Source organism: Streptomyces sp. NPDC045967 (genome assembly GCF_056430495.1).
On the sequence record NZ_JBWKLE010000009.1, the window covers coordinates 1 to 55,218 of the forward strand.

55 protein-coding genes and 2 pseudogenes are annotated in these 55,218 nt (G+C 69.6%); 30 read left to right on the plus strand and 27 right to left on the minus strand.

From position 1 onward, the window contains the following. Positions 1-114: 114 nt before the first annotated feature. Positions 115-978, minus strand: a complete 864-nt coding sequence (locus AC07FY_RS19010) for an LLM class flavin-dependent oxidoreductase (RefSeq protein ID WP_479007624.1) — start codon at positions 976-978, stop codon at positions 115-117. Between the two features lie 362 nt (positions 979-1,340). Between AC07FY_RS19010 and arr the strand changes: the two genes are divergently transcribed. Beyond that, complete coding sequence (gene arr, locus AC07FY_RS19015) at positions 1,341-1,751, plus strand: NAD(+)--rifampin ADP-ribosyltransferase (protein ID WP_479007626.1); 411 nt, start codon at positions 1,341-1,343, stop codon at positions 1,749-1,751. Between the two features lie 252 nt (positions 1,752-2,003). Beyond that, positions 2,004-2,480 (plus strand): hypothetical protein, encoded by a 477-nt coding sequence (locus tag AC07FY_RS19020; protein ID WP_479007628.1) that lies wholly within the window; start codon positions 2,004-2,006, stop codon positions 2,478-2,480. 286 nt (positions 2,481-2,766) lie between these two features. Here AC07FY_RS19020 and AC07FY_RS19025 read toward each other — a convergent pair whose 3' ends face one another. After that, complete coding sequence (locus AC07FY_RS19025) at positions 2,767-4,029, minus strand: beta-ketoacyl-[acyl-carrier-protein] synthase family protein (RefSeq protein ID WP_479007997.1); 1,263 nt, start codon at positions 4,027-4,029, stop codon at positions 2,767-2,769. 64 nt (positions 4,030-4,093) lie between these two features. Here AC07FY_RS19025 and AC07FY_RS19030 point away from each other — a divergent pair, with 64 nt between their 5' ends. Next, the gene (locus AC07FY_RS19030; protein ID WP_479007629.1) at positions 4,094-4,711 is read left to right on the plus strand and encodes a TetR/AcrR family transcriptional regulator C-terminal domain-containing protein; all 618 of its coding nucleotides are present in this window, start codon (positions 4,094-4,096) and stop codon (positions 4,709-4,711) included. Between the two features lie 670 nt (positions 4,712-5,381). Further along, entirely contained in the window at positions 5,382-6,860 is a 1,479-nt protein-coding gene (locus AC07FY_RS19035; RefSeq protein ID WP_479007631.1) for an alpha/beta hydrolase family protein, read from the plus strand. A 1,043-nt stretch (positions 6,861-7,903) separates the two neighbouring features. Here the strand turns inward: AC07FY_RS19035 and AC07FY_RS19040 are convergent. Continuing rightward, positions 7,904-8,197: pseudogene (locus AC07FY_RS19040) on the minus strand (hypothetical protein); the annotation flags it as partial. A 923-nt stretch (positions 8,198-9,120) separates the two neighbouring features. On the opposite strand from AC07FY_RS19040, the gene AC07FY_RS19045 reads away from it, so the two are divergent. The 5 genes from AC07FY_RS19045 to AC07FY_RS19065 all read left to right on the plus strand — a co-directional run bounded on the left by AC07FY_RS19045 (position 9,121) and on the right by AC07FY_RS19065 (position 12,927). Then, positions 9,121-9,426, plus strand: coding sequence for a hypothetical protein (locus AC07FY_RS19045; RefSeq protein ID WP_479007633.1), 306 nt, complete (start codon positions 9,121-9,123; stop codon positions 9,424-9,426). A gap of 447 nt (positions 9,427-9,873) precedes the next feature. After that, a complete protein-coding gene (locus AC07FY_RS19050; RefSeq protein WP_479007635.1) occupies positions 9,874-10,347 on the plus strand; it encodes a hypothetical protein in 474 nt (157 codons plus the stop codon). 198 nt (positions 10,348-10,545) lie between these two features. Further along, positions 10,546-11,040: a MarR family winged helix-turn-helix transcriptional regulator gene (locus AC07FY_RS19055; protein WP_479007636.1), complete on the plus strand. Its 495-nt coding sequence runs from the start codon at positions 10,546-10,548 to the stop codon at positions 11,038-11,040. Next, complete coding sequence (locus tag AC07FY_RS19060) at positions 11,037-11,486, plus strand: MarR family transcriptional regulator (protein ID WP_479007637.1); 450 nt, start codon at positions 11,037-11,039, stop codon at positions 11,484-11,486. The genes AC07FY_RS19055 and AC07FY_RS19060 overlap by 4 nt, the downstream gene beginning before the upstream one ends. Before the next feature lie 835 nt (positions 11,487-12,321). Beyond that, positions 12,322-12,927: a dihydrofolate reductase family protein gene (locus AC07FY_RS19065; protein WP_479007638.1), complete on the plus strand. Its 606-nt coding sequence runs from the start codon at positions 12,322-12,324 to the stop codon at positions 12,925-12,927. 451 nt (positions 12,928-13,378) lie between these two features. On the opposite strand, the gene AC07FY_RS19070 is transcribed toward AC07FY_RS19065, so the two are convergent. The 4 genes from AC07FY_RS19070 to AC07FY_RS19085 all read right to left on the minus strand — a co-directional run bounded on the left by AC07FY_RS19070 (position 13,379) and on the right by AC07FY_RS19085 (position 19,290). Continuing rightward, on the minus strand, positions 13,379-15,043 hold the full coding sequence (locus AC07FY_RS19070) for a glycoside hydrolase family 64 protein (RefSeq protein ID WP_479007640.1): 1,665 nt from the start codon (positions 15,041-15,043) through the stop codon (positions 13,379-13,381). A 131-nt stretch (positions 15,044-15,174) separates the two neighbouring features. Then, positions 15,175-15,795: a glycoside hydrolase family 16 protein gene (locus tag AC07FY_RS19075; RefSeq protein ID WP_479007642.1), complete on the minus strand. Its 621-nt coding sequence runs from the start codon at positions 15,793-15,795 to the stop codon at positions 15,175-15,177. Positions 15,796-16,598: 803 nt separating this feature from the next. Beyond that, positions 16,599-17,750, minus strand: a complete 1,152-nt coding sequence (locus AC07FY_RS19080) for a S1 family peptidase (protein ID WP_479007644.1) — start codon at positions 17,748-17,750, stop codon at positions 16,599-16,601. Positions 17,751-18,486: 736 nt separating this feature from the next. Next, positions 18,487-19,290, minus strand: a complete 804-nt coding sequence (locus AC07FY_RS19085) for an NAD(P)H-binding protein (RefSeq protein WP_479007646.1) — start codon at positions 19,288-19,290, stop codon at positions 18,487-18,489. A 90-nt stretch (positions 19,291-19,380) separates the two neighbouring features. Here AC07FY_RS19085 and AC07FY_RS19090 point away from each other — a divergent pair, with 90 nt between their 5' ends. Beyond that, on the plus strand, positions 19,381-19,794 hold the full coding sequence (locus AC07FY_RS19090) for a winged helix-turn-helix transcriptional regulator (protein ID WP_479007648.1): 414 nt from the start codon (positions 19,381-19,383) through the stop codon (positions 19,792-19,794). Positions 19,795-19,935: 141 nt separating this feature from the next. Continuing rightward, positions 19,936-20,577 carry a flavin reductase family protein gene (locus tag AC07FY_RS19095; RefSeq protein ID WP_479007650.1) on the plus strand — a complete coding sequence of 214 codons (642 nt, stop codon included), beginning with the start codon at positions 19,936-19,938 and terminating at the stop codon, positions 20,575-20,577. Positions 20,578-21,153: 576 nt separating this feature from the next. On the opposite strand, the gene AC07FY_RS19100 is transcribed toward AC07FY_RS19095, so the two are convergent. After that, positions 21,154-21,984 (minus strand): alpha/beta fold hydrolase, encoded by an 831-nt coding sequence (locus AC07FY_RS19100; protein ID WP_479007652.1) that lies wholly within the window; start codon positions 21,982-21,984, stop codon positions 21,154-21,156. Between the two features lie 363 nt (positions 21,985-22,347). After that, complete coding sequence (locus tag AC07FY_RS19105; RefSeq protein ID WP_479007654.1) at positions 22,348-22,827, minus strand: MarR family winged helix-turn-helix transcriptional regulator; 480 nt, start codon at positions 22,825-22,827, stop codon at positions 22,348-22,350. 91 nt (positions 22,828-22,918) lie between these two features. Between AC07FY_RS19105 and AC07FY_RS19110 the strand changes: the two genes are divergently transcribed. The 3 genes from AC07FY_RS19110 (at position 22,919) to AC07FY_RS19120 (ending at position 25,245) form a co-directional block, all read left to right on the plus strand. After that, entirely contained in the window at positions 22,919-23,866 is a 948-nt protein-coding gene (locus tag AC07FY_RS19110) for a quinone oxidoreductase family protein (protein WP_479007656.1), read from the plus strand. A 232-nt stretch (positions 23,867-24,098) separates the two neighbouring features. Next, positions 24,099-24,383: a chaplin gene (locus tag AC07FY_RS19115; protein WP_479007658.1), complete on the plus strand. Its 285-nt coding sequence runs from the start codon at positions 24,099-24,101 to the stop codon at positions 24,381-24,383. Positions 24,384-24,849: 466 nt separating this feature from the next. Next, positions 24,850-25,245 carry a lipocalin/fatty acid-binding family protein gene (locus tag AC07FY_RS19120; protein ID WP_479007660.1) on the plus strand — a complete coding sequence of 132 codons (396 nt, stop codon included), beginning with the start codon at positions 24,850-24,852 and terminating at the stop codon, positions 25,243-25,245. Here the strand turns inward: AC07FY_RS19120 and AC07FY_RS19125 are convergent. From AC07FY_RS19125 to AC07FY_RS19135, 3 genes are all read right to left on the minus strand, one after another. After that, complete coding sequence (locus tag AC07FY_RS19125) at positions 25,193-25,459, minus strand: hypothetical protein (RefSeq protein ID WP_479007662.1); 267 nt, start codon at positions 25,457-25,459, stop codon at positions 25,193-25,195. The two genes, AC07FY_RS19120 and AC07FY_RS19125, sit on opposite strands and share 53 nt — an antisense overlap. A gap of 94 nt (positions 25,460-25,553) precedes the next feature. Next, entirely contained in the window at positions 25,554-25,742 is a 189-nt protein-coding gene (locus tag AC07FY_RS19130) for a hypothetical protein (protein WP_479007664.1), read from the minus strand. 5 nt (positions 25,743-25,747) lie between these two features. Then, positions 25,748-26,326 (minus strand): DUF5994 family protein, encoded by a 579-nt coding sequence (locus AC07FY_RS19135; RefSeq protein WP_479007666.1) that lies wholly within the window; start codon positions 26,324-26,326, stop codon positions 25,748-25,750. 295 nt (positions 26,327-26,621) lie between these two features. Between AC07FY_RS19135 and AC07FY_RS19140 the strand changes: the two genes are divergently transcribed. Next, on the plus strand, positions 26,622-27,098 hold the full coding sequence (locus tag AC07FY_RS19140; protein WP_479007668.1) for a DUF5994 family protein: 477 nt from the start codon (positions 26,622-26,624) through the stop codon (positions 27,096-27,098). 146 nt (positions 27,099-27,244) lie between these two features. On the opposite strand, the gene AC07FY_RS19145 is transcribed toward AC07FY_RS19140, so the two are convergent. Together AC07FY_RS19145 and AC07FY_RS19150 are read right to left on the minus strand one after the other, a co-directional pair. Continuing rightward, complete coding sequence (locus tag AC07FY_RS19145; RefSeq protein ID WP_479007670.1) at positions 27,245-28,336, minus strand: GNAT family N-acetyltransferase; 1,092 nt, start codon at positions 28,334-28,336, stop codon at positions 27,245-27,247. A 222-nt stretch (positions 28,337-28,558) separates the two neighbouring features. Continuing rightward, complete coding sequence (locus tag AC07FY_RS19150) at positions 28,559-29,077, minus strand: hypothetical protein (protein WP_479007672.1); 519 nt, start codon at positions 29,075-29,077, stop codon at positions 28,559-28,561. 713 nt (positions 29,078-29,790) lie between these two features. On the opposite strand from AC07FY_RS19150, the gene AC07FY_RS19155 reads away from it, so the two are divergent. After that, entirely contained in the window at positions 29,791-30,576 is a 786-nt protein-coding gene (locus AC07FY_RS19155) for an amidase domain-containing protein (protein ID WP_479007674.1), read from the plus strand. 40 nt (positions 30,577-30,616) lie between these two features. Further along, positions 30,617-30,838, plus strand: a complete 222-nt coding sequence (locus AC07FY_RS19160; protein ID WP_479007676.1) for a hypothetical protein — start codon at positions 30,617-30,619, stop codon at positions 30,836-30,838. Positions 30,839-31,193: 355 nt separating this feature from the next. Here AC07FY_RS19160 and AC07FY_RS19165 read toward each other — a convergent pair whose 3' ends face one another. After that, positions 31,194-32,210 (minus strand): FAD-dependent monooxygenase, encoded by a 1,017-nt coding sequence (locus AC07FY_RS19165; RefSeq protein ID WP_479007678.1) that lies wholly within the window; start codon positions 32,208-32,210, stop codon positions 31,194-31,196. Between the two features lie 166 nt (positions 32,211-32,376). On the opposite strand from AC07FY_RS19165, the gene AC07FY_RS19170 reads away from it, so the two are divergent. Then, positions 32,377-32,976: a TetR/AcrR family transcriptional regulator gene (locus AC07FY_RS19170; RefSeq protein WP_479007680.1), complete on the plus strand. Its 600-nt coding sequence runs from the start codon at positions 32,377-32,379 to the stop codon at positions 32,974-32,976. A 40-nt stretch (positions 32,977-33,016) separates the two neighbouring features. Here the strand turns inward: AC07FY_RS19170 and AC07FY_RS19175 are convergent, their stop codons facing one another. Further along, on the minus strand, positions 33,017-33,199 hold the full coding sequence (locus AC07FY_RS19175) for a hypothetical protein (protein WP_479007999.1): 183 nt from the start codon (positions 33,197-33,199) through the stop codon (positions 33,017-33,019). Between the two features lie 803 nt (positions 33,200-34,002). On the opposite strand from AC07FY_RS19175, the gene AC07FY_RS19180 reads away from it, so the two are divergent. Further along, a complete protein-coding gene (locus AC07FY_RS19180; RefSeq protein ID WP_479007681.1) occupies positions 34,003-34,584 on the plus strand; it encodes a carbonic anhydrase in 582 nt (193 codons plus the stop codon). A gap of 8 nt (positions 34,585-34,592) precedes the next feature. After that, a complete protein-coding gene (locus tag AC07FY_RS19185; RefSeq protein ID WP_479007683.1) occupies positions 34,593-36,056 on the plus strand; it encodes a SulP family inorganic anion transporter in 1,464 nt (487 codons plus the stop codon). Between the two features lie 591 nt (positions 36,057-36,647). On the opposite strand, the gene AC07FY_RS19190 is transcribed toward AC07FY_RS19185, so the two are convergent. Next, positions 36,648-37,685 (minus strand): magnesium and cobalt transport protein CorA, encoded by a 1,038-nt coding sequence (locus AC07FY_RS19190; RefSeq protein ID WP_479007685.1) that lies wholly within the window; start codon positions 37,683-37,685, stop codon positions 36,648-36,650. A 360-nt stretch (positions 37,686-38,045) separates the two neighbouring features. Between AC07FY_RS19190 and AC07FY_RS19195 the strand changes: the two genes are divergently transcribed. From AC07FY_RS19195 to AC07FY_RS19205, 3 genes are all read left to right on the plus strand, one after another. Continuing rightward, on the plus strand, positions 38,046-39,191 hold the full coding sequence (locus tag AC07FY_RS19195) for a magnesium and cobalt transport protein CorA (protein ID WP_479007687.1): 1,146 nt from the start codon (positions 38,046-38,048) through the stop codon (positions 39,189-39,191). 357 nt (positions 39,192-39,548) lie between these two features. Beyond that, positions 39,549-40,184 (plus strand): VOC family protein, encoded by a 636-nt coding sequence (locus AC07FY_RS19200; protein ID WP_479007689.1) that lies wholly within the window; start codon positions 39,549-39,551, stop codon positions 40,182-40,184. A gap of 284 nt (positions 40,185-40,468) precedes the next feature. Continuing rightward, positions 40,469-41,251: a DUF4328 domain-containing protein gene (locus AC07FY_RS19205; RefSeq protein ID WP_479007691.1), complete on the plus strand. Its 783-nt coding sequence runs from the start codon at positions 40,469-40,471 to the stop codon at positions 41,249-41,251. Positions 41,252-41,496: 245 nt separating this feature from the next. On the opposite strand, the gene AC07FY_RS19210 is transcribed toward AC07FY_RS19205, so the two are convergent. The 3 genes from AC07FY_RS19210 to AC07FY_RS19220 form a co-directional block, all read right to left on the minus strand. Then, positions 41,497-42,222, minus strand: coding sequence for a hypothetical protein (locus AC07FY_RS19210; RefSeq protein ID WP_479007693.1), 726 nt, complete (start codon positions 42,220-42,222; stop codon positions 41,497-41,499). 671 nt (positions 42,223-42,893) lie between these two features. Further along, a complete protein-coding gene (locus AC07FY_RS19215; protein WP_479007695.1) occupies positions 42,894-43,262 on the minus strand; it encodes a hypothetical protein in 369 nt (122 codons plus the stop codon). Positions 43,263-44,114: 852 nt separating this feature from the next. Next, positions 44,115-44,252 (minus strand): hypothetical protein, encoded by a 138-nt coding sequence (locus AC07FY_RS19220; RefSeq protein ID WP_479007697.1) that lies wholly within the window; start codon positions 44,250-44,252, stop codon positions 44,115-44,117. A 63-nt stretch (positions 44,253-44,315) separates the two neighbouring features. Between AC07FY_RS19220 and AC07FY_RS19225 the strand changes: the two genes are divergently transcribed. Then, positions 44,316-45,584 carry a hypothetical protein gene (locus AC07FY_RS19225; RefSeq protein ID WP_479007699.1) on the plus strand — a complete coding sequence of 423 codons (1,269 nt, stop codon included), beginning with the start codon at positions 44,316-44,318 and terminating at the stop codon, positions 45,582-45,584. Beyond that, positions 45,556-46,332, plus strand: coding sequence for a hypothetical protein (locus AC07FY_RS19230; protein ID WP_479007701.1), 777 nt, complete (start codon positions 45,556-45,558; stop codon positions 46,330-46,332). The genes AC07FY_RS19225 and AC07FY_RS19230 overlap by 29 nt, the downstream gene beginning before the upstream one ends. Here the strand turns inward: AC07FY_RS19230 and AC07FY_RS19235 are convergent. Continuing rightward, positions 46,316-46,456 carry a hypothetical protein gene (locus tag AC07FY_RS19235; protein WP_479007703.1) on the minus strand — a complete coding sequence of 47 codons (141 nt, stop codon included), beginning with the start codon at positions 46,454-46,456 and terminating at the stop codon, positions 46,316-46,318. The two genes, AC07FY_RS19230 and AC07FY_RS19235, sit on opposite strands and share 17 nt — an antisense overlap. Positions 46,457-46,507: 51 nt before the next feature. After that, entirely contained in the window at positions 46,508-47,170 is a 663-nt protein-coding gene (locus AC07FY_RS19240) for a TetR/AcrR family transcriptional regulator (protein ID WP_479007705.1), read from the minus strand. Between the two features lie 139 nt (positions 47,171-47,309). Here AC07FY_RS19240 and AC07FY_RS19245 point away from each other — a divergent pair, with 139 nt between their 5' ends. From AC07FY_RS19245 to AC07FY_RS19255, 3 genes are read left to right on the plus strand one after another with little or no spacing between them, the layout of a single operon-like run. Beyond that, positions 47,310-48,260 (plus strand): alpha/beta fold hydrolase, encoded by a 951-nt coding sequence (locus AC07FY_RS19245; protein ID WP_479007707.1) that lies wholly within the window; start codon positions 47,310-47,312, stop codon positions 48,258-48,260. Between the two features lie 59 nt (positions 48,261-48,319). Continuing rightward, positions 48,320-48,517: a hypothetical protein gene (locus AC07FY_RS19250; protein WP_479007708.1), complete on the plus strand. Its 198-nt coding sequence runs from the start codon at positions 48,320-48,322 to the stop codon at positions 48,515-48,517. A gap of 22 nt (positions 48,518-48,539) precedes the next feature. Beyond that, a complete protein-coding gene (locus tag AC07FY_RS19255) occupies positions 48,540-48,878 on the plus strand; it encodes a hypothetical protein (protein WP_479007710.1) in 339 nt (112 codons plus the stop codon). Here AC07FY_RS19255 and AC07FY_RS19260 read toward each other — a convergent pair. From AC07FY_RS19260 to AC07FY_RS19275, 4 genes are all read right to left on the minus strand, one after another. Next, positions 48,830-49,138 (minus strand): cold-shock protein, encoded by a 309-nt coding sequence (locus AC07FY_RS19260; protein WP_479007712.1) that lies wholly within the window; start codon positions 49,136-49,138, stop codon positions 48,830-48,832. The two genes, AC07FY_RS19255 and AC07FY_RS19260, sit on opposite strands and share 49 nt — an antisense overlap. Before the next feature lie 482 nt (positions 49,139-49,620). Further along, complete coding sequence (locus AC07FY_RS19265; RefSeq protein WP_479007714.1) at positions 49,621-49,917, minus strand: hypothetical protein; 297 nt, start codon at positions 49,915-49,917, stop codon at positions 49,621-49,623. Positions 49,918-50,722: 805 nt separating this feature from the next. Continuing rightward, positions 50,723-51,271, minus strand: a complete 549-nt coding sequence (locus AC07FY_RS19270; protein WP_479007716.1) for a hypothetical protein — start codon at positions 51,269-51,271, stop codon at positions 50,723-50,725. 2,472 nt (positions 51,272-53,743) lie between these two features. Beyond that, the gene (locus AC07FY_RS19275; protein WP_479007718.1) at positions 53,744-53,968 is read right to left on the minus strand and encodes a hypothetical protein; all 225 of its coding nucleotides are present in this window, start codon (positions 53,966-53,968) and stop codon (positions 53,744-53,746) included. Between the two features lie 359 nt (positions 53,969-54,327). On the opposite strand from AC07FY_RS19275, the gene AC07FY_RS19280 reads away from it, so the two are divergent. Both AC07FY_RS19280 and AC07FY_RS19285 read left to right on the plus strand, forming a co-directional pair. Further along, a complete protein-coding gene (locus AC07FY_RS19280) occupies positions 54,328-54,603 on the plus strand; it encodes an early set domain-containing protein (RefSeq protein WP_479007720.1) in 276 nt (91 codons plus the stop codon). Between the two features lie 79 nt (positions 54,604-54,682). Next, positions 54,683-54,769, plus strand: a pseudogene (locus AC07FY_RS19285) (four-helix bundle copper-binding protein); the annotation flags it as partial. 64 nt (positions 54,770-54,833) lie between these two features. Here AC07FY_RS19285 and AC07FY_RS19290 read toward each other — a convergent pair. Beyond that, positions 54,834-55,094 carry a hypothetical protein gene (locus AC07FY_RS19290; protein WP_479007721.1) on the minus strand — a complete coding sequence of 87 codons (261 nt, stop codon included), beginning with the start codon at positions 55,092-55,094 and terminating at the stop codon, positions 54,834-54,836. Positions 55,095-55,218 lie beyond the last annotated feature (124 nt).

Below are 55,218 nucleotides of genomic sequence, written 5' to 3' on the forward strand. Positions count from 1 at the left end.
AACACCACCCCCCCCCACCCCCCCCCCCCCCCCACCCCCCCCCCCCCCCCCCCCCCCCCCCCCCCCCCCCCCGCCCCCCCCCCCCCCACGCCCGGCACACCCTCGAACGGTTGATCAGACCACCGGCGGCCCCGCCTCGATGCGGCGCAGCACCGGCGTGATGCGGTCCAGGTCGGGGCCGGTCTGGATCTGTCGTTCGTCCCACCAGGTGGCACCGGCGTCGCGTAGGGGACCGATCACGTCCCTGGCCTTGGCTGCGTCCGGGGGCGTGGCACCGCCGAGCACGAACTCGAAGGCGCGCTCGGCCCCGCCCGCCCGGTGCTTGCGCACATAGCCGACCAGCTCGCGTACCTCCGCCACGGCGGGCACATGACCATGCCGGGCTGTCTCGAAGAGCGGCACCGCGCCGTCCCACCGCGCCGCCCGCCGCATGGGAGCACGGCGCGGCCAGAACCCGCCGATCCACACCGGCGGACCGGGCCGTTGCACGGTGGCGGGCAGCAGCGCCACGTCCCGGACCTCATAGTGCGGACCCTGGTGGTTCACCGGCTCGCCGGACCAGAAGCGGCCCAGCAGCTCCAGTCCCTCGTCCAGCCGCTCGGCGAGGAGGCGCGGCTCTGCGGAGTCGCCGAAACTGCGGTACTCGTCCTCCACCGGGCCGCCCAGGCCGGCGGCGAAGACCACCCGGCCGCCGCTGAGATGGTCCAGGGTGGCCACCTGGCGGGCCAACTGCTGCGGACGGTAGCGGGGGACCGGCGTCAGCAGCGTGCCCAGGCGGATCCGGGAGGTGGCCAGCGCGGCCGCGGTCAGCAGCATCCAAGGGTCTCCGAAGGGGCGTCCTTGGTGCTGTCGGTGCAGTACGTGGTCCCAAACGAAGAGCCCGTCCCAACCGGCCTGCTCGGCGGCAACCGCAACGGTCGCAACGCTACGGGGGTCGGCGAAGTCACCGAAGTTCGGGATGTTCACGGAGAAGCGCATCACAGCAGGATGTGCAGCCGACCACGAAGCAGCAACAGGATTCGGATAGAGGTTCCTTCACGGCAGGTTGCGGACCCGCACGACTCATCGAGAATCCCGAACCTCAGCCGGCCGACGGACGACAGGACTGACGCCGTCGAACCCCGCATCACGGGCAGGCCCTGGTGGGGACTGGTCCTCCGGGACGCGTGACAGCCGACACGGATGCGCCAAGAGTGTCGGTAGTCGGCCGGGGCCCGATGAGCAGCGGGTGAGCCCAGGGCGCGTCCACGTCGGCCAGCGACCGGGACGGCACCGCCCGCCCGGCGCGGGTGTCCTGGATGGCTCGCCGTCACGTCAGCTCGGCTTGATAATCTGTGGCGATGGACAAGGCTTTGGATGAGGGGCCGTTCTTTCACGGCACAAAGGCCGAGCTGCAGGTCGGCGATCACCTCACCGCCGGTTTCCGTTCCAACTACCGGCCCGACATCGTGATGAACCACATCTACTTCACCGCGTTGCGCGACGGCGCGGGACTTGCCGCCGAACTCGCCGCAGGCGACGGGGCCCCGCGCGTGTACGTCGTCGAACCGACCGGAGAGTTCGAGAACGATCCGAACGTCACCGACAAGAAGTTCCCCGGCAATCCCACCCGCTCCTATCGCAGCAGGGAACCGCTCCGGATCGTCGGCGAGGTCACCGACTGGACGCGACAGACACCCGAAGCTCTCCGGATGTGGCGAGACCGGCTGGCCGCGATCCGTCTGGACGACCGCGCCGAGATCATCAACTGAGGCCACAGTGAGATGATCTTGGTGTGGCTGGTGTGATCACTGGTGAGGGTGCGGGTTCCAGGCCGGTTCCCTGATCGCCTATCGACCTGGTGATCGAGGAGGAGCGACCTCGTCTTCGCCTACCAGAGTCGGAAACCGGACATTGCATAGGAGATTTCCTGAAACATCGGACTCGGCCCCCCTTGTGCCGGAGCATGCCGACTACGGCCTCGCCCCACCGTGGCGACGGCGTCCGACCGCAGGGAGAGACGGATGAAGCGTTCGACGAGGCGGTTACGCAAGCCACAGCTGCTGGGCGTGGGAGTCATGACGCTCCTCCTCGGCCTGGTCGCCGCCCCCACCGCGCAGGCAGCCCCGGCAGCGGCTCCCGCTGCCGAGCAGTGCACCGGCAGCTGGGACGGCAAGACGTACTGGGCCAAGGACCCGGCCCGCCGCAAGGGCGGCGGCTACGCGCGGACCTACTGGAACAGCACCACCAAGCGCAACTGTGCCAAGTTCTGGTCCAGCCCCTACGACGGGCTCGCCTCGCACATCACCCTGGCGATCTTCGATGAGGGCGGCGACTACTCCATCGATCCGCCGAAGGAGCACCCGGCCAACCATCGCTTCTACGCCGGCCCCATCTACACCTGGTTCGACGCGAAGGGGCAGTGCATCAGCCTGAGCGGCTCCCTGGTCCGAGGCGGCGTGACCTACCGGCTGCAGACCGGGCCGATCCGGTGCGGATGATCCGTCACCGTCCGACCCCACGGTACGGCCGCCCACCCGGAGGGCGGCTGTACTGCGCTGCTCGGGCGGAGGTGTGCCGGGCGGAAGGCGGAGGCATCGCCGGCCCGGCCCGTCCACGCGGAGGAGAACCTGCTGGCCGTGAGCGCCGTGAGCGCCGTGAGCGCCGTGAGCGCCGTGAGCACCGTGGGCGCCGTGGGCGACCACTTGCGGTCGCTGCCCGGAGGTGGGGACGACCGTGGAGTGTGCTCGGCCCGCAATGCAACGGGGTGCGCGCGGTCGCGTCGGGTCAAGGGGCCGTCGAGGCCGTGCGGGACACATGATGCCGTGCCCCGGTGACGATGAGTGAGACGTTCTGGCCACCGAAGCCGAAGGAATTGCTGAGCACGGCCTCCTGAGGGGCGTCTCGTCGCTCTGCGACGACATCGAGATCCATGTCGGGATCGACGCCTGCCGCGGTGAGGTTACGGGTAGGCGGGATGACTCCGTGCTCCACGCTGAGGACGGCGATGAGTGCTTCGATCGCGCCGGCCGCCCCGAAGAGGTGTCCCAGCGCGGCCTTGGGGGCTGTGACGGTGGCTCGGCCGAAGACCTCCCTGATCGCGTGCGCCTCGGCGGCATCCCCGACCGGAGTTCCGGTGGCGTGGGCATTGATGTGGCTGATCTGCTCGGGATCCAGACCGGCTTGCGCGAGGGCCTTGCGCATGGCGGAGATCTGGCCGGAGCCGTCGGCTGCGGGCGCCGTGATGTGGTGAGCGTCGGCGGCGATGCCGGCGCCGGCGAGCACCGCGCGGACGCGCGCGCCCCGGGCAGCGGCGTGGTCGGCGCTTTCCAGCACCATGACAGCCGCGCCCTCACTGAGGACGAATCCGCTGCGGTCCGCGGCGAACGGCCGGGATGCGGAAGCGGGTTCGGCGGTGTGCCGTGAGAGTGCTTTCGCCTGGGCGAAGCCGGCAACGGTGATCGGTGTGATCGCGGCCTCGGTCCCGCCCGCGATCACCACGTCCGCCTCGCCGGAACGGATGAGCCTGGCCCCCAGGGCGATCGCCTCGGCACCGGAGGAGCACGCGGAGACGGGCGTGTAGACGCCGGCCCGTGCACCGTATTCGATGCTTATCAGCGCCGCCGCCGCATTGGGCATGAGCATCGGGACCGTGCGTGGCGAGACGCGCCGCGTCCCGGACGCCTCCAGTACGTCGTCTTCCTTCAGCAGCGTCCGTACGCCCCCGATGCCCGTGCCGATCACTGATGCGAGCCGCTCCGGGTCAACTTCCGGGGCCCCGGCATCGGCCCACGCCTCGGCCGCTGCGGCCAAGGCCGCCTGCTGTGAGCGGTCGAGCCGCCTGGCCCGCACCGGCGGAAGGGACTCGGCGGGGTCGATCGCCATCGTCCCCGCGACGGTGTCGGGAAGCCCGGCGTCTTCGTGGCCTGGCAGGACGCCGCCACGGAGGCCCGATTCGCCGGCCAGCAGGGCGTCCCAGGTGGACGCCACGTCTGCCCCGAGCGGTGAGATCGCGCCGAGTCCGGTCACGACGACTTCAGTGCGGTGCATGCCCTCAATCCTTCTTGTATGCGATACAAGTGAACGCCCTTGTTGTATCACATACAATTTTGGTGTGGAGAAGAAGCGAACCGAAGCGCGAGCGACGGCGGCCCGGTCGCGTGACCGCGGTCGCGCGACCAGGCACCGGCTGATCGAGGCAACCGCCCGGCTCTGCAGGGAACGGCCCGGCGCGGAGGTGAGCGTCGCGGAGATCGCGAACGCGGCAGGTGTGTTCCCCAATCAGGTCACCTACCACTTCGGCTCCAAGGACTCGCTCCTCGTGCACGCCGCCTTCCTCGGCCTGCTGCACGATGCCCGACGCATCGAGCGCATCGGTCGCCAGGCCCCCGACGCGGCGACGTTCCGGCGTAACATCGCCCGCGCCGTATTGGCCATGCCCTCGCTCCCGTCGGTGACGCGAGCACTCGCCGCCGGAATCGCCAAGCCCGAGCTGGCACCCGTGGTCGACCACCACCTCCAACTGCTCTTCCGGCAATCCGAGCGCTTCGTGAGCCAGCTCATCGACAAGCGCGGCTGGAAGGCCCGTCGGCCGCTCAACGTGGAGGCCAGGACGTTCTGGAGCACCGCGCTCGGTGCAGTGCTGCTCGTCCGCGCCGGGGCACACGGCACCGTCGGCGACCTCGACCTCGCGGGAACACTGAGCATCCACGACGAACCCGATACCGCTTAAGGCGTGCCTTTCGGATCAGGCCGGGCCCAGTCGGACGGGTCGGTGACGGCGTGCGCGGTTCATGCCCGACGAATGGCCTTGTCGAGGTCGGCATGTGCATGAGCATTCCCTGCCACCCTGCCGAGGAACTGGGGTGTTGCGGCTGGCACGAGGCGCCCCCGGCGGACGTACGAGCCTGGCGTGCGTCCGCCTCCCGACGACCCCGGATCTGCGGGGCCGGCCACGTAACGAGCGTGGTCCACTTCGTCGTCGGTGGGGCGGATGAGGGTGAACGCGTAGCGCGCCGTTCCTCCGCGCCGCGCGCTGACATGCGGTGGCTGCCCCCGCCCGTCCTGGAGGCCCGGCCTGTGCCGCCTGCCGGCCGCGCCGCGCAGTCCCGCCCGAACCGCGCGGCTGCTGCCCGCTGTTCACCGGTCCGTCGGTTGCTGCGCCTTCCCGCCGTCAGCCGGTTCGGGGCACGCAAGCCCCGCGCCGCCGCCCAGCACGTGGTGATCCTGCCGCCCTGTCCTGGATGGGCCGCGAGCCTGCGGGGCCCAGGAGCCCGGCGTCTGACACCCGCACCGGGATGCGACCGCAGGATGAGTTGGCTTCCTCCGATGGTCGCACAGTGGCCGCCGACCTGGCATGCGCGCATGCGACTCCAGTTGCACACGACGGCACCCAGGGATCGATGTGGCAGCGCGTGTCCCTTGCCGAGGATGGCCAGGTGACCGAGATCATCAAGGGGCTGTACATGTCCCCCCTGGAATTCCTCGCCTCGCTGGGTGCCGCCGCGATCGTGGGGGCACGCTGGCTTCCCCCCGCCACCCGCCCACGCGTCACGATCGCGGCGGGAGCGGTCTTCGTGCTGTCTGCGATCGGGCTGAGCGTGGCGGGGCTGCGTTGGCAGATGCTGCCGGTACTGGCAGGCGCTGCCCTCGCGCTGCCGTTCGCCGTGTCCCCCTTGCTGCGACGCCGCAGCGGCCGGCTGCAGTGGCGGGCGCGATGGTGGCTGGCCTTGCCGGGGTCGGTGGCCTGCCTCAGCCTGATCGCCACGGGCACGGTGGCCGCCTGGGCCTTTCCCGTACCCGTGTTCCCCACGCCCTCAGGCGACTTCGCGGTCGGCACCCACGTGGTGGAGTGGACCGACCCCCACCGCCCCGAGACCGCCACCGCCGACCCGCAGGACCGGCGCACGGTCGTGGTCCAGCTCTGGTACCCCGCGCAGCGGAGCCCCGCAGGCACGCAGCGGGCCCAGTACCTCGGACGCACGGAGGACGAGGCACGCACCGTCTCCGATGCCCTCGCGCGCTACACCGGTCTGCCCGGCTTCCTGGTCGACGGCGTCCCACGTGCCCACACCCATGCGGTGTTCAACGCCCCGGTGGCCGACAAGGGCGGACGGTTCCCCGTCGTGTTCTTCTCTCCCGGGCTGGGCGGGGTACGTACCCAGAGCACCGCCTGGGCGGAGGAACTGGCCAGCCACGGCTATGTGGTCGCCGCTCTCGACCACCCGTACGACTCCGCCGCCGTCGTCCTCGCCGACGGCAGAACGATCAACACGGACATCAGGTCCACCGGCGACGACGGCGAAGACGACAAGCGGGCCATCGAAACAACGAGCATCCGGGCCGCGGACCTGAGCTTCGGCCTGACGCAGCTGGACCGTCTGGACCGAGGTGAGATCCCGGGCCCGCTGGCCGGGCGTCTGGACACCGGCCGGGTCGCGGCGACCGGCCACTCCCTGGGTGGTGCTGCCGCCCTGCAGGCAGCCCGCCAGGACCGCCGGTTCGACGCCGTCATCGATCTGGACGGCTATCCCCGCGATCCCGCCCCGACCTCCTTCCACCAGCCGGCGCTCGGGCTCACCCAGGCGATCACCCCGGAGACCGACTCGCGTTACATACCGCGCCTCACCGAGGTCCTCGAGCTCAGCACCACGACGAGCTACCGGCTCACCATCCCCGGCGCCGCACACCTCACTTTCATGGACGCGCCCCTTTACCTGCCCCCTGTCCCCTCGATGGTCGGGTCCCTGGGCCGCACCGAGAGCCCGCGCGTCGTCGCCTCGGCCACCCTCGCCTTCCTCGACTCCACGCTGCGGCACAAACCGGGCAGGCTGGCCGACGTCCTGTCGACCTACGGCGACCTCAGCGTCCACCAGCCGTAACGATCCGCTGAGCTCCGGCATCCGACGTGTCCGACACCGGTGCGGCGCCCCTGACGACGATGGCCGGTACGGCGTAGGTGGTCGCGCCTGGCTTCCCGGCCGGCATCCGCGCGGGCCCCCTTGCGCGTGTGCCACCGCCGCGAGCAGGGACAGTGCCACCCCGAGCAACGACGTCGAGTCGCTGCATCGGAGTTCGTTGCCGACCTTGTGGTGGGCGGGTCTGGTGTGGGTATCGCCGGTGGCGGGGACTCGACCGACGTCATAGCGGGTGGCCGTCCGCCGGTTCCTCGATCCGCCCGGGCGGCCGGGACCGGTGGGGCGGCCGTCCCAGCGGTAACCCGGGAGTCGCGCGGGGTCGCGCGTCGGATGAGGTACGCGCCCGATCTGTCGGGCTAGGTGCCGCGCGCGTCGCTGGTCGGAGGGCCGGACATGGACGTAAACGGTGTGGCCTGCGGCCGGCTCATGGCCGGCGTCGCTTCGGAAGCAGGCTTGTACCCCGGTCCGGGCATACTCCGCGGGAAATTCGAGTTCGGGCACCGCCGCCCAGCTGAGTGCCATCCCCGTGACCTGCCCCCATGCCGCCTGGCGCAGTACCTCTGGTGCTCTCTCCAGCAGATCGCCCTCCACTGGTTCCACGACGGAGAGCGCCATGGGCAGCAGACGAGTCAACATCTGCGCGTCAAAGGGAAGATCGATCCCACGGAAGAATTCACCACCTCCCGAGAACAAACCCTGTGAGAAGACCTCTCGTGCTCTCATGACGTCCTCGACCCGGAGCAACTCTGCATCCAGGTCGACCGTCGCCCCTTCACGCAGCTCCCCGCATCCGACCAGTGAAGCGGCCACGGCGATCACCGCTGTCACGTCCTCATCATCCGCACTTAATAGGCCGGATAAGCCCTAGAAGTACCCACAGGCGAACCCAATCTCCAGCTTTCGTCGGGCGGTGGATCTGGTGCGATACGCCTCTCCAGACCTTGTCCAAGCCTGCCAGCCGCTACCGGGACCAGGTGCCCTGACGGTCGGCGACCTGGGGCTTGACGTCAGGTCTTGGTCAACCGGGGGAGGGCGGCGAAGAGGGCGACATTGCCGTCGTCGTCCGCGGGGTCGGACCTCTTCGATGACCCGTTCGCAGACAAGGCCGAGACCCTGGAGGGCCGCAGCGGCGGCGTAGCGGCGGATCGGGCGAGGCTGGGTTCGAAACCGTGCGCTCGGGACGCGATGAGTCCGTCGGTGTCCAGGAGCAGGATCGAGCCGGGCGACAGGTGGACGCGGTCCCGTCCCGGGGTGACGCGGGGCCCGGCGCCGAGAAGCGCACCGTCCGGGGCGGGCAGGTATGCGACGGCCCTTGTAGGTGATCAGCAAGGGCGGTGGACGACCGACTTTGCTCCACCGCGGACGGGAGCCGACTGCGGGGGTAGCGCCTCCCCTGCACCTGCCTTCATGGGGCAGCCGCCGTGGCCCTCACCTTGTTCCCTTTCTTTGAGCATGCCGCAGAGCCACCAGCGTCTCGAAGTGTCTGCCCTGCCGAGACGACCGTGACGCTGTCGATGGGGAGTTCGCCGTTGTGCTCCAGCCAGGCCGAGCGGTGGGTCGGCCGGGGTGGACCTGGTCCCATGCCGGGGCTTCGGCCTTTCCTTGGGGGTGATGTGCATGGCCGTGGTGATCGCCGGTTCGGGCCAGGTCTCGGGTTTGTTGAAGCGGAACCCGCGCGATGGAACTCCTCGCACGGGGCGCCGGACAGCGCATCACCCGGTTGCCGCGGATCCGGCCGATCAACTCGACGGGCCGATCCTGCAAGACCGGGCCAGACGAGTGACGTCGTAGCCGGCGTCCATGACGATGGTGTGATGTCCGAGCCCCCCGGCGTCCACGGGCCGGCCGCGATGAGCCGCCCGACCACGGCCCTCAGCTGGACGGCGGTTGGCGGTCGCGTCGTCCTCAGGCCCGCCCGATCCGGACCACATGCAGGATCCCTGCCCACGAGGTGGCCCCGGGCTCCAAAACGGCCAGCCCGGGATGGACTGCGACGCGGTCGCCGCCTGCCCGTTGACATGAGAAAAGAGCCGCTGGTCCGAGCATGGCGCGTCCGGGCGTAGCCGCGGTGACACGTCGACGCGAGCACCAGGCGCCCGGCCTCGAGAGGAAACGGCAGGGGCATGCCGGCCAGCAGGGCCCGCAACCTTACGACGTCGATCCGGCCGCGGTTGGCAGTCAGGCACTCGGAGGAGTGCCGGCCGGGTGCTTTAGAGTCGCGCTCGTGAACATACCCGTGGTGGTTCGTTGGGCCCTGCTCGCGTGCGCCGGCCTGAACCTCCTCCTTGCGCTCAAGGCGCTGTACCGCGCGCACCGGGCCGGTCCGGGCCACCGAATCGGCCCCGGTCTTGATGCCCTCGACCATGGGCTCGTCACGGTGCTGATCGGAACTCTTGTCGGAGGCGACGACCACCCGGTCATCGCCTTCACCGTTCTGGCGCTGCTCGGCCCGGTGCTGCTGTGGAAGGCTGTCCGCGACGTCCGTGCGCGCCGCGATGCGAAGGGCCCCACCCGCCTCGGGGCCGGCTAGATTCGGCCATCCATGCATCAACGGCTTTGCGCCAGCCGGGGACAGAGGCGCTGGCTACGGGCCCAGGACGGCAAGCCCGCCTGACCACACGCGACGACATACGGGAACACTCGAGCTCTGGCACGGTGCAGACGACGGAACCTCACCCTGTCGACGGTGCCCCGGGCCAGGTTGGGGGAGTGGATATGGAAGCGTAGACGGCCCCGCCGCTGGGGACACTGCTGCCGAAGCCGCCCATCGTGGGCTGACAGCCAACGAACGCAGTACCGCCATGCAGGCCGGGCCCTGATGTGGCGCCCCGCTGATGCTCCTCTTGCCAGTCGAGGGAGCTGAGAACCCCTGATGTCCCATCCCGACCCACTGCAGCAAAGTGACCCGAGGTCAGTCCGGAGCGCCGTCCAGACGTGGCCCCGCCGCTGAAACCGATGACCCGATAGGACTCAACACGTGACGTCCATATGGCCTTCGATCGTTGCCGTACTCGGTACCCTCGCAGGCGCCCTGGCCGCCGGACTCCTCCAGCACCGTTCGGCGCGCACCGCACGCGCCGATCAGCGTGCCGACAGCCACCGCCAGGACCAGCTCGGCGCCGTCACCGACTTCGCGGCCGCTCTGGACGCGCACCGCTCGGCGATGTTCCATCGGGAGCGCCTGGCCCTGACCGATGCAGGCACTGAGCACCAGCTCGAGGCCCAGACGAGGTCCCACGACACCCGGGCGGCGATCACCGCGCCCCACATCCGCCTTCAGATCCTGCTCCCCGAGCTGGCCGGCCCCGCCCAGCAGGCCGCAGATGCCACCTACGCGCTGCGCAAGGCCACCGGCCGCGCCGACCTGGACGCCCGGCGGCATGCGGCCAAGGAAGCATCCGCGGCCTTCGTCGCCGCGGCCGCCACGCTGCTGAACCCCAGCAACCGCTGACCGGGGACGACCGGTACCGGCGTCCTGGCGGTCCCGTCCCGCACGCCCTACGGCACTTGGTTCGCCTACGGCCTGTTGGCGATCCCGGCCGCCAGCCTCATCTTCGGCACCGCGACTCGCTCGGTCTGTTCGGGGTGCGTCGTCACATCCGCCGGAAAATAGTAGCCATGGACATAGTCGCCATATACTTTATTTGGCATGGGCAAGGTTCCACCGGGCGCCACGCCCGGTTTCATGGTGTGGCGGCTCGCCAACAAGTGGCGTGTCGCGGTCGATCGCGCGGTGGCTCATCTGGGCCTCACTCACGCGCAGTACTCACTGGTCGCGTCGCTGCACGGCATGCAGCGCGCCGGCGAGCGGCCGAGTCAACGCAGACTCGCCGACCACACCGGCCTGGAGGCGCTGTACGTCTCGAAGCTGGCACGCAGCTTGGAGTCGGCCGGCCTGATCGAGCGCACTCGCGATCCCCGTGACCCGCGTGCCGTGCAGCTCGCCCTCACCGAGCAGGGCCAAGCCGTCACGCGGCAGGCCATCGCGGTGGTCCAGAACCTGCTGCAGCAGTTGCTGGAGCCGCTCGGTGGCCTCGACGCCGCGCGGACGCGGGCGTTCACCGACGAGCTGAAGACCCTGCTCGACGCACCTCTCACTCCATCCCTACCGAACGACGAGGGCACTCAGGGGGCGACACCATGACCACGACCGCACCCGCACCCGCCAACGCCCGCGACCTCGGCCTGGCGCACTACGCCGCCCGCGGCGTCTTGGAGCACGTACTGGCCCGGCACGGCATCACGTTCCAGCAGCAGGTCGCCCTGCGCGCTGCCATCACCGCTGACGCCCCGCAGACGCCGGCCGATCTCGTCGCCCAGGTCCAGGGCTCGCTCAAGGCCGACCCGGCCGATATTCGCGCCACTCTTGACGCACTGCTGGCCGCACAGCTGCTCGTCGTGGACGGCGGGCGCCTTCGGCCCACGGCAGCAGGGCGAGAGCTCATCGCCGCAGTCGGCGCTGCGACCGCCCCCATCACCGCCCGCATCTGGGGCGGGATACCCGCCGATGACCTGATCGCGGCCGGCCGCGTCCTCGCCCTGGTCACCGAGCGCGCCAACGCGGAGCTTTCGGCCTTGACCGCCTTGTGAACGGGCGCGCGGTGGCACCGGTTGGGCGTCAGCGAGGAAGGAAAGGCTTCCCTGCCGATTCTCTGTGGCAATGGTGATCACAGCCGTTACGAGGTAACCAGGCGGCTGCCGCCACGCCCATCGCGAGGATGTCCGGCTGCCGTGGGTGCTGCTGTTGACACCCATGGAAAACACTGTGGCACCTAGGCCATCCGAGACGTCCCCGGGCCGGCCGCACGCAGTGTCCACCCCGGGACGCTCCTCGGCCAGCCGCCCTGCTCCACCAGCCGCTTCCCCTTCGACCGCACTCCCTCGGCTTTCGCCGGCACCACCACCGGCGTCCTCGCCACGGCCGGCACCGCCTCCGATGGCTGCTCGGCCTCCGGCTCCTGCGCGACCAGGGCATCACTTGCCCCATGTGAGATGCCCGCCGCTCAAGCAACGCCTCCGCCTCCGCGAGCTCGGCCAGCGCCTGCTCCACCTCCTCGGGGAGCTTCCCAGCCGACCGCCTCGCCCCCCGCTGTCGGGTGCTCCTCCTCAGGGGGACTGGACCGGTTACGCGGAAAGGACGGACTGATCTACTGCGGAAGCGGGCGCATCCCTCATGGCCAGGAGATTCATCAGCCCCTTCAGTCTGTTTGTCTTCTGCCCCGTTTTGCCCACGAGTCGGCGCCCACACCCCTGATGCCCATGGCGGCGCGCCTCGCCATCGACGGGCCGGCATGCGTGTTGGCGCCGCTCCGGGGACCCCGATCGGCTGCAGCGTCAGGTGTTTCTCGTTACGCCACAGCGCGGCCGATGAGTTTGTGGCTTCCGGCCGGTCCAAGCTGGTGACACCTGAGGAAGGGACACCGCCATGTCGGAGCTTCTCGTCGACTTCATCACCTCCCTGGACGGTCATGCATCGGGAGAGGGATGGCCCGGTTTCTGGGGCCTCGAGGGCCCTGAGTACCTCGCGTGGCTCGGTGAGCAGCCCGAGGCCACCTACCTGATGGGAGCGAACACCTACCGCCTGATGTCGGGCTTCGCCGCAGGCGAGGTCCCGAAGGGCCAGGACGAGTTCCGGCCCGAAGAAGAGGCATCCGTCGACGAGCTCACGCGAGCGTCCAAAGTGGTGTTCTCCTCCTCGCTCGAAGAGCCACTGAAGTGGGCCAACTCCACGCTCGTCCGCGACGACGCCGTCGAGGCGGTCCGTGCCATGAAGTCCAGTGGTTCGGAGCTCCTCAGCACGATCGGCAGCCTCAGCCTGTGCCGGTCCCTGCTGCGAGCCGGACTCGTCGACCGCTTCCGGGTCGTGATGTTCCCGGTGATCACCGGTGCCACGGGCGAGGAACGCATCTATGACGGCTATCCGGACGTTGCCCTCGAGATGATCGAGCACCGCACCTTCGACGGCCGTATCCAGCTGGTGGAGTACAAGCCCCGCGTGCTCGAGCACCCGCCGCTCGGTGTTCCTGCGTGACGTCGCCGGTCCACGCCCTGCGATGACCTCGTGGAAGCACGTCCTCGGACGCAAGCGCGCGGGGGAGGCATCGCCGGTGGCGTTGCGACCGCCGGTGGAGCCGATGCCGGAGCAGGGGCGTGGAGTCGGTGCCGTGCCCCGGTGTGCTCCGCCGTAGGCCGTGGTGGTCGGGAAGACGGCGCTGTCGGCCGTGGCTGAGGCGATGGCCTCGGCGTCGTGGGCGAGCTGAGCCGGCACCAGGTGCCGCCTACGCGCACGTTCCCGCCGTGGGCATCGGCGGCTGGTACCGGCACATCGCCCTGGCCATGCTCGCCCATGGTTTCCTCGCCCTCTCCCCGTGGGACCACGCACTGCACTGGTCCCACGGGCTGCGACGCCACCAAGCCCCTGCCCAACGCAGCCACGACCTGGGAGAAGCCACCTCAGGACGGGCTCCGCTGGTGATGGAAGGTCAGGCGAAGGTGAACCAGTTGACGTTGACGAAGTCGGCGGGCTGGCCGCTGTCGAAGGTCAGGTAGACGTCGTGGGTGCCGGTGGTGCGGCCGATGTCGGTGGGGACGGTGCGCCAGGCCTGCCAGCCTCCGGTGTTGGCGATGGCGAAGCCGCCGACCGGGGTGGCCGTGGGGCTGTCGAGGCGGACCTGGACCAGGCCGCTGACTCCGCCGGCGGCGCCGGAAGCGACGCGGGCGTCGAAGCGGGTGGCGCCGGTGGAGCCGAAGGTGACGGACGAGAACTTGAGCCAGTCACCGTTGGACAGATGGCCGACATCGGATCCGCCGCCGTTGTCGGAGCAGGCTTCGACCTGTGCTCCCGACTGCGCGTTGAACGTCTCGGCCTGGATGGTCGTGAAGGCGCTGACCCCGCCCGGGGCGGTGGCGGTCGGCGTCGGGGTCGGTGTGCCACCGCCGCCGGCCAAACCGCCGACCGTGATGGTCCAGCGGCCGGGGCTGCCGGACTGCACCTTGCCCTCGAAGTCGACCCCGGCCGGGTGCACGTCGTCGTACGGGAAGGCGTACCCGAGGTGGTCAGGGGTGGTGTTGTGGAGGATGCGGGCGTAGTGGTTGGTGCGCGGGCGGGTGTAGAAGGCGGCGGGGTTCTCGGCGGTCGGCTGGTGGGGGTTGTCCAGCAGGGTGGTGCGGTTGAAGGCGGCGGCGAGCCGTGCGCTGAGATTGCCCATCAGGTCGTTGCCCGTGGTGAAGGGCGCGTCGCTGCAGGAGAAGATCGAGAGGGTCGACGGCTTGGCGAAGCTGCCGACTCCGGGGAAGGTGAGGATGTCGCCGTTCACCCGGCCGGTGACGGTTCCCCAGGTGAACTGGGTGTCGATGCGCAGGTCGGTGGAGCGGTACTTGTTCCACACCTCGTCGACGTAGCCCTCGAAGTAGCCGCGGAACAAGGCGCTGTTACCGCGGATCGCCAGGTTGGGACTGAGTACGCGCAGGTCGCGGCCGCCCGCGGTGACGATCAGCCTGCTCCAGTCGCTGCCGTCGGCGGCGGACTGGGCCCGTAGCGCGGCGGCGACCCGAGACAGTCCGTCGGCGGGCAACCCGCGCACCGTCTGGGTGCCCTGCCCGGTCTCCAGCTGGAAGGCGATCGGAAGCGAGACCATGTCGACGAACGTGATGTTGGCGTACAGCTGGTCGGTGTTGAAGGTGAATTCGCAGAAGTCGTGAGGGACGTTCGCGTTGGGGTCGGTGGGGTTGCTCACCGACGGTAGGGCCAGGCCGCCGCCACGGTTCATCAGGAAGGTGAGTTTCGTGCCGACGGAGAAGTAGATGCGGCCGCTGTCCAGGCGCGGCAGCGTCACCCTCCGTGCCCCGGATCCGGACGGGTTGAGCGGTATGGCGCAGTCGACCCCGAGCGGGGTCTGATCGTTGGCCGGGGCCGGCGGGTGGTACAGGCTGGAGCCGTTGGCCTGGATGAAGGTCCAGTTGCCGCCCGCGGCGGGGTCGCGGCCGAGCACGTAGGCGTACACCGTGCTGTTGCCGGTGGTGTTGACCAGGTCGAGAGGGAGCGTGGCGGGGGTGGACGCGTTGGCGCTCACCTCGAACCAGGTGGCCGCGGCGGGTACCGCCAGGGCCAGGCCCGCTGTCGCGGCGAGGAGTTTTCTGCGGGGCATCGTTCGCTGGTGGCGAGCCGTCATGGTGGGGATCCGTTCTTCCTGAGGTCGGGTGGGGGAGCGGTCGGACGCAAGGGCGGGGGAGGAGGGAGGGCGGCGGCGCCGGCGGTCAGCCGACCGTCCACGTCTGGTCAGCGGAGCCGGTGCAGGTCCAGGTCCAGGTCTGCAGCCGGGTGCCGTCGGCACAGGAGCTGCCCGTGGCGTCCGAGCACGTGCTGCCAACGGTGTTGGTGAGGTCGTGGGCGGCGGTGTCCGGCCACTGTCGGGCGTTGGTGCCGATGCAGGTGTAGAGCTTGGTCCCCGGCTGGGCCGCGCTGCCGGTGCAGTCGTGCAGCGGGATGGGGGTGCGGTCGGCTGCGGACGACGCCGGCGACGTCGACGCACATGCGGCCGATGCCATGGATCGGGCGTACGGTGGGGGCGCTGCCGGAGGAGACGCCGACGTGGTCGACGGTCATCGTCTGCGGGAAGGACGTGGAGGCGTCCGGGCTGCCGGGCCGGTCCCCGCCGACCGCCAGGTTGACGATGACGAAGAACGGGTGGTCGAAGCCCGATCTGTTGCCGCCGTTACCGGCCGCCGTGAGGGTCTCGAAGGTGGTGCTGCAGTCCACCGACCAGCTGAGGGAGTTCGGGCTCCAGCCGACGGCGCACACGTGGAAGTCGTCGGCGAAGACACGGCCTCCGGAGAGGTGGTAGGCGGCGCGGAGGCCGTCCGCTCCGGAGTGGCCGGGGCCGTGCACCGCGCCGTGCACGGTGTGGGGTTCGCGGCCGATGTTCTCCGAGATGTCGATCTCACCGCTGCCGGTCGTCCCCGGGCGGTGGTGGCGAGGAGCACCACTCCGCCGAAGGAGCGGTGCCGCGCGCGATGAGCAGCAGCCATAAGCCTGCTTCCTTGTCTGGATGGGTGGGGCCAAGGGGCGGCCGGGCAGGACGAGTCGTGAGGCCCGCATTTCGAGAGCGCTCTCAAGCATGACGTGATGTCACCGGCGGCAGTGAGTATTACGGAGGGGTAACTGCCGTGGCAACGTCAGGCGCCACTCCTCACGCGCCTCTGAGCTGCGCTTTTCTCTCCTGGCTTTCGGCTTAACCCTCGCTTAAGGCTGTCTTGATGCAGAGAGGACGGAGCGGAGCCTCCTGCGATCATCGGCCGGACGGCCGCTGCGGGTACTCCGCGGCCGTCCAGACTGCGCGCGCTTGGCCACGAACTCGGCTCCCACGGACGGGTTCTCGTCCATGAGCAAGTGTCCGGAGCCACGCAGCCCGTCGACCAGTGCACTGGCATTCCGCGACACCAGTGCACCGGCATGGTCCGCGACAGCAGGCACCTCACGGTCACCAAGGGTGAAGCCGGAAGCCACCTGCGTCTGCGCCGGGTGCGCCGACGCGAAGGACGACTGCAACGGCTCTCTCGGCTGCGGGCGCAGGGCGCGTCGGCAGCCGGCCGGTCGACACGTCCCGGGGGCCGTGACGAGAAGCGCCTCCGGTCCGGCGGGGAGCCGTGCGACGGGCCCTTCCAGGTGCTCAAGCCCGGAGGGACCCGTTCGCCGTGCCGACCTCAGGCGGTGTGCAGTGTCAGGCCGTAGCGGCCGAGGATCTCGTTGATGGGCTGAAACCACGTCTGGCCGCCGGACGAGCAGTTGCCCCAGCCGCCGGAGGTGACGCCTTGCGCCTGGTCGCCGCTGAGGAACGAGCCGCCGGAGTCGCCGCCTTCGGCGCAGACGCTGGTCTTCGTCATCTGGTGGACGGCGCCCTGGCTGTAGTTGACGGTCTCGTTCTTGGCGAGGACGGTGCCGCAGCGCCAGTGCGTCGTGGACCCCGACCGGCAGATCGAGGCGCCCACGGGTGCCTCGGCGGAGCCGCGTACCAGCTGGTCCGGGATGGCGCCCCAGCCGAGTACCACCGGTACGGTCCACCAGCCGCTGTGGATGCCGACGTACGCGTAGTCGTTGCCGGGGAACGAGGAGCCGTGGAAGGTGCCCATCGCGGACCCGTCCCAGCCGCGCACCGCGGCCCCCGCCTGCCCGCAGTGCCCCGCCGTCACGAAGCCGCCGTGCACGGAGAAGCCGATCGAACAGCGGACGTTGCCGGTGTAGTACGGGTCGCCGCCGACGGTGCCCGCGGCGTACGTGCGGGGCGCCTGCGCCGTCTCCGCGAGGGTGATGGGGCCGCCGGCCCGGGCCTGCTCGACGAAGGCCCGTACGGCGGGGGTTTCCCGCTCGGTGCGTACGACCGTGACGACGACGCTGTTGGTAGGCGGGTCGACGTGCCAGCCGGCCACGCCGGCGGGGGCGCTCAGCGTGTCCAGGCGTGCTTTGGCGCGGTCCAGCGAGGCGGCGCTGTGCCGGACGAGCCGGGTGTCGGCGCCCAGGGCCCGCACCTTTGACTCCTCCGCGCGGCCGGTCACCGCGACGACGAGCCGGCCGGTGGACGGCTCGAACCACGAGCCGCCGTACGCACCACCCGCGGCCTGCCGTGCGGTCTTGTCCACGGCTGCGGCGGCCTTCTCTGCACTCAGTCGTTCCTCTGCCTGGGAGGCGGTGAGCCCGAGGTCCCGGCGCATCGCGTCGAGCAGTCCGGCGGAGGCGGATGGCGCCGCGGCGGGCTCCGGAAGCGGGACGGCGCTCGCCGCGCCGACGTGGGAGGCGCCCACGCCGACGGTCAGGAGCAGAGCGGCGACGGCGGTGCGCAGGGGAGCGGTGCGTTTCACGAGACCTCCTGTTGTGGGGAGTTGAACGCTTGAGAGCGCTCTCACAGAGTGTCGAGCGTTACGTTAACCGAACTGCGTTTGTCAGGTCCATACCAAGGACTGTCGCCGCTAAGGGACTCTCGCGACCACTCCCGGTCTCGCCGAGGGGGAGGGCGGTCCCTTCGAGAGGTGATCGCGGCTGGGTCGCCGACGGGGGCCAGGGAGTGCGGGACGTGGGGGGAGCGGGTCGCACGCGTCGGCAGGCGCAGGCGGGCGACCCCCGCCGCCGGTTCGGCGTGCAGCGCTCCGTCCCAGCGCATCCACAGGGCGGGACGCCCGCGCAACGCCTCGTCACGGAGCTTGTCCACGGCGGTGCCGATGCCCTCGCGGTCGATCTCCCCCGCGATCGGGGCACCGCCCTCGCAGCCCGGGCCCAGGGCCCCGGCCACCTGGCTGGACGGGAGCATCACCAAGAGGGACGACCGGGTACGGATCACCGCTCTACCGGCCCGTCACGCCGGCCACCCCGTGTCGCCGCGGCTACTGCCGCCCGTGATGGGATCGCTCCTGCGCTTCGGACCATCGACGCCGAGCAGGTGTCGAGGTCGCCCGCGGGCCTACCCCTGGCCCGTCTGATGCCGGTGCACGTCGAGGAGTGCACCGTGGCGAAGCCGCCGCCGTCCGCCCTTCGGCCTCCTCGACGCCGTCGCTCGGGCACGTGCGGACGGAGGTCCCACTCGGGCCCCGTGTTCTGCGGCTATGCGAGGGTTGGTGCGAGCGGGGACCGGGGTGCGCGACCCAGGAGGTGACGGAGGTCCCCGCCGGTTCGGGACATGAAGCCGGCAGCGATGGCGGAGTAGGTGCCCACCAGCATCGGCACCTGGAACTGTTCAGCGCCGGAGGCGGTGATGCGCGCGCGGGCCCGGGCGAGCGTCTCCGGCTCATAGGTGACGTGCGGTCCGTGGGCGCGGGCCAGGTCGGCGCCGCCGATCGCCTGCTCGCCGACGAGCTCATAGACGCGTCCTGCGTGAGCGGACGCCTCCACCGCCACCCGTACCGCGGCGTCCGCCAGATCCGCCCGCGCGACGGCTGCCAGACGGCCCTCACCGAGCGGCGCAGTGATCCGGCCGCTGTCCAACGGCGCGAGCCCGGCCAGCAACTCCGCGTAGAGGCCGTTGCGGAGGATCGTCCAGCGCATGGTGCTCTCGCGCAGCCGCCTCTCCGTCCAGCGGTGCGGCAGCGCGTAAGGGAGGTGATCGCCGTCGGCGGTCAGGCTCGTGTAGACGACATGCCCCACTCCGGCCGTCTCGGCAGCGTCGATGGCGGCGCCGTGCCGGGCTATGACCGTGTCGTCCTCGCCCTGGCCCGCGGAGATCAGGACCAGCACGTCCACACCGGCGAAGCCCCTGGCGAGGGTGCTGCGATCGTCGAAGTCGATGCGGCGGACGGGCAGTGCGGCCGGGAGGTGCTGGGGATCGCGCGTCCCGAGGACGGTGTCGTCACGATCAGCCAGCCGCTCGGCAATCAGCGCGCCCAAGGCGCCGGCAGCTCCGGTAACCATGATCATCAAGATCTTCCCCTCCGGTAGGTTCTCTTCGGTAACCGGGCCCATCCTGCGGGTTCGCGCCACGGAGGATAAGGAGGCACTTCCATGTCAGTAGGGCACACCGAGGTAACCACCGAACCCGTCGTCACGTGCGGCGAGGAGCATGAGGATTGCGGTATCCGTGACGTGCTCGACCGGATCGGGGACAAGTGGTCGGTCCTGGTGGTGGTCGAACTGGCCCAGGGCGTACGTCGCTTTCGACAACTGCAACGCGCCGTACCCGGTATCTCGCAGCGGATGCTGACGCTCACCGTGCGCCGACTGGAACGCGACGGGCTGATCAGCCGGACGGTGCACCCGACAGTGCCCCCGCAGGTCGAGTACGAACTCACGACGATGGGTCACAGCCTCACGCATCTGGTGCAAGCCCTCGCGCATTGGTCAGCCGACCACCGCGATTCCATCGCGCGGGCACGCCGGGAATGGGATGCCGTGCATCCTGGCTCCGGAATCCGCTGACGCCCTGCGAGCGTTCCCATAGCTCGAAACGCCATGGCGCATTTCCGCCAGCGCCGGTGGTCCGCTCAGGCGAGAGTCGGCGAAGGCCCGCGTTCCCGCTCGCGGGCCCGCCCGTCCGGAACTTGGCGAAAGGCACAGCGCATGCACGTCGTACCAGGAATCAAGGTCCTCTACTTCGGGACTCCGGTGGTGCTGATCAGCTCGCTCAATGAGGACGGCACGGCGAATCTCGCGCCGATGTCCTCGGCGTGGTGGCTGGGCCAGTCGTGCATGCTCGGTCTGGGCGACAGCGCCCAGACCACCGCGAACCTGCTGCGAGAAGGCGAGTGCGTGCTCAACCTGCCCTCTTCGGCGATGGTCGATGCCGTCGACCGGATCGCGCTCACCACCGGGAAGCCGGCCCTGTCGGACCGCAAGGCGAAGCAGGGCTACCGGTACGAGCCGGACAAGTTCTCGGCAGCCCGACTGACCGAGCAGGCGTCTGACCTGGTGCGGGCGCCGAGGGTCGCGGAATGTCCGGTGCAGCTGGAGTGTCGGGTCGTCTCGACCCACCCCTTCGGCGGTCCCGGCTCGCACGCCACCGCCTTCGAGGTGGAGGTCCTTCGCGCCCATGTCGAGGAGGACCTGGTCATCCCCGGGACGGCCTACGTGGATCCGCTCGGCTGGGACCCACTGATCATGAAGTTCTGCGAGTTCTTCGGCGGTGGGCACACGGTTCACACCTCGAGACTCGCCGAGGGCTGGAACATGCCGCACCCACGGCCGTCGACGGCGACCGCCTGAGCAGCATGCACCGCCGACCCGCCGGTGTACGCGAAGCGTGCGCACGGCACTCCGGCACATCCGGCGAGCAGGGGCCGGTATCCCCGTCGTACGAGCGCGTACGGGACCGGCCGCCCGTGCGCTCAACGGGTCTCGGGCGCTGTCGATCCGGTTGCGGCCGGGGTGGTCTGCGGCCCGAACCGGGCAGTCGGTGGTCGTCGAGGTCGTCGGCGCGCAGTTCGATGCCGTGGAGGGCGGCTCCGACGAACATGAGGGTCCTGGCGTTCACTGCGGACACTGGAGATCACCGAGCCTCGGCTACGCGGCCGGGTAGCGCTGGCCTGGCGGACAGACGATCCCTCCAGCCCCGCAGCCACCGCCCTTGGAGCTCCTGCGTACAACCCTGACCTTGCCGTTCAGCCCTCAGTGACTGAGTCGGCCCGGCGTGGGTGATCGAGAGCGCCGCGGGTTCCCGGCGTCGCCGGTGGCGGTGGCGGTGGCGGTGGCGGTGGCGGTGGCGGTGGCGGTGGCGGCGTGCCCGGGCTCTGCGGCGGAGCCCCTCGCGCCCAGGTCGGGCGCCGGGGGGCGTGTGCGGGGTCATCTGCGGAGGAACGCCGCTGTGGTGGCCACGAACCAGTCGGCGTCGTCGAGCCACGGATAGTGGCCCGCTCCAGGCTGCACCGCGAGCGTGGCGTCAGGGAACGCTTGCGCGAACTCGGCCGCGGCCACGGGCGGGCTGTTCAAATCGAACTCTCCCGTGAGCAGCAGAACGGGAGCCTGGCAGGAGGCGAGCGCCGCACGCGTGCTCGTCGGGCTGAAGGCGCCCTCGGCCGCGAAGAGAGCGACCGCTTCCCTGTTGCTCGGCTGGCTGGCCGCGTGGTGCGTCTGCGCCGTGGCGTCCCACCGGCCCCAGAAGAAGGGTGCGACGGCTTCCCAGTCGCTGCCCGTACCCTCACCGATCGCCTGCAGCGCGGCGGACGCCGCGGGGAACCACGGCTCGTCCTTCCGAAGCTCCGCGAGCTCACGTCGGGTCTCTGCCGTGATCGCTATGTCGAGAGCTCGGGAGCTGGGGCCGATGAGGGCGAGCTTGCCGACCTTCTCCGGGTATCGGGCCGTGTACTGCGTCGCGATGTTCGTCCCGGCGGAGTGGCCGAGCAGGTCCATCCGCGGAAGGCCGAGGTGCTCGCGCAAGGCCTCGACGTCGTCGACCAGGCGATCGCAGCGGTAGGAGGAGGTGTCGTCCGGGATGGCGGAGCGGCCGGTGCCGCGAAGGTCCAGGATGATCAGTCGGTGGTGGGCGGACAGGCCGCCGAGGTCCCCGAGGTAGACGGAGTCCGCGGGGCCTCCCGGAATGCAGACGACTGGGTCGCCCTCACCGATGACGCGGTACGAGAGCGGGGTTCCGTCGCGTGCGGGGAAGGTAGGCATGGGACGGATCCTGCCAGTCATAACCTGGTTGTACAACGAGGTTATGACCTGGCCGCCGGCCGGCGCACCCAGACCTGGCTGGCCACCGCCCCGACGCGCTCCGAGATCCTGGTGCACAAAGCCGCGCAGGCCGCCGCCGTGCAACTGCACCGCCACCTCGGGGGAATGAACCATGCCCAAGTCCACCGTCTGCGCCGGCCCTCGCCCCGATCCTGCCGGCTGCGAAGCCCACCCGGGTTCCCGGCATGGCACCCACCGCGACCGGGCCGTTCGCCTACGGCCCGTACACCTTGGTGCTCGCCGGTGTCGGCGCAGCCGGCTTCGGCGTCGTCAAGCCGGCCACGGGGGGCAAGTCTCGCGGGCTCAGGTGGCGTGCGGGGCTGCCGCGTGGCGCGTCTGTTTGGCCAGGACACTGGTGGCACGTTCCAGAAGGTCGCAGAGTGCAGCGTGTTCGGAGGGCGTGAACGCGTCGGCGAGGGCGCGCTCAAGGATGATCACCTCCTGGTAGGCCCGGTCCAACAGCGCCTGGCCCGCATCGGTGAGGGTGGCGATCTGCACCTTGGCGTGCACGGGAGATGTCTCGCGGTGGATCAGTTCCTTGGTCTCCATGTTGGCGAGCACGCTGCTCATGCTCTGCTGCGTGACGCCGCAGGAACGGGCCAGTTGGGCGCCGGACATGCCGCCTTCGCGCGAGAGGGTCAACAGCACCGTGTACTGCGTCATCGTCAGCCCGTAGGTACGCAGTACTGCCTCGTGATGCGCCATCAACGCCTGCTCGGAGCGCCTGATCCGCGTACAGAGGTCGTGCTCGATCGGGGCTTCCGCCACGTTGCGTGCTCCCATTCATTGACAGGTTCATGGGTTGACTCAGGAACCTTATACACCTAGCGTTCGGGACTGTAAGGATACTGAGTCAACACAGGGGGCTGTAATCGTGAAGGCTGTCGTTCTCGACTCCGATGACCACTACCGGGTCGCCGAACTCGATGAGCCCACCCCGGGCCCCGGTCAAGTGGCGATCCGCGTGGCCTACGCCGGGATCCAGTGGGGCGACACCATGGTCAGGGACGGCCACTTCGCCGTACCGCGTCCCTTCGTCCCGGGGTTCGAGGCGTCCGGGCACATCGTCGCGGTCGGTGCGGGGATCGACGCACGCCGTGTGGGTGAGGCCGTCACCGCGCTGACCACCTCAGGGGCCTACGCGGAGGTGGTCCTGGCGCCCGCCACGCTCACGTTGGACATCGGCAGCATGCCGCTGAGGACAGCCGCAGGTCTCGGGTGGGGAGCACCGACCGCCTACGACCTGATCAACACCGTCGCGCACGTGCGGCCCGGCGAAAGCGTGCTGATCCACGCCGCCGCCGGCTCAGTCGGCACGCTCGCAGCCCAGTTCGCCCGGCTGGCCGGAGCGGGCCGGATCGTCGGTGTGGTCGGCACTGCGGACAGGGCCGACTACGCCGCACAGTTCGGGTACGACCAGCTTCTGCTCCGTGAGGAGTTCCCGGCCAACCTCGGCGACGAGAGGCCCGACGTCATCCTCGACCCGGTCGGCGGCTCGACCCGCACCGCCGGCCTCGAGCAGCTCGCAGTACACGGCCGGCTGGTGGCATACGGCAACCTCGCCACGTACGAACCCGTCCTCGCCAACGTCAACGACCTCCTCATGCACGACAAGTCACTCCTGACCTACAACAGCAACCTGCTCGGTCAGACCCACCCCGAGCGGCTCGCCGACAGTGCCCGCCGCGCACTCGGACTCGTCGCCGACGGCAAGGTCCGGATCGACATCACCACCGAGTACGCCCTCGGGGACCTGGCCATGGCCGTGCAGCGCCTCGCGGAGGGCGCAACCCATGGCAAGAGCATCCTCCGCGTCGCCTGACAAACGCGCAGAGGGGCGACCACTGGGCGAGCGTTCACAACGTGGGTGAGCACCGCGCCGAGCTGTGGGCGGGAGGGCCGAGTTGTGGGGAACGGCCTGGGTCAGGCTGAGCGGACGTCTCTCGATCTCACCGGTTCGGCCCATCGTCCGTGACGGGAGGCGGCTCAGGTCGTTGTGGGGGACGTCGTTCGTGCCGTACTTCCCGCGGCAGAGTCAGTTCAAGGAGATCTTGATGTTCCGTTTCACCAAGGCCGTAGCCGTTACCGCCGCCGCTGGTGCTGTCCTGGCAGGCGGGGCCGGCGTGGCCGCCGCCGACGCCACGGCCGAGGGCGCTGCCATCGGCTCCCCGGGTGTCCTGTCGGGCAACGTCGTCCAGGTGCCGATCCACATCCCGGTCAACCTTTGCGGCAACACCGTCAACGTCGTCGGCCTCCTCAACCCCGCCTTCGGCAACACCTGCATCAACAACGGCGGCCTCGACGGCCACCACAAGGCCGACCACCACGGCGAGCACTGACAGCTCCGAGTCCTGGACCCGGCGCGCTCGTCATGCCGGCACCTCCAGCGCCGCCATGTGAACCAGCCGCAGCGTAAGACCCTGCACGGGCCGGCCTCCCCTCATCCTCCAAGGGGAGGCCGTTCCCATGGCGGGGTCACTTCGTTCAGCCAGCCAGGCGGCCCGCTCCGCCCGGTGCGCGCGCCGGCCTTTTGCTGACCCGCGAAACCACCGCCACCGCCATCGCCAAACGCCTCGGCGCCACGCCCCACCTGTGCGGCCCGACGGCCCTGTCCGGGCCTGAAGAGGGCAGGTGAAGAAGCGGGATGCCGACTGCAAAATCGCCCCACGGGTGCTACGGAGTCCGGCCGCAAGAAGACACGGACTGAGTGTTCGACGAGGGTTCTGCAGACCCGGCGCGTGGATAGGGGCAGCGGGAACGGGGCCGATGCCATCCCGATGTGGCCTGAAGGCGGCGGGGGTCGGGATGATGCAGCGGCAGCCGGCCATGAAGGCCAAGCCGACGGTGGAGATCCGCCCCGACCATGCCGACCGGTGGCTGATGATGCACCTGACTTCGCTCAAGAACGTCTCAGCTGAGTTCACGCTGGGCCAGACGATCACCGAGGAGACGCTCGAGGGGCTCGCCTGCCCGAGCGTGATCACGCAGGACGGTAACCGGCTCATCCGGGAACGGCACGACGAGCCCTCCGGAGTCGGAGGGCTCGTCGTTGTCGCCCGGGTGGCCAGGATCCACGACCCGCCTCACGTGGCAGGCCGTTACCGACATCCAGAGATCGCCGGTGGGCTCCGCAGCCCGTTGCGGGTTCTCAGATTTCGTCGGAGTGGGCACCTGGGCCGGCCGGGTTGCGGCTGGCGGTAAGCCAGGAGCGGGCTGGGCTGGTGGGTGTTGCCGTGTCCACGGTGAGGTGGAGGCGGGTGTCGCCGTCGAGGCCGGGATAGCTGCGCTGTTCCGCGCCCGCGAAGCATCGGCGGAGGGCCTCTGCGACTGCGCGGGCGGCTTCGGGTGTGTGCGCGATGATCCGTACTTCGGCGTGCCCGAGCGACGGCAGTGTCTGGGTCTCGATGTACTTCACGTGGGCGTGTCTCCCTTCGGAGTGGGCGAGATTCCTGCGGGTGGGGCGCCATCGCGCCCCACCCGCTGCCCCGGTCGGAGGACAGGTCTGTTGTTCACTGGCCGGCACCTGTGTGGCGGGCCCAACGACCGGTGTCGTCGGCGAGGCCGGGAGGTCTCGGCAAGGGGTCACTGAAGCGGTAGGTCTCGATCCGGGCATCATGCTGGGCGTTGAGCAGATGGATCAGCCGTATGCCGATACCGGTCGCGAGGATGATCACCGCGATGAGGACGAGGGTCTCCATGTCACTCACCTCCAGGGGTTTCCGGTCAACGGGAGGAGGGCGCTTCGGTCCATCGGGCCCCCATAGGGGGACATGCAGGCCCCGCCTTCGGCCTCCCAGGTGGCTTCCCGGCGCACGGAGTCGTGGATGCCGCGCCCGATGACGGCTTCGTTGGCCATCAGGGCGCCGGCGGTGAGGACGCTGCCGGGGATCGCGGCGGCGGCCATCAGGCGGGCCGCGGCGGAGGGATCCGTCTCGGGTGGGACGACGAGGAGGTCCCAGCGCCCCACGATGCAGGAGAGCAGGATCAGCTTGTCGGGATCCTGTTCGGTGAACCAGCCCACGTGCAGCAGGCGCCCGCCCACGGCGACCGTATGAGGGACGACCGGCCAGTGGATGGGACTCACGGTGACGCGCGTGATGCGACCCCAACATCTCTCCAGGGCGGCAGCCAGCGGTGGTAGCTCGCCTTCGAGGTCACGGGCGTACGGCCACCAGGCCCCGTCCAACTGGCCGGCGAGGGTGGTCTTCGGGGTGAGGGACAAGCGTGCCGGGAGCTCTGCGGCGAGGTCGCGGGGCGTCATCCGGTCGAGGGTGGTGGTCATGATGCGGACCTGCCCCCGGACTGCCCGTCGGCAGCCCGTTATTTAGGCGATCGCCGGAAATGGCACCTGCGTGAAAGCCAGTGCGCGAAGGACTTCCGGTGCATCCACTCTACGCGCGATCGATGAGGAATGACCGGTGTGACCAGGTATTTTCCGGTGGAGGCGCTGTGACGAGCGGCGGTGCGGGCGGCGGGAGTACCGTGAAACGACGGCAAGCTCGCGTGCGTCGTGCAGGTCGGCGCCGGTGCTGACGTGGGGTGTGGCGCTGCCGCACTCCCTTGACGGGTGGATCCACATGGCTGACTCCGACATTCCCCACCGGCCTCCATTGCTCCTGCCTGATGCGATCCACCGGGCGGTCAAACCCGGCACGGCCCTGCTGCGGCTGGAGACCACCAGCTCCCGGGCGGGGCTTCTGGACGGCGCGTGGTGGCCGCGCACGCGTGACATCGAGAGCGAGCTGCCCGCGCTGATCAGCGTGCTGACCGGGCATCTCGGGCCGATCACCCGCGTGAGCGTCGACGCGTCCGCCTGGAACGGCCTTCCGACCCGCCTGGTCATCGACGGCCAGGTCGTGCACCTCGACTCCGATCCGGTCGGCGACGATACCGTTCTCATCACGCGTGGCCACAACGACCACTTCGCCCTGCTCGTGGTTCCTCCAGACACCACCGCCGACGCCGCCCACGAGGCGATGGCCCGCGCCGTCCGCGCCGACAACATCACCGAGGCCGCTCAGATCGTCGTCGCCACCACGCCCGACCCGGAATAGGAGGCTGAAAGGGTGTTCTGCCGCTGCGCAGCCGAGGGCCGGGGCGCCGCCCGGGCACACCGCTGCCGGTCGCCGGTGGCGGCACGGAAGACGAACCGGATCGCTTGACTGCCTCTTGCTGGTGCTGGTGCTGGCGCGGGTGCTGTTCAGAGGCGGTGGCCACGGATCTTGCCGATGGTCTCCAGGGTGCGTACGGCTGCGGTCTTGAGTTGAGGCCGCTCTCGCACGAAGCGGCGGACCGCACGTGACGGCTCTCGGCTGAGCCAGTGGACGGCAGCACCGGGCCTTGGCCGCAAGAGGGCGCCTTCGTGCACGATGAGCTCTCGTGTCTTGAGGGAGTCCTTGTAGGCGGCGTCACCCCTGCCGAGGTCGAGCATGTCGATGCCGACGCCGGCGGCCGCCTGGATCATGCGGAGGTAGAGAACGAGACCGGGGGAGAACGTGGCGAAGCTCCGGTCGTACGCGGGGAACCAGCACGACAGGACGGTGCGCGAGCGCAGTCCGAAGTGCGCGGCGAGGGGCCGGTCACCTGCGTAGAGCACCGAAAGCACGCCGGAGCATGCGGGTGCGCTTGTCTCCGCGAGGCTGCGCACCAGGTGGTTGATCCAGGTCTGGGCGAACCGGTCGCGTCGGCCTGTACGGCGGTACTGGGCGGATTTCCACGCCATCAGCGTCCGCAACGCCTCCGGGTTCCGTTCGTCGAATACGAACCGCAGCGGCCCGACCTGCCTGGCCAGGCGGCGCTCCTGGGCCAACGTCGATTTGAGGAACTTGCGGGAGCGGGTCCGGAGCAGGTTTTCGTAGGCCGTGTAGCCGCCGCGGACGTCAATGACCGGTGAGGCGAAGCACTCCGTCGCGAAGGGGAGGAACAGGTCCTGGCCGCTTTCGAGATGGTTGAACTCCCACACGCTCAGGGAACTGGCCCGCAGCAGCTCGTGCGGATCCAGGTTCAGGTCGGGGCGCAGGACAGCCCCCTGGGAGTCGGAGACTCCCAGGCCGATCGCGCGGCCACGGCCCCACCGACCGCGCTCGAAGGGGAAGAAGCCGGCCGGCTCGCCGTTCTGGCGCACTACCGCGACCCTGGCACCCGGCCGGACACGGCCGACCGCCTGGCAGAACTCGGGGCTCATGAACGGATTGGCCACAGACGCTGTCCTGGCTCGCAGTTCGCCCCACAGTTCTACGTCTGCCGGGCGCATGTCGGCGGGGTGGATCACGTGGATGCGTTGGGTGGTCACATGGGCTCCTGCTGCTCGGATCACTCAAGGGGCCGTGACCGTATGTCCACCACACGAGTGCTGGACATACGGCCGGGCCGAGGGCGGTGGGCGCACAGCCACGGCCCCGGCGTCGTCAGCGAGCCGGCTGGGGGTTTCCCCCTCGGCCGAGCCGGCTGGGTGCTGAAGCGGGTGGGCATGCGCGTGCGCTTATGGCCTCACGACTGCCGAAGCGTCAGGCAGTCACGGGCGGCGACGCCGAGGCGGGCCGCGGCGCACCACCGCGTCGGCCAGCAAGGCCCCGTGAGGGGACGCGCCCCTCTGGCTGGTTCGAGGATCGACGAACGGTCGAGGGTCGTGCGCGTCGGTGCGGGTGATGCAAGGGACGAACAGAGGCCCCAGGCTTACGGCCAAGGAGCCCAGCTCCTCCAGTACCGCGCTCACCATCCACGAGCAGGCGGTGTCGGCGGCGTGCAGGGCCCAGCTGACGGCGAGTGTCAGGGCGAGGTAGGACATGCCCCACGGACCGTCGTGGGAAGAGACCGGCGCAGACTCGCCGGCCTGATCGAGGTGGGTGAACCACCAGTAGGTGGCTGCCTGGGCGACGGCCATGGCGCTGAGGTCGATGCTCAGCGAGCCCGGCTTTGCGGCTCGCGGCAAGGCTGCGGCGAACAGTCCGAGTACGGCGATCAGACATGATTTCGCCGATGGCGTGCCGGCGAAAACCACATGGTGTCCTGCCGCCGCCAGTGCCGTCGCCAAAACGGCAAAGGACCCAGCCCGCGTCACTCCTCTTACGGACGCCGGAGCGAAGGGAGGAAGGAGACGTGAGGAGATGAAGAACGAGCAAGCCGTCATGACAGTGACATACTCGGCGAGCGGGCATGTGCGGCGCCGCGGAATGGGCCGACTGGAGTATCCGAACTTTCGCTCTAGGCAACCTCCTGAAGAGTTCCTCGCCTGGTGACGGGCGCCCCCACCCCACCCCACCCCACGCTTCGCTGGAGCTGCCGACCACCTCACGTTTTCGGGTGACCCCAAGCCGCGCCCCTCTGGTCAGTCACAAAGCGCTCACTGCCGCGGGCAGTGCCGCTTGAGGCTGGGATGCGGATCGAGAGGTCGCGCCGACAACGGCTGCAGGTGCTCTTCGCCCGCCGGTCGCCCTGGTCGGCGGCGGGTTCGATCTGGCTACGCCGTACGGAGATCAGCGGGGACTTCGTGGCGGCGAGGAGGGCGTTGGTGATCAGGGTGAAGGCGCCGATCAGCAGTCCACGAGGATGGTGTCGCCCCCCCCGCGGGGAGGTGTTCCAGGCGGGCGGCGACGAGGTGGGCGAGCGGTCTCGTACGGGCCCTCGGACGCGTCGAAGCTGATCCCTTCCAACTGGTCGAGGCGGACGCTTCCGTCCGCTTCCCGCACCCAGCTCGGCGACGACGGCTTGCCCGTGGCGGACGCTTCGGAGAACGTGTCCGTCCACATGCTGAACTACCGCCAGCCGGGCCACATCAACCAGTCCTATAACCTCCGTCCCGGAGACATCCTGTTCTTCAGGTTCAAGGGGGACTTGGTGTACAACCACACGGCCGTCGTGACCGGCCACAGTCGAGGTGTCGTCCTGATCGCCCAGCACGGGAACGGCGATCACAACAACCTGGCTGCGATCACCTCCAAAAACACGAGCACTTCGAAGCCCATCGTGGTGATGGGCGCTCTCCGGCCGGGGCGGCTGATGAAAGCGCGACGGTCCCTGTGGGCCGGCCTCGTTTCGGCACTGGCACTCGCTGTGCTGACCGGTTGTTCGGCAGGCTACGACGCCGAGGACCTGCAGTACGCCGGGGACTACAGCAGCCACCCGCCGCTCGGGGTGGTCGGGTACCCCTCCACGGGAATGCTGGGCATCACCCAGCAGGTGGTGTGGCGCATCGCCGACGGCAAGGCCGACGAACTGGTGTCCCTGGGCGACCCCGATCAGGACAAGGCCGTCACCCGGAAGACCGCCGAGAACTGGATTGCCGCCTTCGGCAAGGGCGCCCGCGGGAAAGTGACCGCGGAGTTCTACGACGAGGGCTCATATCGACAGATGGTCGTGCTCTACCTGCACGGCACCGGTCAGATCAAAGAGATCAACGTCCGGCCCGTGAGTGATGACTACAAAGACGTCTATCGGGTGATCATGGCCGAGCCGGACCCCGGTGAAGCCACCGCCGTTCAGCCCTGGCTGCCGAAGACGCCGGGCGAACTCGGTTCGAAGACCGTCCGGTGAGCTGGTCCTGCCTCGGCAGATGAAGGGGGCCGGCGGGAAAGTGACCGCGGAGTTCTACGACGTGGGGTCCCTGCGGCAGTTCGTCGTCGTGTACTGCCACGACACCGCGCAGGTGAAGGGATTCTCGCTCCGGGTCACCGGAGGAACCGGAGAGGGAGGCTGGCGTGTCGACATGCGGGAGCCTGACCCGAAGGACGCGGCGGGGGCTCCCGAGCGGGTTCCGAAGGCGCCCGGGGGCCTCGGCTCGACGACACCGCGCTGAGGTAGTCGGAGTTCTCCTCGCGAGGGGCGTGGTTTCATGGATCGCTTCACGGAGCGACGCCCCTTCTCGTAGGTGAAAACAGACTGGTCAAAACAGGTGCCGGTGCAGCGGACATGAGTGAGTCCGCATCGGCCACTTTCGGCGACCGGCCACCAAGTTCCCCGTGACGGTCGACCCGTCGACGTCCTCGCTGGAGCTCGGCAACCCGGGCACCAAGAACGTAGACGGCACCTTCCGTTGAGGGCTTTGAGGGCTTTGAGGGCTTCGAGGGCTTCATGGGCGGTTGCCTCTGTGTAGCCCTGTCCCGTTCGTCTCTGACAAGTCGTCTGCCCCGCCCACCTCCCTCTTCATCTGGTCAGCGAGGTGATCCGAAGGAAATGGCCGAGGTCAGATGCCGGGCCACTGCCTCCTTGATCTCTGCCGCGTCCGCACCCTCCGCGGCCCAGGCCACGTACCCGTCGGGTCGTACCAGGACGGTCGTTCGGCGGTCGCCCGTCCAGCGTTCCATGGTCAGCCGGCCCTCACGGACACCGGGGCCTTCGTACGTCCCGGGCGTGATCAGTACGAACCGGCCACCGCGCAGGGCCTCGTAGAGCCGCCCGTTCTTCAGGGCGACGTCGGGGACGCGAGTGCCGGTGAGGCGGTGGGCGCCGCGGGGGGCGGGGTAGGCGTAGCCGATCCCGGTGATCTGAGCCAGCGCCTTGCGCTGGACGGGCGGGGCCAGGTCGACGAACGCGGAGACAAGGGCGCGGGCGGCACGCAGCAGCGGATTCCGCGCACGGGCCAGCCGGACCAGTCCGCCACTGCTGCGCAGCACCGCCTTGCCGACCGGGTGGCGCTCGGCCTCGTAGCTGTCGAGGAGCCCTTCGGGCGCCCGGCCCTGGACGGCCGCGGCGAGTTTCCAGCTCAGGTTGGCCGCGTCCTGAAGCCCGGTGTTCATGCCCTGCCCGCCGGCGTCGACCCCCTCGTCGTCCTGACGCAGCCCGACCACCTCGCTCTCGTACGCGAACTCGACCCCAGCCTCCCGGGCCCGCCGCTCCAGGAGCCTCTCGACCTCGTACTGCGGGGTGATGAGCAGGAACGGGAAACGCGAGGGCAGCGTGCTCAGGTCGAGGGAGAGGCGGCGGAAGAGCCGCAGACCGGTGATGGTGTCCCCGGTGGTGAGGAGTTCGTCGGCGAGACCGCGGGCGTCGAGCTGCTCCAGGGTGCGGGCGTGCACTCCGAATGCGCGGGAAAGGTTGCTGGTCTTGCGCGGCCGCTTTTCGACGAGGGTCACGCTGATGCCGGCTGTGGCGAGGTCACCGGCGAGGAGCAGTCCGGTGGGGCCGGATCCGACGACGATCACGGTGCGAAGGGTGGCGGTGCCGTTCATGGTGGCCTCCTGTTGCAGCGTTTGCTTGCCCTTGACCTGGTCAACGTATGTTGGCCAACGCGCGTTGACCAACGTAAAGAGCGCCGAGGGATGTGTCAACAGTTGTTGGCCATCGGTCGTTGGCGAACACTTGTTGACCTACGTCCGTTGGCCTACGCTTGTGGATGTGAACGGCAGCGACAGCACCTTCCCGGTTCCCGGCCCCGGCGCCCTCCGCCGCTCCGACGCCACTCGCGGTGCGATCCTCGCTGCGGCACGCGAGCGCTTCGCGACCGATGGCTACGAGCGGGCCACCATCCGCGCCATCGCCAAGGATGCAAACATCGATCCGTCGATGGTGATGCGCTACTACCGCAACAAGGAGGGCCTCTTCGCGGCGGCCGTCGCCATCGACCTGCGGCTGCCGGACGTGAGCGGGCCGGACCGCCGGCAGGGCGCGGGGCGGATCCTCGTCGAGCACTTCCTCGACATGTGGGAGAACGACGAGGTGCTCACCGCCCTGCTGCGTGTCGGCGTGACCAACCAGGCAGGGGCGGAGCGCATGCAGGGCATTCTGCGAGAACAGCTACTGCCCGCGGCCCGGCAGGTGTGCCCCGACCCCGAGCAGGCCCCGGCGCGGGCGGCACTCATGGCGTCACAGCTGCTGGGGCTGGCGCTCACGCGGTACGTGCTGCGGATGCCGCCGGCGGTGGGACTGGCGCGGGCGGAGATCGTGGCATGGCTGGCACCGACGATCCAGCGGTACCTGACCGCGCCGAGTCCCTGAGCCTTGCCGTCGCCGCGCCTGTTGACGGCTTGTTTGGCCGTCAAGGCGCCGGTGGTGAGGACGCTGCCGGGGATCGCGAGCGGCGACCGTCAGGCGGGCCGCGGCGGAGGGATCGGTCTCGGGTGGGATCCGCGGCAACCGTATGAGCGATGGCCGGCCAGTGGATGGGACTCACGGTGACGTGCGTGACGCGACCCCAGCATCTCTCGAGGGCGGCAGCCAGCGGGGGGAGCTCGCCTTCGAGGTCACGGGCGTAAGGTCACCAGGGCCCGTCCAACCGGCCGGTGAGGATGGTCTTCGGGGTGAGGGCCAAACCGCCGCACTTCCGCCCGGCTCACCCGCTGGCCGGCCTGGCTGAGCTACACCCGGGTACCGGTCCCCGTGGAGATCACACCCCTCCTCACCCGTCTGCGGCACGTAGGCGACGGCAGTGCTCGCACCACCCTCGACCTGGCTGTGGCCGAACACCGGCTGAGGGCATGCCGAGTGCTTGCCCGAAGCGGCGAGCGCCTCGGGTGCCGCACGAGATGAACGACAGGTTCGCGCCAACAACCCTCCCACTTTCGGGCTCTCTTCAGGAGGACACGTTGTGTTAACTGCGCAAACACCTTCGCCGGGTTAACGTGTCTCTTGACCATTCTTTGACTGGTGCTTGGTGCACACAAGAGGTGCCGATCGTGTTGGAGGGATGGATGTTGCGAGGTGAGAAAGCCAGGACTGCGCTCGCGATCCTCACCGCCATCCTGCTCGCCGTCTGCGCCCGGAGCACGCGGCGGCATTCGCACACGCGTACGCGGCCCGTCGTGTCGCAGTCGAAGCCCAGTCCGGAATTGAGTCGTCCGGGTAGGCGCGGCGCGCCGTCACGGGACACGGCGACCGTTGCCTCGGCGGGCCGGCAGGCCTCCGCGCGCACGCGCCACGTCCCAGCGGCGCTCCAGGTCTTCCGCTGCTGACAGGGAAGCAGCGCCTCCCGCTGTCCTGCCCGTCCGACGCGCTGTGATGGCGCGCCAGGAGGAGTGATCACGCATGCAGCCCCTCATCGACAACGCCCGCACGTTCGGACAGCGCCCTGAGGAGTTCGCCAAACTCGCCGAAGGCCAGTCCCCGCAGGTCCTGTTCATCACCTGTTCCGACTCCCGGGTCGTACCGGCCCTGATCACCGGCGCCGCCCCGGGTCAGCTCTTCGAGCTGCGTACCGCGGGCAACATCGTCCCGCCGTACGCCTCCGAACGGCCTACCTCCGAGGCCGCTACGATCGAGTACGCCGTGGAAGTGCTCGGCGTCCAGGACATCGTCGTCTGCGGCCACTCGCACTGCGGCGCCGTCGGTGCGCTGGTGCGCGGCGACGACCTCGATGCCGTACCCGCCGTACGGGACTGGCTCGCGTACGCCGCGAGCCTGCCGGTGTCGGCCGACCCGGACGACCCGGCGGTCGCCGCGTCCGTACAGAACCACCTGCTCGCCCAACTGCTGCGCCTGCGTTCGTACCCCTGTGTGGAGAAGGGGCTGGCCGAGGGGCGGCTTCGGGTGCGCGGCTGGTACTACGAGGTGCACACCGGGGCCGTACTCGAACACCGCGCGGACACCGACACCTTCCAGGCTCTGTGAGCGGCGCCATGAATGCTGTGATCAAGTCTCCCCATCTCAAGCAGGACTTCGCCGCCTCGCTCGTCGTCTTCCTCGTCGCGCTGCCGCTGTGCGTCGGCGTGGCCGTCGCCTCCGGCGTCCCGGCGGAACTGGGCCTGGTCACCGGCATCGTGGGAGGCATCGTCACGGGTCTGATGCGCGGCAGCAGCCTGCAGGTGTCCGGGCCGGCCGCCGGCATGACCGTGCTCGTCTTCGAGGCCGTCCGCCAGTTCGGGCTGGCCGGGCTCGGCGTGATCGTGCTGGCCGCCGGGCTGCTCCAGCTCCTCATGGGCGCACTCAAGCTGGGTCGCTGGTTCCGGGCCATCTCGGTCTCGGTGGTCGAGGGCATGCTGGCCGGCATCGGGCTCGTGATCATTGCGGGCCAGTTGTACGCGGCGGCGGGCCTGAAGGCACCGGCGTCCGGCATCGACAAGATCGTTGGGCTGCCGGAGGCGTTCGTCCGCGCGATCGGCAGTACCGAGGCCCTGGCCTCGCTCGGGGTGGGCGCGGCCACCATCGCGGTGATGGTGCTGTGGAGGCGGATGCCGAAACGCGCCCGGGCGGTGCCGGGCGCGCTCGCGGCGGTGCTGCTGGCCACGCTCGCCTCGCTGGCGTTCGGGCTGCCGGTTGCCACCGTGGAGGTGCAGGGGCTGCTCGGCGCGATCCAGCCGCCGGGGGCCGACGCCTTCGGGCAGCTCGCTCAGCCGGCCGTTCTCGGCACCATCCTCGCGTTCGCGTTGATCGCCTCCGCCGAAAGCCTGTTCAGCGCGGCGGCCGTGGACCGGTTGCACGACGGGCCGCGCACCGAGTACGACAAGGAACTCATGGCGCAGGGGGCCGGCAACACCGTGTGCGGGCTGCTCGGCGCGCTGCCGATGACCGCCGTGATCGTGCGCAGTTCGGCCAACGTCCAGGCGGGCGCGAAGACCAAGGCATCCCGCGTGCTGCACGGCGTGTGGCTGCTGTTGTTCGCGGCGTTCCTGCCGTCCGTCCTGGAGCTGATCCCGCTGCCCGCCCTGGCCGGCATCCTCGTGCACGCCGGTTGGAAGCTCATCCCGTTCCGGCAGGTCGTGCGGCTGTGGTCGGCGTACCGCGGTGAGGCGCTGATCCTCGTGGTCACGGCCGTGGCGATCGTCGCGGTCAACATGTTCGAAGGCGTGCTGATCGGTCTGGCGCTGTCGGTCGCCAAGACCGCCTGGGAGGCCTCGCACGTCAAGCTGGAGGTCATCGACAAGGGCGCCGGCCCCGTCCAGGCGTACCTGTCGGGCAACGCGACCTTCCTGCGGCTGCCGAAGATCCTCGACACCTTGGAGGCGCTGCCCCAGAACCGTCCCGTGGAGCTGGACCTCTCCGGGCTGCACCACGTCGACCACGCCTGCCGCACGGCGCTGGAGAACTGGGCCGAGCGGCACAGCGCGGCCGACACGGAACCGGTGAGAGTCACGGCGCCGTAGGCGCAGGCCGTGCGCCGCGTCATCAGCCGTGGCTGACGGAAGCGGCGCATGGGTCAGTCGGCCCTACGGCTGCGGCCGCCCGGAGTGGTGGGTGGCTGCCCGGCGGGCATCGCCCATCGCCCGGGGACCTGAGGACGGGCAGGGCGTGCGGGACCGTTTGAAGGCCGGGCTGACGGAGCGAACGGGAGGGCCGTCCAAGTCCTCGCAGACTCCGGCCTCCTCCTCGAAAGCGAGCCATGCCCCGGACGCCGCCGCGAGGCTTTTGCCTCCGGCCGGACCTTCCTCTTCCACAGCTCGATCGCGTGCTCGTCACGCTCATCGAAGCCGTGCACCCAGGGACCCTTGCCGCGTTCCTCCTCGAGCACGGCGAGGGGAGTCGGGGAGTTCGCGGGCCCCGCCGAGCGCGGAGCCTGCATGCCGCCCTCACACCAGGCCCGACGCCAGCGTTCCACTGACCACACACTCACCCGCAGGTCTCGCGATCACCGCGGCCTTCTCACAGGAATGCGGCCTGGAGCTCCGCGCCGCCGGAACACGTCGCAGCGGCAGGCCGGACGGGGCAGGGCGTTGCGCGAGGAGCGGGCCGGGCTGCTAGAGCCATTTGTTGCGGCGCAGGGCCCGGTAGACGACCGTGCAGGCGGTCACGATGAGCACCCAGACGGCCGGGTAGCCGTACGGGGACTTCAGCTCGGGCATGTACTCGAAGTTCATGCCGTAGACGCCGACGATCATGGTGGGGACAGCGATGAGGGCGGCCCAGGCGCTGATGCGGCGCATGTCGGCGTTCTGCTGGACGCCGAGTTGGGCGATGCTGGCGCTGAGCATGCCGGTGATCAGCTCGTCGAAGGACAGGATCTGTTCGCTGACCCGCTGGTGATGGTCGGCCACGTCCCTGAAGTACGTGGCGACCTTCGACGGGATCCCGGGGACCGCGCCCTCGCTGAGGCGCTGCAGGGCGCCGGCGAGCGGCATCACGGCGCGCTTGAATTCGAGGAGCTCGCGCTTGAGCTGGTAGATCCGCCCGGCGTCCACGGGACGGTCGGGGGAGAAGACCTCGCTCTCCAGGGAGTCGACGTCGCCGGCGAAGGCGTCCGCGACCTCGATGTAGCGGTCGACGACCATGTCCGCCACGGCGTGCAGGACGGCCGCGGGTCCGCAGCCCAGTTGCTGCGGATCGTCCTGGAGCCGCCGGCGCACGTCGTCCAGCGGCGGGGCGCTGCCGTGGCGGACGGTGATCGCGTAGCCGGGGCCGGCGAAGACCATGATCTCGCCGGTGTCGACGATCTCGCTGGTCGCGGTGAGCTTGTCGTGGTCGACGTAGACGATCGTCTTCAGCACGAGGAACAGCATGTCGTCATAGCGTTCCAGCTTGGGCCGCTGGTGGGCGTGGACGGCGTCCTCTACGGCGAGGGGGTGCAGGCCGAAGGCCGCGGCGACTTCCTGGAGCTGCTCCTGGGTGGGCTCGTACAGGCCGATCCACGCGAACCGGCCCTCCTGCGGGTCTATGCGCTTCATGACCGTGTCCAGGGTCACCTGGCCGGGGATGCGGTGCCCGTCCTCGTAGAGCGCGCAGTCCACCACCGCCGATGGCAGACCCGCACCACGTTCGCCACCCCGCTCCGCCGCCATGTGCTGCCTCGTGTCCTTCGTCCGATACGTAGGGTTGCAACCTACCCGCGACGAGCAGGTGATCACCCGCGCCGCTGATCGCAGCCGGCGCCAGTGGAGTGCCGGCCCCTGCACCTCCCTGCCGGTGAGCGCTGCGCGGAGAGGTCCCCGGCGTCCTGAATGCGGGTATATCCTGCCCGATGGCCTATGTCCCGCGTGTACCGAAAGGCAGGTGAGTTCCCCGATGTGTGGCGAACCTCCCAGTCGTGCGCCGCGGGACGCTGCCATGACCGGCCTCTGACCGGACCTGCAGGCGGCGTCTGCGGCGTGCTGTGCGCATCCCTCACACCTGCTGCTTCCTGTCCGCGGAAGGACCCTGCCGTGTCCGAGCGTCGTCTGCGTGCTCTGCGCGCGTTCACCAAGCCCGCCAAGCGCCCCGCCGAGCCCCGCCCCGACTCTGGGCAGCCCGCGCAGGCCGCCTCGGCCGGGCAGCAGCCACCCAACGGGAACAGTGTGGTCACCGCCGCGATCTACCACGACGGCGTTCGTACCAGCACCCATGACTCCCTGGCCGCGACCTTCGGCAAGCTCCGCGAGTCGGAAGGGGGCATGGCGTGGATCGGCCTGCACCGGCCGACCGAGGCAGAGCTGCTGTCCGTCGCCGAGGAGTTCGACCTGCACCCCCTCGCCGTCGAGGACGCCTTGGAGGCCCATCAGCGGCCCAAGCTGGAACGTTACGGCGACACCCTCTTCGTCGTCCTGCGTGCCGCCCGCTACCTCGACGCCGCCGAAGAGGTCGACTTCGGCGAGCTCCACGTCTTCGTCGGATCCGACTTCGTCATCACCGTCCGCCACGGCGCCGCCCCCGACCTGGCAGCTGTCCGGCGCCGGATGGAAGGCAGCCCTGATCTCCTCAAGCGCGGACCCGAGGCCGTCCTGTACGCGATCCTCGACGCAGTCGTCGACGGCTACGCCCCCGTCGTGGCCGGCGTGGAGAACGATGTCGACGAGATCGAAACGGAGGTCTTCAGCGGAGACCCGAAGGTCTCCCGCCGCATCTACGAACTCTCCCGCGAAGTGGTCGAATTCGCCCGCGCGACCCGGCCCCTGACCCGGATCCTCGAAGGACTCTCGGCCGGATTCGAGAAGTACGGCATCGACGAGGAGCTCCGCCGCTACCTGCGCGACGTCGCCGACCACGCCACCCACGTGACCGAACGCGTCGACGGCTTCCGCCTCGCGCTCCAAGACATCCTCGCTGTCAACGCCACCCTGGTCAGCCAGCAGCAGAACGAGGAGATGAAGCAACTGGCCCAGGCCGGCCACGCGCAGAACGAGGAGATCAAGAAGATCTCCTCGTGGGCCGCCATCCTCTTCGCCCCGACGCTGGTCGGCACCATCTACGGCATGAACTTCGAGACCATGCCAGAACTCGGCTGGGTCCTTGGCTACCCCTTCGCCGTCGCTCTGATGGCCCTCGTGTGCCTCACCCTGTACGTGATCTTCAAGCGACGCGACTGGCTCTGACACCGCAGGGAGGGCCGTACAGAACCGGGATACGCCCCCTCCCGGTGTCCGCCATGGAATCTCCAGCGGCTTCCGGTCGGCGAACCCGAACCCTCGATGGCGGTGAGGTCGGGGCAGAAGCTCAGCGACGGCCGTGCGGATGGCGCCGCGGCTGACCCCGTGGTCGCGGGCGAGGGCGGCGATCGAGCGAAGCGCGGGCCTCGCCGAGGCGGCGGCGCTGCTGCCCGGCTTCGGCCGGGCCTTCCACGCCGGGATGGCGATGATGGATCGATCCACGGTTCAATGCCCCGGCGGACGCGACCGGGGCGGCGGGCGTGGCGTCGGGGTTTGTGCGGGTTGTCGGGTGATGATGGCGCCGTGCGACTTGATCACGTGTCCTATGCGGTGGCCCGCGACAGCTTCGTTTCTACCGTCCAGAGGATCGGATCGGCCCTCGGCGCCGGGTTCGTCGACGGGGGCGTGCACCCGCGCTTCGGCACCCGCAATTTCATTCTCCCGCTGAGCGGCGGCACCTTCGTCGAGGTCGTCACCACACTCGACCACCCCGCCGCCGACCGCGCACCCTTCGGCCAGGCGGTCGCGCGCCGCGCCGCCGAGGGCGGCGGCTGGCTCGGTTGGGTGGTCTCCGTCGACGACATCGCCCCGGTCGAGGCCCGCCTCGGCCGCACCTCGGCCGAGGGGCACCGTGTCCGCCCCGACGGGTTTGACCTGAGGTGGAAGCAGATCGGTCTGCTGGAACTGCTGGAGGACCCGCAACTGCCCTACTTCCTGCAGTGGTTGGTCCCCGTCGAGGAGCGCCCGAGCGCTGACCCGCGCACCTCCACCAGCATCCGCGGGGTCTCCATCGCCGGCGACGCCGCCTCCATCGCCGAATTCCTCGGCGAACCGGCCGACCACCCCCTCGACCAGATCGACGTCACCTGGGTCGAGGATGAGGAACCGGGCCTGGTCTCGGTCGAGTTCGCCACCGCCCACGGCCCGGTCACGATCTGACCAGGGCCCGACTGCCCCGCAGGTGCAGCCGGCTGCGGCCCAAGCAGGCGCGTGAACCCATGACGTGGGCTCTGCGGTCACCAGGTGCGGGCCGGTTCGAGGGCCGCCGAGGTGACTCTGGTCCCGCTCTGGGCGGGGGCGTCCGGCCCGCCGGCATCCACACCTTCTGACCAGCGGAAATCGTCTGGACGGCGGGCATGGGACCGGCATATCTTCTCCGGGGCCCCCACCCGCCGGGCGAGGGCCGTCCGTATGTCATCCATTCCCGTGGGGGGTCCACCGTCATGTCCTTCAGCGCGCCCAGCTCACAGCCGCCTCCGCAGCCGGGCCCAGCCCCCTACGAGGCTCCCCAGCACGGGTACCCCTATCCCGGCGGGCCCGTCTACGCGGCTCCGCCGGTGCCGCAGGCTGTGCTGCGCTCCCCGAAGGGCCTTGCGACGGCCCTGAGCTGGCTGCTCGGCGCCGCAGCCGCGGTGCACCTGTTCTCCGCCGGCGCCGGTGCCTACGAGCAGTCGTGGTTGCAGGGGTTCGCGGGGGACACCCACTTCGACGACCTCGAACTCGGCCTGTCTCCCGCGCTCACGATCCTGGCCGGAGTGCTCCAGTTCCTCATCGTGCTGCCTACGGTCGTCGTCTTCATCGTGTGGTTCCACCGTGTGCGGAGCAACGGCGGCGTCTTCCGCCCTGACGGCTTCACCCTGGGCCGCGGCTGGGCCATAGGCGCCTGGTTCGTCCCTGTGGCGAACCTGTTCCTGCCCCACCGGATCGCGCGGCAGACCTGGCGGGCCAGCACCCAGCGCGGCCCCGACGGTTCCGACCGCACGGCGCCCACCGCCCTGCTGACGTCCTGGTGGGTGGTCTGGGTCCTCGCGGCGATCGTGGGCCGCGTCTTCAGCAAGATCTACATGGCGGCCGACACCGTGGACGAGCTGCTGTCGGCGGGATTGCTCGGGATCGCCGCCGACCTGGTCACCGTGATCGCCGGCGTACTGGCCGTCCTCTTCGTCCGCAGGCTGACGGCGATGCAGAACACCATGGCGACCGAGGGCCCGTACGCGCAGGCATGACGGAGCCGGCGCCCACACCCGGACGGCCGCGGCGGCCCTGCCGATGAGGAGTCGTTACCGGCCGGTGGCGGCGGTTCCGGAGCCGCGGCGGCGCCTGTCGGATGCCGTGTGCTCGGCGAGGCCGATGGCAGACGTACCGCGTCAGACTGCGCACCGCCACCGTCCCACCGGGCCGCGCAGCTTGCCTCGTTGGTCCTCCCGGCTCTTGCGTTCCGCCCAAGAGGAGGGCTCTTCCCGCTCGAGGCTCACGTCTTGTTCCGGGGGCGGGGCACGGTGAGATAGGGCCTGTGAGTACCGGAGCCCGTCGATACCCTGAGGACGGTTCCGTACCGGGCGCGGAGGTCCGCGATGGACGGCGGACGGACCGGGTCGGTGGCGCAGCGGGAGTACGGGATGGTGTCGGCAGGGCATGAGCGATCGTCCACGGCCCGTGGCGCCTGCGGCGGACCGCCGGGCAGAGGCGGATAGTCCCAACCGACGGACAGATCCCCCGTCTCCGAACTCAGGTCCGGCGCCGGCATCAGGAGCCCGCCCATCTCCTGGGGGAAAACACCTTGCTGCCGGTGGTACATCAGCGCGTAGTCCAGGGATCCTCCTGAGGCGCTCCCGGGCCCGTTGATGTTCTTCGACCAGGTGGTGATGTCCGAGGCGCCGATGCGGCGCAGGACCTCGGTGATGTCGCCCTCGACCCCGTACACGGCATCTGCGCTCATCGAACAGGACATCAGGTGGACGGTGGCCTCCTTCTTGAAGCCCCCGTCACTCGGTCCGGTGCACACGTCAGAGATCGTTGTGAAGCCCGGGCGCAGTCCCTCGATCCCGTCGAAGCGGTCCAGCAGCGTCCGGAGCCTCAACTCCTCGGCCCTCCGTTTCTGCTGCGCATCGGCGGTGGTGGCCATGGCGCGCAGCTCCCCGTCATCGGGGAGCGCTGAGCAGCCGCCCGTCAGGGCGGCGGCACTCAGTGCTGCCATGACGCCCGCCAGGCGCCTGCTGGTTCCCCTCGCCCGTCGCATCCCCGCCCCGTTCCATCGGTTCCGGGGCCCATCCTCGTGCCCGGCTGGACATCGGTGCATGAGTACGCGTACTCACCTGCAGCGAGCGCCTGGGGGACGAAGGACCCGGCGGGTGATCGAGGCGGCGCACGAGCGCGCGATCCAGCGGATGCTGCAGTGGACCGAAGAAGGGGTGGCGCAGCCGCCCACGCCCCCGCGTGACAGCCCCGTGCCCTGTGGGGGCGGCTGCACGCCGGCCTGGGGTCGTACGAGCTTGGCCTGAAGCGCGGCCAGCTGCCGCATAGATCGGGTCCCGAGGGCTCGGCCGGGTCGCTGGTGCTGAACCGGCGCAGCGCGGTGAGGCTGAGCCTGGCCGGGTCGATGGTGGCGGCCGACGGACGCGGTCGGACTCGGCCTCAACCTTGTAGCCGAGCTCCGAAGGCCGCCTTCATCCTGCGCGCGACGGGTAAGAGCTGCAGTGCCCGGTCCTGGGCGCCGTCTATGCCGACGGCTCCGCACCTTTGAAACCGGACGCCGCCGGCCGGCTCGCCGACCTGGTCACGAAAGTCAGCGGGACACCGCCATCGACTGGGGGCCGCTGGAACAGATTGCGGGACGGATCATGCACGTCCGGGGCGAGACCGGGCGGATCAACGCAGGCACATCCAATCCGGTGAGTCGACGCCTGTGAACTTGTTCCAGGCCAGGCAGTGTGCTTGGGACTGTGGACCGAGGTCATCCCAGACCCCGCGCAGATCGAACCCCTCGTCCCAGGCGTTGAGGAGGGCCTCGAGAAAACCGGTGGCGACCCATGCCCCGTCTGCCTCGGCGCCGTCCGTCAGCACCTGCTCGAGAAGATCCAGCACCTGCTTGCGCTGATTGTGCGTCAGCTTGGCTGCGCGGGCAGCGAATACCCCGCCGAACGCGGCCAGCAGAAAAGTGGGTGGGAGATCGTCATCGACGATGACCAGCTCATCGCTGACCGTCAGGAGGTCGTGCCACCACGGGGGCATCGTCATCGTTGTCCTCCTGGCGCTCGGCCATGGTTCCTGATGTGGCCGCGGGGCCGCTGCGGTGGACGTGTACGGCTCGACCGCCGAGGTGTGTGAATACAGATGATCACACAGAGGTCAGCCGTTCGAGAAGGGGGCTCCCGAGTTCGTCGCAGTAGAGAATTCCGCGCTGTCGTGGAGCAGGGCTTCGGCTACTCGGTGGGTTTGCATCTCTGGTGCTCCCCGCCCACGTGAGCGCGTCGCGAAACGCGTCGGCCGCCCCGGTCGGCAGATCGCTGTCGCCAGGGCGGGCAGGAGAATGAGCAGGGCGTTCGGGTCGTGGACTCTGTTTTCGTCGACGGAGACGTGCGCAAGGACTGTGTCGATGCGCATGACCGCGTGTGCGGAAGCGTCGTCCATGAACCCGTCGTTCTCATCGGCCCCCGTGACCAGCGGCAACGGCTGGGCGGGGGTCGTTGTACTGGGCGGCGCGCTGTGTCCAGCCCGGGCCTTCCTTCAACGCCGCAGTAGAGCGAATGACCCAGGGCCTTTGTCGGATCGCATTGCCATGGGAGAGCACTCCCCGGGGAACGGCCACTTCCGCTCTTCCCTCTCTCGGGCAGCAGCCGGCAGCACCTACCGCATGAGTCCGGCCCGTGAATGCGCGGCGTCCCAACCTCGCACACTGCAGCAAAGATTTCCACCGTGAATGCGATTCGCGATGAACTCACCAGCCACATCCAGCACGGGGTTATTCCGCATTCAATTATGCCTACAGTACCCGTCGCGCAGCGCATACCGGCGTCTCAACGGCGCATGGAACATCAAGGAGATCTGGGGTGAGGACCTGAAACGCCCTCCCGTCCCGGAGCTCAACCTCTACCTGTGCGTCTGGGCGTTGGTGGGAGCGATGTCGGGGGTGCAGCCGTTGCCGAGGACGCAGATCCGCAGATCGACGCCCGTCTGCGCGAGGCGGGTCGCCTGAGTCGCCGCCTCTTCGGTGGGGCGGTCATTCATGGCGTGCGGCACGGGCCTGCACAATGGCGTCGACCAGTTGTTCCCTCCTCGAAGGGTCGCGCCATGGATGACGCCTCAACGCCGCACGGGTGGCCGACGCCCCGCGCGACCACCGCTCCGGCCGCCGAGGCCCGCATCGTGAGTGGGGGCAACGTCCTGGTCGCGCCTTCGGGGTTGTCCGGCGAGGAGCTGGTCAGGGAGTTCTTCGGGACCGTGATCACGCCGGAGGAGCTGGCTTCCGGTGCGGCCGGCCTGGCGGGGAAGACCGTGTACCTGTGCGGTGATGTTTCCGGGATCAGCGGTCGTCAAATGGGGTCCGCGGCAAGGGTCTTCGTCGTCCGGGAGCTGTCGCACGGGTACGGCGGCGGGCCGTGGGCCTCCGTGGGAATCGGCCGCGTTCCCCTGCTCGTCCATGGCGTCGGCGTGTACTACCGCCGCTTCTTCGATCCCGGTGAGGATCACTTCGGTCGGATCCGCGCGGAGCACGTGTTCCAGTCGTTGACGGAGTCCACCAAGCCGGGAACGGCGCATCGCAGCGGGATCTACCTGACGCCCGTCACCCGAAGCGGGGACGACGACCTGCACTTCCGCCTGCTCCGGTGCTCGACGAACCTCTCGGGACCGACGGAGGGTTTCGGCCCGACCGACACGCACATCGTCGAGGCCCTGAACCGGGAGGCCGGCGCCGTCTTCCGCGACCAGGCTCCGCTCAACCACGTCCTCGCGCAGATCTACCACAACGCCCGTGCGTCGCCGGGGCGCAAGCAGTCCAAGGCGAAGATCTCGGCGCACGCCGACAAGACGAAGGACATGCCTGTCAACGGCATCATGGCCTTCTGCACCTTCTACGACGGGCTCGACAGGCTGCAGCCCCTGCCCGAGGACCCCTTCGACCGCGGGGTGAAGGGCGTCAGCGGGCTGACCCGACTCCGCTTCCGCCTCAAGGACCCGGCCGAAGGGGCGCGACGTCCCGCACAGTTCACGGTCACGCTCCACCCCGGCTCCGTGTTCTTCATGCCGCTGTCCACGAACCGGCTGTACACGCACGAGATCCGACCCTCGCCCCTGGATGCCGAGCTGCTGCCGACCCGCCTGGGGTACGTGGTGCGCTGCTCGGACACCGAGGCCGTCCACCGGAACGGCCGTACCTTCCTCAAGGCGGCCGGGGAACTGATGCCGCTGCAACCGCCCACACCGGCGGGTATGACGGAGCTGCGCAGGCTGTACGCGGAGGAGAACCGGACCTCGTCCTTCATCGACTACCGCGACGCGTTCCACTTCAGCATGAACGAAGGAGACTACCGTGCCCCTCGGGTCCCGGATCTCGGATGAGATCATCTCGCGCGCGGTCCCGGCCGGGGGCGACCTCTTTGCGGAGCTGTCGGCGTCGACGCGTTGGGAAGACGTGGGCAAGGGCCGACAGGGCGCCGTACTCACCCGAATCGAGGGGGCCGCCGACTCCGGCGTCCCCCTCGTCCGCACGACCACTCCATACGGCAGCCCGGCTCAGCCTTTCGGGCCGGTGCACGAACGGCTGGCCCAGCAGGTCCAGGAAGATGCGGGGCTGCCGGTCGGTTTCAACAACGCGCTCATCGAGCGCTACACGAACGCCTACAGGACCATGGGCAGCCACTGCGACCAGGCCCTCGACCTGGCCGACGGGACGTTCATCGCCGTCTTCTCCTGCTACGAGTTCCCCGAGGCGGGCCCGCTCAGGAAGCTGGTCGTCGAATCGAAGGAGTCAGACGCGGGGCAGTTCGAGATCCTCCTGACCCACCACAGCGTCGTCGCGTTCTCCGTCGACGCGAACCGGCGGTTCCGGCACAAGATCGTGGCGGAAACACCCGTCCCGGCGGCGGACAACACATGGCTGGGCGTGACCTTCCGAACTTCGAAGACCCTTCTCCGCTTCCACGACGGCCACGCGTACCTCCCCCAGGGCCCGCGCCTCTCCCTGGCCGACGATGACCAAAGGCGCGAGTTCTACGCCCTGCGCCGCCGCGAAAACCAGGAGACAAGCTTCACCTACCCCGTACTGACCTACACCCTCAGCCCCAGCGACCTCACCCCACCCACCTGACCACCCCAGGAGGCACCGTTGCGCTGCCCAGCCTGCTCGGGATGTTCTCGCCGCCCCCGATGACGAAGCCCTCCTCGCCGGACGGGTCCTCGCTCAGCACGCAGACGTACGACGGCCACCGCATGCTCGTTCCCACCCCGCCCGAACCGGGGGCGGAGGCTCGGCTCCATCGTCGTCATGGGCCACATGGGCATGGAAGTGGACAGGTCACGGTGTCTGCGTGCTGCCCGGAGTCGGTGGTGGTGAAGATGCGGTCGAGGTGGTGGTGGAGTACGGCGATGGCTGCCCCGGGTGTCCGTTGGCCGACGAGGATGCTGGTGCCCATGGTCGCGGTCATGGCGAGCAGGCTGATGGCCTCGGTGCGTGCGTCGGCTCCGGGATCGGCTGAGCCGGCTTCCTGCGCCTCTTCGAGGAGTCGGGTCACGGCGTTTTCCGCGGCGTCGGGGTTGTCGATGAAGGGCTGGGAGGCGAGCGCCTCGTCGGTCACGGACAGGATCGAGTAGGAGCTGTACAGGAGGTGGAAGGTCCGGCTCTCCTGGTCGGTCGGCAAGGATGCCAGCAGCAGCGCCTCGATCCTCGCGCGTGGGCCCGGACCGGGACCGGCGGCGGCCAGGCGGGCGCCCACGCGGGCGGTGAAGCGGTCGGTCAGGTGCTGGAGTCCGTGGAAGAGCAGCTTCTCCTTGGTCTCGAAGTAGTACTGCACGAGCCGGAGGGATACGCCGGCCTCGGCGGCCACGTCGCGCATGCCGACGGCATGCAGCCCTCGCCGCCCTGCGACTTGGATGAGCGCTTCGGCGATCTGGGTGCGCCGTTCCTCGTGGTCCACGCGCTTTGGCATCGGTGCTGTCTCCGGCCGTGGGTGGGGTGGGTGGTTCAGGGCTCACCGTCCGGCTCGCCTCGAACATCTTCATGGTACCGCCGTATCAACACCATGGTACGGTCGTATCACGAAGAACGGATCTTCCCGGAGGTGCCCCGTGCCCGAGAACACGACCCGAGTACGCCGCGACATCGGCCGCTACGTGAGCGACGAGCTGCGCGACCGCTACTTCGCCACCTGCGACGTCCTCTACGCGAAGGGAGCGCCCGTCCGTTCCGAGACGGACGTCGAGACGAGCTTCGGCACCACCCACGTCTACCGCTACGGCCCCGCCGACCCGGCAGCCGAGTCACGCACGCCCGTGGTCCTGATACACGGTTCGGGCGGCTGCTCCGCGCAGTGGTACCCCAACACCCGCGCGCTGAGCGCCGAACGCCCCGTCTACGCCCTCGACACTCCCGGTGACCCCGGCCGCAGCGTCCAGCGCGAGCCCATGTGGCAGCCCGATCGCGCGGCGCAGTGGATGGACGAGGCCCTCGACGCGCTGGGCCTCGACAAGGTCCACCTCGTCGGCTCCTCGTACGGCGGCTGGCTCGTCATCAACCAGGTCCACCGCCGCCCCGGGCGGCTCGCCTCGGTCACCGCCCTCGACCCGGGCGGCCTGGAGAAGGTCGGCCTGCGCTTCTTCGTATGGATCTTCGCCAGCCTCTTCGCCACCTATGCCCCCAAGGCGTGGCGCCCCCGCCTCGCCGCATGGCTGGAACAGCCGGTGATCATCGTTCCCGAGCTGCGTACGTGGATCCAGGCCGGCGTCAAGGCCTTCAGGATCCGCCGCCCCGCGCCGCTGCCGCTGTCGGACGCGGAACTGGGCTCCATCCGTACGCCGTTCTACCTGATCATGGGCAAGCGCAGCCTGCTCGTACACCCCAAGCGGCAGCTGGAACGCGTACCGCGCCTGATCGCCGGTGCTCGCGCCGAGATCATCGCCGCGACCGGCCACGGACCCCAGATCGACCACCCCGACCTGGTCAACGCCCGGATGCTGAGCTTCATGGAGGACATCGACTCCCTCGATCCGGCGGCGGCACGGCGCGCCACGGACGTGTAGCCGCGAGGGCCGCAGACGCGGACTGTCCAAGAGCGCACACCAGGAGTTCGACGGCCACCGTGCGCTTCCGCGAGCGCCGGGGGATGTCCGGCGGGCGGCCTCCGGTCTTCGACCGTGAGGACTGCAAGGCCCGGCGTGCGGTCGAGTGCGGCATCAACCGGCTGAAGCGGAAGCGGGCGATGGCCACCCGGTTCGACAAGCTCGCGGTCCGCTACGACGCGACTGTGCTCATCGCCGCGATCAACGAATGGCTGTGACCTGCCGGAAGTGCAGGTCCGCATGCCATTCTGGCCGCGATCAAGCCAGCGGTTGAGGGAGGACCTCAACGACTCGGACAACGCCTTCGTCGTCATCCAGCCCGATGAAGTCGACCCGGCCTGGTTCACGCCCGTCGCGGTGCTGGACGAAGGCGGCTACGAGGTGGTCCGCCGCGACACCAGCCGCCGTGAACACGACGTCGTCACCGAGACCGTCATCAACCGGATCGCCCGCGACCTCACCATCTGGATGGCCGCCCGCAGCTTTCTCAGACGGCCCACCCAGCACGCCAGCAACGTCTCAAACGTGCCTCAGCGGTGGAGAACCTCTGGCAGGGGTGACATCGCCGGCAAGGGATAGAACATCCCCGCGTGCAGGGTCACCGTCCTCGGCCGGTTCGCATGCTGGGCTTCGCTGCGGGCCGCACGGTGGATGTTGTCGGCGCGTAATCCCGCAGCATCCAGGGTGATGTCGAAGATGATCTCCTCGCCAGGAAGCAGACTGCGCTTCCTCCCGTGGATGGCCGAGGCTTCCGCTTGAACGTCAGGTCCTGCCCCCTGGCTGATGAGGCCGATACCCCGGTGAGGGTCGAACCACTTCACGACACCGCAGGGCGACACGCTTTCTCCATTCAGCTCTGCTCGGATCCGGAAGTCGACACTGTCCGCCCGCTCGCCACCGGCGGGAAGGGCGTGCGCAGGGGCGTGAAGCAGCGTGCCCCCGTGTGACTGCAGCCGCCAGGCGCGTGCGGCGAGCGGCGCGCCGTAGCAGCGTGCTTTCGGCAACGGGCCGGGCGGGGGGATCGTCCGACGACGGCGCGGGGAGGCTTACGGATCCTGGCCGGCCAATGCGCTCCAGGTGGGACGGGGCAAGTCGAGCGCGTGGTGCGGTCAGGGCGGGCTCACTGGGCCGGTGGCCAGGGCTTGGCACGGGCCAGTGGACCCTCGTGCACGACATCGCGGGCGCCGCGCGAAGCCGGAGCAGCCCCCCGACCGAGCCGATGGCCGGCCTGCTCCAGGAACTCCGCGGGCGCCATGACTTGCCCCGCGGGGAGAGACGCGGCCTCGTCTTTTTTGAAACCCCGCGGCGGCTCAAGGGCGTGCTACGACGCCTTCTGCGGCTGCTCCACCTTCCGGGCATCGCACCGTTGGTGCTGCAGGGTATCGGCACCCGCGGCGATGACCTTGGCGAGCCGGTTGGCCAAGGCCGCGTTGCATCCTCCGAGGCGGACGAAACCGTGGCCGGCCACCGGCCCGTCGTTGCTCAGGGAGGGAAGGCACAGGCCTGCGCGTGCGAGCGCCGCTTGAAGGTTGGCGACGGCATCTTCGCCGGCTTGGTAGGCGGCGTCCTGGTGCCGCTTGTACTGCATTCGTTCGGCGTGGGTCATCTCGTACACCATGTTGCTGATCTTTCGTGGTTGACGCGGATGTGAGGCGCCGGAGCGCGTTGTGCATTCGGTTCAGCGAGTCATGCCCATGTGCTGGGTGCGCCAGCCATTCGCGTACGAGGCTCGTGGCCGCCGCGACGCTGATCACCTCAGCCGCAGTAGCCAGAGCCCACGGCCCCCGGCTACAGGGCAAGGCATGACCACGGCCCATGGCGTTGCTCGCACATGCTCCAGCGATCAGGGCCAGGGCGTGCGGTGATGCTCAGGTGCGGTCCGGCCCGCCTGGGGGCGCGCCCGGGCTTGGCCAGCGCCGACAGGGCCGGTAGACCGTCAGGCTGAGTCTGCGCACGGCCCGTGACCATCGGTAGCGATCTTCGTTTCAAAGGTGCAGGCGAACACCCTTTTGACGTGCGGGAAGGACCGGAATGACCAGGGAGTTAGCTGCTGCTACCGCCTCTGCTCTTCGCGGTAGCAGCCCACGGGAGGTCCGAGCCTCTTCTGCCGCCGACCGGCAGTGCCGTCTCCGCCGCGCCCCTCAGCTGGTACTCGCGCTCCCACCACCGGAGCGCTCGCCGGTGGCATCACTGCCAACCGGCCAGACCGTACCCGCGGTACGCAGTTGTGCCCTGTTCCCCTGCGGAAACTCACCGGACCTTGCCGATCGGGTAGCCGGAGAACACCGCCTCGCTTGCGTGACATCGCTCGTCGTTCCCATGGGACCGTGCCCCACGCGTCCCCTGGTTGCAGGAGCCCATGGTCCGAGTCGGCGACCGTGACATCGACTGGCACTGCCTCAGGCGTACGACCGTTATGTGCCTCACCCGAATCTCTGACCACGGGACGGAGGGCGGAACTCCACGTTGGTGTCTTCCGCGGGGTAGCCGGCAGGGACACTGCTCGCGCTGCGTCTGGCTGCGGTCGGCTGCCCGAGCGGAGAGGACGTCGGGTTCCGGTGTCGCGGAGCTGCTTGGCGAGGCGGTCGCGTGAGGGTGATTTGACGCACCAGCTGTTGGAAGCAGGCCAGCGCCGCGACGGCCGGGAGAGCGGAAACCGCCCCGGCGGCGATCGTTCTGGGTGCCTGGGCTACGCACAGAAGGGTGGCCAGGCTGGAGAACAACAGGACGATCGACCAGGAGTGAAGCGCGCGGCGCTGGTGCAAGGCCGATCTGAGGATGGACAGGGAGGCGACCATCCAGGGGCCGTAGATCAGCAGGGGCCACCAGGCGACTACATCACGTGCCGTGTGGGGTGCGGCACTGTTGCGCAGGGCGTCGCAGATGGCCACCCCACTGAGGATGCTCACCACGGCCGCGATGGCGCCGACCAGCACCGCGGTGAGCAGACTGCCCGTCTGCAACAGGGTCATCACCTGGGACCTCGACTTGATCCGGCGGTGCCCGCCGGAGGACGGACTCGGCGGACATCCGGCAGGGACGTGGTTCAGCCCCGTGACCCACCCGCTGGTGGCCGCCGTCTCACCGACGCCGTCGGCGCCGACTCGGGCGAAGGGCTCCGGCTGCCCGGTCGCAGCGCTTTCCTGGAGAAGGACGGCGAGTTCCTCCACCGGATCCCACGACGGATGGGCTCCGCCGGGCCCGCCGATTGGTTGCCCGGAGGAGGGGCGCTGCACTGACTCTGGAACGCTCCGGAACGCGGAAGTCTCCGGCAGGGGGTGGATACCGTGGACGTCCGGGTACCCGTACGGCTCATACATGGGAGCTGCCACCCGGGCACCCGCTGATGGCCGTGGCAGACGCTGCCGTGCTCTCCGACCGCTCAGCGAACTCCATTTGGATCAAGCTCATCGCATGGAGGAAGTCCTCAAAAATCGTAGAGGAGTACAGAAGATCGACTTCGAGATCTTCCTGCCCCAGTGTTGCGGTCCCGTTCTCACCCCAGCCGGTGGAGGGCGGAGTGAACATCCACTTCCCGATCCGGGTGGCCCCGGAGTGAATGTTCCCTCTCTGTCCGTCTCCCTCCGCGGTCCTGCGGACGGAGACGGGGCGCTTTGCTGTTGTCATATTCCATAAACGCTCTCCATGCGGTTCTGGATGTGTGCCATCCGGGTGATGGTGGTCGACGACTGAGCGTTGACGCCGAGCTATCGGTTGCCGAACCAACCAAAGATCAATAGCCGCGCCATTTCTCCTACACGCCGCGATGCCGAAGTTGATGGCTGCGGCCAAAGACGATCAGCGCGTCGCACACCTGACCCCGCCTCCACCCCGCCCCGGCCGAGCGGCCACCCACATGCTCCGATGTGACCACCCTGCGGCGTGCCGTACATCCGCGGAGCCGGAGCTCGACCATGCCGCCACCTCTTGCCGCCGGCTGTCATCCCCTGCGCACCCCGCAGCGCAGAGACCATCGCCGACTCCGCCGGCTTCGCTCTGCTCAGCTACTGACTGATCATCGGTCAATAGATCGAGATGCCGAATTGGGCATTGCTGCGCATGGCTGAATCGAAGGGGAGAGCGCAACTCTGCATATGCCTTTGCGTTATGCCGGGAGTTGCCAGGGTCCCGACCCTGCGCACCCTTGACCCTCGGCCTTCGAAAGGACCAGCTGTGGGAGGCATCCTCCTGTGGATCGTGCTCATTTCTGCCGCGGTAGGCACAAGTTGCACCGCACTGGCGTCGTCCGGGACCGGCCGGCTGTGGCCTGTGGACGCCCTCGAACTGAGGCGCCGCCGACGCTTCACGTACGTCCTGTCCTGCCACGTGGACGCCGTCCGCCTGTCCCGTCCGCCGGCCTCGGCGCCCGCACTGACCGGGGAGGAGCTCGTCAGCGTCTCTCCTCGTTCAGGTGCGGAGTCGTTGTGAGCCCCGGGGCGCTTCAGACGCCTCGCCGGCCCCGCTCCGCCTCCCGCGATGATGGCGTTGCGCGGTTCCCAGAACACCCATGGGGCTCCGCAAGCAGCGCGCATCCGGGGTGGCGAGGCGCGCGGGGTCCGGAGGAGACAGCGAAGGCGGCCTTGAGCAAGCGCCTTGCCGTCGGCGGTTGCACCGCTTCACGAACCGTTACCCGATGAGCCCGGAATTGGCAGGCTGCTGCACCGTCCAAGCACGCCAGACAAGAAAGGGCGGTTGATATCACCCAAAAACCCCGGCAATCCATTCTGGACATATCCGTGTACCGTAAAACCCCGGCAATCCGGACACCGAGGAAGAAATACAAAACCCCCGGCAGTCTGTGCATCATCCGTTTCTGGCTGCTGAACGCGGCGTAGTGAAGTGGGGGTGGAGGGGAGGCCACGCGCGGGCAGGCGAAGCAACGTCTCGGGAGCCCGAGCCGGGGCGTCAACGCCAGGTGAGACCGTCAGGGCCCCGCTGCCGCGGCCGGGTGACCCCCGGTCAGCCCGTCGCGTTCGCCCCGAGGCCAAGGGGCGGCGGGGGAGCGGTGTACCTCGGGTCCCTCGGGTGCTGGGCGGGCACTGGGGGCCGGCGCGGCGGCGAGGCGGGTCGTCCGGCACTCGGAAGGGACCTACGACGTTGCGGGCTGACCTGCCCGCCGGCCCTGAAACCCTCGGCACGACCAGGCAGGCCGCCGCGGTCGGACGGCTTTGTGACCGTGTGTCCGAGGCTGCACCAGCAACCCGAGACCGCCGCTTGCACGGTGGCCTTCATGCTGTCCTGCGAAGCTCCGGACTGAGCAATGGTCAGCGGAGCGGGGGTAGCGCAGGCCGTTCGGACGCGGTGCTGGGACCGGGGCCGGTTCGGCGGCGAGGCGGGCAGTCGCAGGTGCAGCAGGGCGCGGGCCGGTGCCCAAGGCGCGACGTTCGTTCACCGCCCATGCGTCCGGCATCCGGAGAACAGGCGCACGACCCCGATCCCGAGCTTCAGGCCGTCGGGAGCGGCCCGGCCGTGGTGATGGGCTGGGCGAGGCGTAGGCCGAGGCGCAAGCGCATCTCACCCGCGGCCGTACGTACCTCTTCGTTGCGGGTCTCTTCTTCGAGGGCGCCGAGCAGCATCATGACCGCCCTGGCTTCGTCGCCGGTGAGAAGCTTCAGCCGGGTGTCGGTGACGGCGTCCAGGAGCACGCCGAGGAAGTCTTCGTCATCCATGTCCATGCTGACGACAACGCCGTACCGCGGCCACCGGTCACCGCCGCAACGACCGACGGCGAGCCGGTACCCGGGGGTCGGATGCGCCCTCCAGGCCCATCGCTGCGGAACGCGTTGTCAGTGGCCATCCGGTGCCGACCGTCGAAAGGAGGCGCGGGCGGGGACGGGGGTGGTGGAACAGCCGGGACGGGTCTTCCGTTCTGTGCCGCAGTGGCCGTGCTGCCGACAGCCGGGCTCCGGTGCGGCGGCGTAGTCATCCCCACCGAGTGGGTGAAGTCTGGGTGTGCCCGCGGCCATGTCCCTCACATCTCGCTGGCTCTGTCAGATGGTAGGACGACCTTCGACTTCAGGGAGCCCGCATGCTCGAACTCAGGAAGTTCAAGGACCGTACGGAGGTCACCTTCGTCCTGGACGCCGTCGAACCGCCCGGCCCGGTCAGCGTCGTCGGTGACTTCAACAACTGGCAGCCTTGCTTCGACACTCTCTTCCCTCGCGACGATGGCATGCGCGCGGTCACCGTCACCTTGCCCCCCAACAGCGTCCATTCCTTCCGCTACCTTGCGGCAGAAGGCCACTGGTTCGATGACGAACGACCTGATAGCCACGACGGCCTTAACGGCGTGGTGCATACCTGACCTTGACCTGCGGGGGAGGTGATGCTGAGGCCGACGTGGTGCTGGGATGTGCCGTCTCGGATCCGTTCTCGAGGGCCGCGCCGACATGCATGAGCACTGCCGCATCTGCGCCGAAGCCTGCCGCTCCTGCCAGCAAGCCTGCAACGAACTCCTTGGCGCCCTCGGCTGGCGGGCCCGGGGCGAGTTGGGCCGCGGGATCTGCCGGCGCTGCCGGTGGCGCCCGTAGCGGGTCACCTCGCGCGGCTTGAACACCGGTACGGCCGCGGCCGTACCGGCTTGAACACCGGCACGGCCGCGGCCGTGAGCAGCACCGGCAGTGCCGCTGTCGTGTCCGCGGCCGGCTGGGCGCGCATGCCCTCCATCTCACCGCGCGTGGGAGCCGCCCCGGCGTCCGCGTCCGCGAGGTGTCCGACCGGCTGCACATGGACCAGCAGCGAACCGTCGTGACCGGCCAGCCGGCGAGGCACCACAGCCCCGCTGATCGAGGCCACGGGTTGGGTCCCGGTTGGCCGCTCCGGCAGCGTCGAGTTCGAACGGGCGCTACTCGAGCGCGGGCGCCTTGGCGGACGCGTTCGCGTCGTCGAGGGTGGCGGACGGAGCGGGTGCGGTCGGTGC

What these genes read in the sequence shown, in the direction of transcription:
- AC07FY_RS19010 (WP_479007624.1), bottom strand. Translation starts at nt 978, where the DNA reads ATGCGCTTCTCCGTGAACATCCCGAACTTCGGTGACTTCGCCGACCCC.
- arr (WP_479007626.1), top strand. Translation starts at nt 1,341, where the DNA reads ATGGACAAGGCTTTGGATGAGGGGCCGTTCTTTCACGGCACAAAGGCC.
- AC07FY_RS19020 (WP_479007628.1), top strand. Translation starts at nt 2,004, where the DNA reads ATGAAGCGTTCGACGAGGCGGTTACGCAAGCCACAGCTGCTGGGCGTG.
- AC07FY_RS19025 (WP_479007997.1), bottom strand. Translation starts at nt 4,029, where the DNA reads ATGCACCGCACTGAAGTCGTCGTGACCGGACTCGGCGCGATCTCACCG.
- AC07FY_RS19035 (WP_479007631.1), top strand. Translation starts at nt 5,382, where the DNA reads ATGTGGCAGCGCGTGTCCCTTGCCGAGGATGGCCAGGTGACCGAGATC.
- AC07FY_RS19055 (WP_479007636.1), top strand. Translation starts at nt 10,546, where the DNA reads ATGGGCAAGGTTCCACCGGGCGCCACGCCCGGTTTCATGGTGTGGCGG.
- AC07FY_RS19060 (WP_479007637.1), top strand. Translation starts at nt 11,037, where the DNA reads ATGACCACGACCGCACCCGCACCCGCCAACGCCCGCGACCTCGGCCTG.
- AC07FY_RS19065 (WP_479007638.1), top strand. Translation starts at nt 12,322, where the DNA reads ATGTCGGAGCTTCTCGTCGACTTCATCACCTCCCTGGACGGTCATGCA.
- AC07FY_RS19070 (WP_479007640.1), bottom strand. Translation starts at nt 15,043, where the DNA reads ATGCCCCGCAGAAAACTCCTCGCCGCGACAGCGGGCCTGGCCCTGGCG.
- AC07FY_RS19085 (WP_479007646.1), bottom strand. Translation starts at nt 19,290, where the DNA reads ATGGTTACCGGAGCTGCCGGCGCCTTGGGCGCGCTGATTGCCGAGCGG.
- AC07FY_RS19090 (WP_479007648.1), top strand. Translation starts at nt 19,381, where the DNA reads ATGTCAGTAGGGCACACCGAGGTAACCACCGAACCCGTCGTCACGTGC.
- AC07FY_RS19095 (WP_479007650.1), top strand. Translation starts at nt 19,936, where the DNA reads ATGCACGTCGTACCAGGAATCAAGGTCCTCTACTTCGGGACTCCGGTG.
- AC07FY_RS19100 (WP_479007652.1), bottom strand. Translation starts at nt 21,984, where the DNA reads ATGCCTACCTTCCCCGCACGCGACGGAACCCCGCTCTCGTACCGCGTC.
- AC07FY_RS19105 (WP_479007654.1), bottom strand. Translation starts at nt 22,827, where the DNA reads ATGGGAGCACGCAACGTGGCGGAAGCCCCGATCGAGCACGACCTCTGT.
- AC07FY_RS19115 (WP_479007658.1), top strand. Translation starts at nt 24,099, where the DNA reads ATGTTCCGTTTCACCAAGGCCGTAGCCGTTACCGCCGCCGCTGGTGCT.
- AC07FY_RS19120 (WP_479007660.1), top strand. Translation starts at nt 24,850, where the DNA reads ATGATGCAGCGGCAGCCGGCCATGAAGGCCAAGCCGACGGTGGAGATC.
- AC07FY_RS19130 (WP_479007664.1), bottom strand. Translation starts at nt 25,742, where the DNA reads ATGGAGACCCTCGTCCTCATCGCGGTGATCATCCTCGCGACCGGTATC.
- AC07FY_RS19135 (WP_479007666.1), bottom strand. Translation starts at nt 26,326, where the DNA reads ATGACCACCACCCTCGACCGGATGACGCCCCGCGACCTCGCCGCAGAG.
- AC07FY_RS19140 (WP_479007668.1), top strand. Translation starts at nt 26,622, where the DNA reads ATGGCTGACTCCGACATTCCCCACCGGCCTCCATTGCTCCTGCCTGAT.
- AC07FY_RS19155 (WP_479007674.1), top strand. Translation starts at nt 29,791, where the DNA reads ATGCTGAACTACCGCCAGCCGGGCCACATCAACCAGTCCTATAACCTC.
- AC07FY_RS19165 (WP_479007678.1), bottom strand. Translation starts at nt 32,210, where the DNA reads ATGAACGGCACCGCCACCCTTCGCACCGTGATCGTCGTCGGATCCGGC.
- AC07FY_RS19180 (WP_479007681.1), top strand. Translation starts at nt 34,003, where the DNA reads ATGCAGCCCCTCATCGACAACGCCCGCACGTTCGGACAGCGCCCTGAG.
- AC07FY_RS19185 (WP_479007683.1), top strand. Translation starts at nt 34,593, where the DNA reads ATGAATGCTGTGATCAAGTCTCCCCATCTCAAGCAGGACTTCGCCGCC.
- AC07FY_RS19190 (WP_479007685.1), bottom strand. Translation starts at nt 37,685, where the DNA reads ATGGCGGCGGAGCGGGGTGGCGAACGTGGTGCGGGTCTGCCATCGGCG.
- AC07FY_RS19205 (WP_479007691.1), top strand. Translation starts at nt 40,469, where the DNA reads ATGTCCTTCAGCGCGCCCAGCTCACAGCCGCCTCCGCAGCCGGGCCCA.
- AC07FY_RS19210 (WP_479007693.1), bottom strand. Translation starts at nt 42,222, where the DNA reads ATGGCAGCACTGAGTGCCGCCGCCCTGACGGGCGGCTGCTCAGCGCTC.
- AC07FY_RS19215 (WP_479007695.1), bottom strand. Translation starts at nt 43,262, where the DNA reads ATGACGATGCCCCCGTGGTGGCACGACCTCCTGACGGTCAGCGATGAG.
- AC07FY_RS19220 (WP_479007697.1), bottom strand. Translation starts at nt 44,252, where the DNA reads ATGAATGACCGCCCCACCGAAGAGGCGGCGACTCAGGCGACCCGCCTC.
- AC07FY_RS19225 (WP_479007699.1), top strand. Translation starts at nt 44,316, where the DNA reads ATGGATGACGCCTCAACGCCGCACGGGTGGCCGACGCCCCGCGCGACC.
- AC07FY_RS19235 (WP_479007703.1), bottom strand. Translation starts at nt 46,456, where the DNA reads ATGCGGTGGCCGTCGTACGTCTGCGTGCTGAGCGAGGACCCGTCCGGC.
- AC07FY_RS19240 (WP_479007705.1), bottom strand. Translation starts at nt 47,170, where the DNA reads ATGCCAAAGCGCGTGGACCACGAGGAACGGCGCACCCAGATCGCCGAA.
- AC07FY_RS19255 (WP_479007710.1), top strand. Translation starts at nt 48,540, where the DNA reads ATGCCATTCTGGCCGCGATCAAGCCAGCGGTTGAGGGAGGACCTCAAC.
- AC07FY_RS19265 (WP_479007714.1), bottom strand. Translation starts at nt 49,917, where the DNA reads ATGGTGTACGAGATGACCCACGCCGAACGAATGCAGTACAAGCGGCAC.
- AC07FY_RS19270 (WP_479007716.1), bottom strand. Translation starts at nt 51,271, where the DNA reads ATGACCCTGTTGCAGACGGGCAGTCTGCTCACCGCGGTGCTGGTCGGC.
- AC07FY_RS19275 (WP_479007718.1), bottom strand. Translation starts at nt 53,968, where the DNA reads ATGGATGACGAAGACTTCCTCGGCGTGCTCCTGGACGCCGTCACCGAC.
- AC07FY_RS19280 (WP_479007720.1), top strand. Translation starts at nt 54,328, where the DNA reads ATGCTCGAACTCAGGAAGTTCAAGGACCGTACGGAGGTCACCTTCGTC.